Origin of the sequence: Caulobacter sp. SSI4214 (assembly GCF_012184455.1) — a bacterium.
In the GTDB taxonomy this organism is placed as follows: domain Bacteria; phylum Pseudomonadota; class Alphaproteobacteria; order Caulobacterales; family Caulobacteraceae; genus Caulobacter; species Caulobacter vibrioides_E.
Genome location: NZ_SZWJ01000001.1, coordinates 57,672 through 115,342, shown reverse-complemented (window position 1 = coordinate 115,342; position 57,671 = coordinate 57,672). Strand labels below are relative to the sequence as shown.

General features: G+C 66.9%; 47 protein-coding genes (2 of these 47 cut by a window edge). 32 read left to right on the top strand and 15 right to left on the bottom strand.

The annotated features are described in order from the left end of the window. From FCU40_RS00470 to FCU40_RS00400, 15 genes are all read left to right on the top strand, one after another. Window positions 1–604: the 3' portion of an RcpC/CpaB family pilus assembly protein gene (locus FCU40_RS00470; protein ID WP_168072153.1), read on the top strand. 308 nt of this gene lie to the left of the window's left edge; the window shows 604 of its 912 coding nt (coding positions 309–912); its start codon lies beyond the left edge, outside the window; it ends in the stop codon at window positions 602–604. Next, on the top strand, window positions 601–1,872 hold the full coding sequence (locus FCU40_RS00465) for a pilus assembly protein N-terminal domain-containing protein (protein ID WP_168072151.1): 1,272 nt from the start codon (window positions 601–603) through the stop codon (window positions 1,870–1,872). Before FCU40_RS00470 ends, FCU40_RS00465 begins: the two co-directional genes overlap by 4 nt. Further along, window positions 1,872–2,957, top strand: a complete 1,086-nt coding sequence (locus tag FCU40_RS00460) for an ATPase, T2SS/T4P/T4SS family (protein ID WP_168072149.1) — start codon at window positions 1,872–1,874, stop codon at window positions 2,955–2,957. Before FCU40_RS00465 ends, FCU40_RS00460 begins: the two co-directional genes overlap by 1 nt. After that, a complete protein-coding gene (locus FCU40_RS00455; RefSeq protein WP_004615598.1) occupies window positions 2,954–3,655 on the top strand; it encodes a type II secretion system F family protein in 702 nt (233 codons plus the stop codon). The genes FCU40_RS00460 and FCU40_RS00455 overlap by 4 nt, the downstream gene beginning before the upstream one ends. After that, a complete protein-coding gene (locus FCU40_RS00450) occupies window positions 3,652–4,125 on the top strand; it encodes a type II secretion system F family protein (protein ID WP_168072147.1) in 474 nt (157 codons plus the stop codon). Before FCU40_RS00455 ends, FCU40_RS00450 begins: the two co-directional genes overlap by 4 nt. A gap of 102 nt (window positions 4,126–4,227) precedes the next feature. Further along, complete coding sequence (locus tag FCU40_RS00445; RefSeq protein ID WP_168072145.1) at window positions 4,228–4,599, top strand: histone; 372 nt, start codon at window positions 4,228–4,230, stop codon at window positions 4,597–4,599. A 56-nt stretch (window positions 4,600–4,655) separates the two neighbouring features. Continuing rightward, window positions 4,656–4,841: a hypothetical protein gene (locus FCU40_RS00440; protein ID WP_131368800.1), complete on the top strand. Its 186-nt coding sequence runs from the start codon at window positions 4,656–4,658 to the stop codon at window positions 4,839–4,841. 19 nt (window positions 4,842–4,860) lie between these two features. Further along, entirely contained in the window at window positions 4,861–5,052 is a 192-nt protein-coding gene (locus FCU40_RS00435) for a hypothetical protein (protein WP_168072143.1), read from the top strand. A gap of 226 nt (window positions 5,053–5,278) precedes the next feature. After that, window positions 5,279–5,698, top strand: coding sequence for a hypothetical protein (locus FCU40_RS00430; protein WP_168072141.1), 420 nt, complete (start codon window positions 5,279–5,281; stop codon window positions 5,696–5,698). A 452-nt stretch (window positions 5,699–6,150) separates the two neighbouring features. Next, window positions 6,151–6,546, top strand: coding sequence for a zinc ribbon domain-containing protein (locus FCU40_RS00425; protein ID WP_081612851.1), 396 nt, complete (start codon window positions 6,151–6,153; stop codon window positions 6,544–6,546). Next, the gene (locus FCU40_RS00420; RefSeq protein WP_168072139.1) at window positions 6,543–7,703 is read left to right on the top strand and encodes a transporter; all 1,161 of its coding nucleotides are present in this window, start codon (window positions 6,543–6,545) and stop codon (window positions 7,701–7,703) included. Before FCU40_RS00425 ends, FCU40_RS00420 begins: the two co-directional genes overlap by 4 nt. Beyond that, window positions 7,703–8,941: an FAD-dependent oxidoreductase gene (locus FCU40_RS00415; protein WP_175582043.1), complete on the top strand. Its 1,239-nt coding sequence runs from the start codon at window positions 7,703–7,705 to the stop codon at window positions 8,939–8,941. The genes FCU40_RS00420 and FCU40_RS00415 overlap by 1 nt, the downstream gene beginning before the upstream one ends. A 59-nt stretch (window positions 8,942–9,000) precedes the next feature. After that, window positions 9,001–10,182: an aromatic ring-hydroxylating dioxygenase subunit alpha gene (locus tag FCU40_RS00410; protein ID WP_168072137.1), complete on the top strand. Its 1,182-nt coding sequence runs from the start codon at window positions 9,001–9,003 to the stop codon at window positions 10,180–10,182. 37 nt (window positions 10,183–10,219) lie between these two features. After that, window positions 10,220–11,719 (top strand): AMP-binding protein, encoded by a 1,500-nt coding sequence (locus tag FCU40_RS00405; protein WP_168072135.1) that lies wholly within the window; start codon window positions 10,220–10,222, stop codon window positions 11,717–11,719. 10 nt (window positions 11,720–11,729) lie between these two features. After that, a complete protein-coding gene (locus tag FCU40_RS00400; RefSeq protein ID WP_168072133.1) occupies window positions 11,730–12,947 on the top strand; it encodes a cytochrome P450 in 1,218 nt (405 codons plus the stop codon). Window positions 12,948–12,966: 19 nt separating this feature from the next. On the opposite strand, the gene FCU40_RS00395 is transcribed toward FCU40_RS00400, so the two are convergent. Further along, entirely contained in the window at window positions 12,967–13,653 is a 687-nt protein-coding gene (locus FCU40_RS00395) for a helix-turn-helix domain-containing protein (protein ID WP_054508488.1), read from the bottom strand. 220 nt (window positions 13,654–13,873) lie between these two features. Between FCU40_RS00395 and FCU40_RS00390 the strand changes: the two genes are divergently transcribed. The 4 genes from FCU40_RS00390 (at window position 13,874) to FCU40_RS00375 (ending at window position 19,334) form a co-directional block, all read left to right on the top strand. Then, window positions 13,874–16,324, top strand: a complete 2,451-nt coding sequence (locus tag FCU40_RS00390) for a TonB-dependent receptor (protein WP_168072131.1) — start codon at window positions 13,874–13,876, stop codon at window positions 16,322–16,324. A gap of 64 nt (window positions 16,325–16,388) precedes the next feature. Next, on the top strand, window positions 16,389–16,706 hold the full coding sequence (locus tag FCU40_RS00385; RefSeq protein WP_168072129.1) for a 2Fe-2S iron-sulfur cluster-binding protein: 318 nt from the start codon (window positions 16,389–16,391) through the stop codon (window positions 16,704–16,706). Window positions 16,707–16,728: 22 nt separating this feature from the next. Next, window positions 16,729–18,339, top strand: coding sequence for a GMC family oxidoreductase N-terminal domain-containing protein (locus tag FCU40_RS00380; protein ID WP_168072127.1), 1,611 nt, complete (start codon window positions 16,729–16,731; stop codon window positions 18,337–18,339). Next, complete coding sequence (locus FCU40_RS00375) at window positions 18,336–19,334, top strand: acyl-CoA dehydrogenase (protein ID WP_168072125.1); 999 nt, start codon at window positions 18,336–18,338, stop codon at window positions 19,332–19,334. Before FCU40_RS00380 ends, FCU40_RS00375 begins: the two co-directional genes overlap by 4 nt. Window positions 19,335–19,353: 19 nt before the next feature. Here the strand turns inward: FCU40_RS00375 and FCU40_RS00370 are convergent, their stop codons facing one another. Both FCU40_RS00370 and FCU40_RS00365 read right to left on the bottom strand, forming a co-directional pair. Further along, entirely contained in the window at window positions 19,354–20,562 is a 1,209-nt protein-coding gene (locus FCU40_RS00370) for an acyl-CoA dehydrogenase family protein (protein ID WP_168072123.1), read from the bottom strand. Then, a complete protein-coding gene (locus FCU40_RS00365; protein WP_168072121.1) occupies window positions 20,559–21,986 on the bottom strand; it encodes an aldehyde dehydrogenase family protein in 1,428 nt (475 codons plus the stop codon). Before FCU40_RS00365 ends, FCU40_RS00370 begins: the two co-directional genes overlap by 4 nt. Before the next feature lie 126 nt (window positions 21,987–22,112). Here FCU40_RS00365 and FCU40_RS00360 point away from each other — a divergent pair, with 126 nt between their 5' ends. Both FCU40_RS00360 and FCU40_RS00355 read left to right on the top strand, forming a co-directional pair. Beyond that, a complete protein-coding gene (locus tag FCU40_RS00360; protein ID WP_168072119.1) occupies window positions 22,113–22,535 on the top strand; it encodes a GFA family protein in 423 nt (140 codons plus the stop codon). Then, on the top strand, window positions 22,532–24,766 hold the full coding sequence (locus tag FCU40_RS00355) for a CoA transferase (RefSeq protein WP_168072117.1): 2,235 nt from the start codon (window positions 22,532–22,534) through the stop codon (window positions 24,764–24,766). The genes FCU40_RS00360 and FCU40_RS00355 overlap by 4 nt, the downstream gene beginning before the upstream one ends. A gap of 58 nt (window positions 24,767–24,824) precedes the next feature. On the opposite strand, the gene FCU40_RS00350 is transcribed toward FCU40_RS00355, so the two are convergent. The 3 genes from FCU40_RS00350 to FCU40_RS00340 are packed head-to-tail and all read right to left on the bottom strand — an operon-like array spanning window position 24,825 to window position 29,229. Continuing rightward, window positions 24,825–26,351, bottom strand: coding sequence for a PepSY-associated TM helix domain-containing protein (locus tag FCU40_RS00350; RefSeq protein ID WP_168072115.1), 1,527 nt, complete (start codon window positions 26,349–26,351; stop codon window positions 24,825–24,827). Next, on the bottom strand, window positions 26,351–26,914 hold the full coding sequence (locus tag FCU40_RS00345; protein ID WP_168072113.1) for a hypothetical protein: 564 nt from the start codon (window positions 26,912–26,914) through the stop codon (window positions 26,351–26,353). The genes FCU40_RS00350 and FCU40_RS00345 overlap by 1 nt, the downstream gene beginning before the upstream one ends. Next, window positions 26,911–29,229: a TonB-dependent receptor gene (locus tag FCU40_RS00340; RefSeq protein WP_168072111.1), complete on the bottom strand. Its 2,319-nt coding sequence runs from the start codon at window positions 29,227–29,229 to the stop codon at window positions 26,911–26,913. Before FCU40_RS00340 ends, FCU40_RS00345 begins: the two co-directional genes overlap by 4 nt. Window positions 29,230–29,504: 275 nt before the next feature. On the opposite strand from FCU40_RS00340, the gene FCU40_RS00335 reads away from it, so the two are divergent. The 5 genes from FCU40_RS00335 (at window position 29,505) to FCU40_RS00315 (ending at window position 38,916) form a co-directional block, all read left to right on the top strand. Continuing rightward, window positions 29,505–30,545 (top strand): LacI family DNA-binding transcriptional regulator, encoded by a 1,041-nt coding sequence (locus FCU40_RS00335; RefSeq protein ID WP_004615573.1) that lies wholly within the window; start codon window positions 29,505–29,507, stop codon window positions 30,543–30,545. 156 nt (window positions 30,546–30,701) lie between these two features. After that, window positions 30,702–33,557 (top strand): TonB-dependent receptor, encoded by a 2,856-nt coding sequence (locus FCU40_RS00330; protein ID WP_168072109.1) that lies wholly within the window; start codon window positions 30,702–30,704, stop codon window positions 33,555–33,557. Between the two features lie 117 nt (window positions 33,558–33,674). Continuing rightward, on the top strand, window positions 33,675–35,207 hold the full coding sequence (locus FCU40_RS00325; RefSeq protein WP_168072107.1) for a tryptophan halogenase family protein: 1,533 nt from the start codon (window positions 33,675–33,677) through the stop codon (window positions 35,205–35,207). A 20-nt stretch (window positions 35,208–35,227) separates the two neighbouring features. Further along, entirely contained in the window at window positions 35,228–37,513 is a 2,286-nt protein-coding gene (locus tag FCU40_RS00320; protein WP_168072105.1) for a glycoside hydrolase family 3 protein, read from the top strand. Beyond that, the gene (locus FCU40_RS00315) at window positions 37,513–38,916 is read left to right on the top strand and encodes a glycoside hydrolase family 30 beta sandwich domain-containing protein (RefSeq protein ID WP_168072103.1); all 1,404 of its coding nucleotides are present in this window, start codon (window positions 37,513–37,515) and stop codon (window positions 38,914–38,916) included. The genes FCU40_RS00320 and FCU40_RS00315 overlap by 1 nt, the downstream gene beginning before the upstream one ends. A 146-nt stretch (window positions 38,917–39,062) precedes the next feature. Here FCU40_RS00315 and FCU40_RS00310 read toward each other — a convergent pair whose 3' ends face one another. From FCU40_RS00310 to FCU40_RS00290, 5 genes are read right to left on the bottom strand one after another with little or no spacing between them, the layout of a single operon-like run. Further along, the gene (locus FCU40_RS00310) at window positions 39,063–40,385 is read right to left on the bottom strand and encodes an aminotransferase class III-fold pyridoxal phosphate-dependent enzyme (RefSeq protein ID WP_168072101.1); all 1,323 of its coding nucleotides are present in this window, start codon (window positions 40,383–40,385) and stop codon (window positions 39,063–39,065) included. Next, complete coding sequence (locus FCU40_RS00305) at window positions 40,382–41,416, bottom strand: asparaginase (protein WP_168072099.1); 1,035 nt, start codon at window positions 41,414–41,416, stop codon at window positions 40,382–40,384. The genes FCU40_RS00310 and FCU40_RS00305 overlap by 4 nt, the downstream gene beginning before the upstream one ends. Before the next feature lie 23 nt (window positions 41,417–41,439). Next, complete coding sequence (locus FCU40_RS00300) at window positions 41,440–42,423, bottom strand: dipeptide epimerase (RefSeq protein ID WP_168072097.1); 984 nt, start codon at window positions 42,421–42,423, stop codon at window positions 41,440–41,442. Between the two features lie 2 nt (window positions 42,424–42,425). Beyond that, window positions 42,426–43,607: an acetyl-CoA C-acyltransferase gene (locus FCU40_RS00295; RefSeq protein ID WP_168072095.1), complete on the bottom strand. Its 1,182-nt coding sequence runs from the start codon at window positions 43,605–43,607 to the stop codon at window positions 42,426–42,428. A 24-nt stretch (window positions 43,608–43,631) separates the two neighbouring features. Then, a complete protein-coding gene (locus FCU40_RS00290; protein WP_168072093.1) occupies window positions 43,632–44,453 on the bottom strand; it encodes an enoyl-CoA hydratase/isomerase family protein in 822 nt (273 codons plus the stop codon). 111 nt (window positions 44,454–44,564) lie between these two features. Between FCU40_RS00290 and FCU40_RS00285 the strand changes: the two genes are divergently transcribed. Continuing rightward, window positions 44,565–45,776 (top strand): pyridoxal phosphate-dependent aminotransferase, encoded by a 1,212-nt coding sequence (locus FCU40_RS00285; protein ID WP_168072091.1) that lies wholly within the window; start codon window positions 44,565–44,567, stop codon window positions 45,774–45,776. 23 nt (window positions 45,777–45,799) lie between these two features. Next, window positions 45,800–46,114 (top strand): DUF1330 domain-containing protein, encoded by a 315-nt coding sequence (locus FCU40_RS00280; RefSeq protein ID WP_168072090.1) that lies wholly within the window; start codon window positions 45,800–45,802, stop codon window positions 46,112–46,114. Window positions 46,115–46,121: 7 nt separating this feature from the next. Here the strand turns inward: FCU40_RS00280 and FCU40_RS00275 are convergent, their stop codons facing one another. Next, window positions 46,122–47,732 (bottom strand): AMP-binding protein, encoded by a 1,611-nt coding sequence (locus FCU40_RS00275; RefSeq protein ID WP_206677281.1) that lies wholly within the window; start codon window positions 47,730–47,732, stop codon window positions 46,122–46,124. Between the two features lie 114 nt (window positions 47,733–47,846). On the opposite strand from FCU40_RS00275, the gene FCU40_RS00270 reads away from it, so the two are divergent. From FCU40_RS00270 to FCU40_RS00260, 3 genes are read left to right on the top strand one after another with little or no spacing between them, the layout of a single operon-like run. After that, window positions 47,847–49,244: a serine hydrolase domain-containing protein gene (locus FCU40_RS00270; RefSeq protein ID WP_004615558.1), complete on the top strand. Its 1,398-nt coding sequence runs from the start codon at window positions 47,847–47,849 to the stop codon at window positions 49,242–49,244. Continuing rightward, window positions 49,241–51,829, top strand: a complete 2,589-nt coding sequence (gene pepN / locus FCU40_RS00265; protein ID WP_168072088.1) for an aminopeptidase N — start codon at window positions 49,241–49,243, stop codon at window positions 51,827–51,829. The genes FCU40_RS00270 and pepN overlap by 4 nt, the downstream gene beginning before the upstream one ends. Continuing rightward, window positions 51,822–52,946, top strand: a complete 1,125-nt coding sequence (locus tag FCU40_RS00260; protein WP_168072086.1) for a serine hydrolase domain-containing protein — start codon at window positions 51,822–51,824, stop codon at window positions 52,944–52,946. Before pepN ends, FCU40_RS00260 begins: the two co-directional genes overlap by 8 nt. Window positions 52,947–52,982: 36 nt before the next feature. Here FCU40_RS00260 and FCU40_RS00255 read toward each other — a convergent pair whose 3' ends face one another. The 3 genes from FCU40_RS00255 to FCU40_RS00245 are packed head-to-tail and all read right to left on the bottom strand — an operon-like array spanning window position 52,983 to window position 56,263. After that, entirely contained in the window at window positions 52,983–53,774 is a 792-nt protein-coding gene (locus tag FCU40_RS00255; protein ID WP_168072084.1) for an SDR family oxidoreductase, read from the bottom strand. Between the two features lie 27 nt (window positions 53,775–53,801). Then, window positions 53,802–54,932 carry a P1 family peptidase gene (locus FCU40_RS00250; RefSeq protein ID WP_004615552.1) on the bottom strand — a complete coding sequence of 377 codons (1,131 nt, stop codon included), beginning with the start codon at window positions 54,930–54,932 and terminating at the stop codon, window positions 53,802–53,804. Then, a complete protein-coding gene (locus tag FCU40_RS00245) occupies window positions 54,929–56,263 on the bottom strand; it encodes an aspartate aminotransferase family protein (protein ID WP_168072082.1) in 1,335 nt (444 codons plus the stop codon). Before FCU40_RS00245 ends, FCU40_RS00250 begins: the two co-directional genes overlap by 4 nt. A 180-nt stretch (window positions 56,264–56,443) precedes the next feature. On the opposite strand from FCU40_RS00245, the gene FCU40_RS00240 reads away from it, so the two are divergent. Continuing rightward, window positions 56,444–57,671: the 5' portion of an MFS transporter gene (locus FCU40_RS00240; RefSeq protein WP_342672519.1), read on the top strand. The gene runs 155 nt beyond the window's last position; only the first 1,228 of its 1,383 coding nucleotides appear in the window; its start codon is at window positions 56,444–56,446; its stop codon lies off the right edge, out of view.

Here is a 57,671-nt window from a genome sequence, read left to right as displayed (position 1 = left end):
CTACTGGGGTTGGCAGGCGCTCGCGCCCATCCGCGCGGGCCAGGCCGTGACCAAGGGCGCCGTCGTCGACGCGCGGGCCGATGCCGCGACGCTGTCGCCGCCGCCCGGCAAGGTCGGTTTCATTCTCGCCGGCGATGAACTGACCTCGGTCAGCCAGGTGCTGCGTCCCGGCGCGCGCGTCGATGTTATCGCGGTCGCTGGCGGAGGTCGCAACGCTAGCGCCGCGGCCGCCGTCGCCACCTTGGTGCAGGCCGCGCCGGTGCTGCATGTGCGAGGCGGACTGAAGCGCGGCGGCCGCGGGTTGGACGCTTCGGTGACCCTGGCGGTCTCGCCCGAGGAGGCCGAGGACATGGCCGCCTGGCGGCGCAACGGCAGCCTCGTCCTCACGGTCTCGGGGCCGAACAGCGCCGATCCGTCGCGACTGGGGCAATGGCGTGCGCTTTATGACGACGCCGAGGTCGACGCCAGCGACGCCGCCGCGGACCCCCGCCCCGCCGCCGAACACGCCTCAAGCGGCGCGAAAGGGTCGGTCGCGACGCCTCCGCCGTCTTCCAGCGTCGCGGTGATCACGCCCAGCGGCGCCCGTCAGCAGGCCTTGCCTTGACCCTCAAAGCCTTTTTCGTCGCGTCCGCGACAGTGTTGTGGACCGTCAACGCGGCGGGGGCCGAGCGCGAAACGCTGCGCGAGGGCTCCGTCTTGACGTTCAAGCCGGCCAGCGATGTCGCGTCGGTCGTGCTGTCGAACGAGGACGCCCTGGCGGTCGATGTGCGCGGCCCGCGTCAAGTGGTGGTGTTCGGCAAGAAGGAGGGGGTGGGCGAACTTCTGCTGCTCGACGCGCGCGGCCGCGACATCGAGCGCCACGCCTTCACTGTCGTCGGCGACCTGTCCAATCTCGAGTCGGTGCTCAACGGAGCCTTACCCGGCGCCAGGATCCACGCCGAGCGCGCGAGCGGCGTCGTCGTGCTCAGCGGCGAGGCGGCGACCAGCGCCCAGGTGGCTACCGCCGGGACCATCACCGCCGGAGCGTTTCCAGCTCTGAAGCTGGTCAATCTGGTGCGAAGCCGCGCCAGCGACCAGTTGGCGGTGTCCGTGCGGGTCATGGAGGTGCGCAAGAGCCGCCTCAAGGCCCTGGGCATTCGCTGGTCGGCGATGAACCGCTTCAACCAGGGGACAGGCGCGGTGGGCAACACCTTCGCCTCGGCCTTGGGGCAGCCGGGGTCGGCCGATCTGTTCGCCTCGGCCAAGTTCACGCTCAATCGTCTGACCCTGGACGCCTATATCAACTTCCTGCGGACGGAGGGAGCGGCCACCATGCTGGCCGAGCCGACCTTGGTGGCGACCAGCGGCCAGAAGGCGCGCTTCCTGGCCGGCGGCGAGATCCCGGTGCCCACCCCCTATATAAATGGCGCTGGGGTGAGCAATTCTCTTGGCTACACGTTCAAGCCCTACGGCGTGACTCTGGAGTTCACCCCCGAGATTCTCGACGGCGAGCGGGTCAAGCTTGAGCTCGCCCCCGAGGTCTCCGCCATCGACGATAGCCACGTGGTCGAGTTCGGCGGCGCCAAGGTCCCTGGCCTCGTCAGCCGGAAGACCGCGACCACGGTGACCTTGCGTTTCGGCGAGAGCCTCGCCATTGCTGGTTTGCGCACGCGCGACACTCAGAAGGACCGGCGTGGACTGCCGTTCAAGACCCCATTCAATCTGGGCGACGCCCTGGCCGGGGCCAATAACACGCAAGACTCCGACACCGAGCTGGTGCTGATCGTCACGCCCGAGACCGTGGCCGACGCCCAAGGTCGGATGCCGACCGCCCGGGAAGCGGACCCGCCGCCGGTGTCGAAACCGGCCAGCCACGCTCCAGGGCGGCCCTGATGACCGACGCAGAACGGTTGGTGGCCGGACTGGTCGACGCCGCCGCTCGCGCCTTTCCTGGCGATGATCATGGCGAGCTCGTCGTCGAGCGTCCGGCGCTGGAGGCCCATCTGTCCAGGATCATCGCCGGGCGTCGTGATTTAGCGGGCTCCGAGGCGGAGGCCCTGGTGGACCGGGCCTGCGACGAGATCCTCGCCTTTGGACCGATCACCGCCCTGATGACCGCGCCGGGCGTCACCGACATCCTGATCAACGGTTGGAACCGGATCGTCTATGAGCAAGATGGCCGACTCCATGATTTCGACGGGCGCTTCTTTGGCCCTGAACACCTGAATAGCTTCGTGCATCGCCACGTGGCCAGGGCCGGACGGGCGGTCAATCGCGCCAATCCGTGGGCGGACGTCGAACTGCGCGACGGCTCGCGCATGCACGTCGTCAGCGCTCCCGTCGCCCAGGGCGGCCCCTTCGTGTCGATCCGACGCTTTCCCGAACAGCCTTTCAGCCTGGAGGCTCTTGAAACGCTCGGCGCCATCGATCGGGCCCAGCGATCCTGGCTGGAAAGCGCCGTGCGCGACCGGCTGAACCTCGTCATCGCCGGCGCGCCCGGAGCGGGCAAAACCACCTTGCTCGGTGCGTTGCTGGCTAAGGCGCCGTCGCATGAGCGCATCGTGCTGATCGAGGATGTCAGCGAGCTCAAGGTCGAGCATCCTCATTGCGTTAAGCTTCAGACGCGCCGCATCGCGCATGGCGAGGGCCAGCCGGCGTCGATCCGTCAGTTGGTGCGCGAGACGCTGCGGATGCGGCCCGACAGGCTCGTCGTTGGCGAAGTCCGCGGCGAGGAAGTGTTCGACATGGTCGCGGCCATGTCGATCGGCCTGGCCGGCTCGCTGAGCACCCTGCACGCGGGTTCGGTGGATGGGGCGATGCGACGGCTGGCGTCGCTCTACGCCGCGGCGGCTCTTGGCCAGGCGGGCGTGGAGCCGCGGGCGGCCATCGCCCACGCCGTCGACGCCATCGTTTTCCTGGCGCGCGATGAAGCAGGCCGCCGCCGTGTGGTCGATATTCGCGGCCTGGTGGGCGTGTGAGCGGCTGGGCCGACCGACTGGGCGTGACGCCACGCCCGGAGGCCGCGCTGGCGGCCGCTGGGGCTGGCGTGTTCGCGGGACTATGGAGCGGGGTGGCGCCGTTAGGCTTGGCTCTGGGTTTGGGCGGCGGCCTCTTGATCGGACAGGTCCTCCACCAGCGCAGGGACGCGGGCGAGGCGCGCGATCGCGACCAGGTTCGGCGATTGATCGAGACCGCCGCGCCCCTCGCGCGGGCCGGGATGTCGCTGGACGCGGCCCTGCGGCGGGCGGCGCGGGCGGCCAGCGGCCCCGGCGCGTCCGTCCTCGCCGACGGACTATCCGCCCAGGCGGCTGGCCGCTCGGTCGATATGGAAGCCTTCCGACCCTATCCTTACACCACCCTGCTGTTCGAACTGCTGCGGTTGCATCGTGAACAGGGCGGCGATCCTCAACCCTTCCTGACCGCGTACCGAACGGCCTTGGGGATGAGCGAGGATCTGGCCAAGAAAAAGCAACTCGCCCTGACCCAGATTCGCTGGCAGGCCAATGTCATCACCGTGTTCTTTTTCCTGGTGCTCGGCTTCTCGGCCGCCCATGCGGGCGTCTTCGTCTCGGCGCTGCTGGAAAGTCCCGACGGTCGCTGGATGACCACCCTGGCCGCCACGCTGGTGATTTGGGGCCGCGTGGCGTTGAACGGTCTCGCCAGGACCATGTCATGAGCCTCGAGGAGCGCTATCAGGGAGAGATCGAGGCCGCCTGCGAATTCGTGGCCATCGCGGCGCTGGCCGCGGCCGAGGCTGGCGCTCCGCCCGCCTGGGCTCTGGGTCTTGGTCTGAAGCTGGCCGATGCGCGCGAGATGGACATGTCCGCGGCCGCCGCGCATTGGCGGCGACTGCGCGCCGCGCCCGACCCGGGTCTTCTGCCCGCCATGTCGGACGCGCCAGCCCCGGCCCGGGCCTTGCTGGCGCTGGCGATCGAGGCCGAGGAAAACGGCGATGATCTGCGCGAACGCTTGCGCATCTACCTGGCCAACAGTTTCGAACGACGTGAGTTTTCGTTGCGGCGGCGGATCGAGACCGTGCCGGTCTATATGATCATCGTGCTGGTGCTGTTCTTCATGCCCGCCATTCTGCTGATGCTGATCGGCCCCTCGTTCCTGGCCCTGTTGCGCGCCCTCTACGCGGCCTGAACATGCCGCCCAATCTGGGCAGTCGCCGCATGGAGGGCCAACTGGCCACTCCCTATAGTTTACGAGATGTCACCATAAGGGTGCGGGGGTTTAGGGGGTATCATGTTCAAGCTCTTCCGTGCGGCCGTCGTCGCCTTGGCGGCCCTCTTCGCCGTCTCCACGATCGTGCCCGACGCGACCGCGCAGGCCGCGACCACGCCTTCGGGCAAGACCCTGACGAAGGTCAAGAAGTCGCCCGTCAAGAAGAAGGCCAAGAAGGTCAAGAAGGACCCGACCAAGCGCGGCGCCAAGAAGGTCAAGAAGGACCCGACCAAGAAGGGCGCCAAGAAGGTCAAGAAGACGCCCACCAAGAAGGGCGCCAAGAAGATCAAGAAGGCCCCCTCGAAGAAGAAGAGCGTCAAGTCGACCAAGAAGCCGGTTAAGAAGGTCGTGCCGAAGCCCGGCTCGACCCCGCCCAAGACCAATACGCCCTAACCGGGGCGCTCTGGCGAACCATGTCGCGCGCTGTCTTCTGGCGGGACGAAAAAGGCGTGGCCTCAGTCGAGGCCACGATCCTTTTGGCGGTCCTTGGCATGGCGCTGCTGGCCGGCGGATATCGCCTAGGGCCGGCTATCAAGGCCTACAGCGATCGATTGTCGGCCGCCGTGCGCGAAGCGCGTTGTCTGGCGGCCGGCGATCCCAGCGCCCCGCCGCCGCCCTGTCAGGTCGGGGTCTAAGGCGGTGTTGGGGGTTCAGGTGCTCATTCTGTCGCTGGTGTTTTTCCTGATCGGAGCCGAGGCGGCCGCGCCGGGCGTGAGCCGAAGCGTAGTGGTCGCGGCCGCCGAGACGACGGTGGCGGTGCGCGATCACACCTACGGCCATCTCTGCGCCCGCTTGTCCGCGCATGGCCGGCCCTGCCCAGCTTCAGCGGCCGAATCCAAAGAATAGGCGAAGGCAATTTTGCTTCGGCGCTATAGAGTGTCCTACAGGTGTAGATTTGAATAGAAGCGCGCTTTATCTCCGAATATCGGAGCCTTTTCTCGTATTTGCCGATCGTCAACCATCAATATACTCATACTGAGTGCAACTATAACGTAAGTTTTCCATAATTCCCTGTTATTTATTTCAACCTGCAATAAAAGCCTCCTCGGGGACATGTTCGGGGGCGAGCAATATGCGGTGCGCGGCGCCGGTCAGGCAGCGTCAATCAGACGCGCCTTTGGGTTTGGACTTGGTTGGGCTGCGACTGCAGGTCGCCTCTCGGCTTTTCAACTATTTTTCGAGAGTGCGCCGCAGGCTTGGCCTCGATAGCGACAGTCAACAGATCCTGTTCTCGTTCATGCTGACAGGGCTGGCGGAGGCAAGTCGGGTGCGCGGGTCGCAAGCCACGTTCGCGCCCGAAGACTTCTGCGCCCGCCTCAACGCCTCGACCATCGCCGACATGACCGGCATCCCGCGCGAGACTGTGCGCCGCAAACTGATCAAATTGGGAGCCGAAGGCTTCTTGATCAACGAGGGGCTCGGCGTCTACGTCATGGATCGCTACTGGAGCGATCTCGACATTGTCGAAGCGTTGGCCTGGATCCTGCGCTAGGCAAGCGGAGCCTTCTCAACCGCGTCTCAAGCCTTTGCGATGCCGCGATCACCTACAATGCCCGGAAAACGACCTCCAACGAACGGGCGCTCAGTCCCGGGGAACTGACTACTTAACTGCGCGGCGCCGATCGAAGGCGTTATAGTAAGCGTCGCGCGATAATGCCCAATCGGTTTCATCTGCGCGCCACTCCGGTACGCGAGAAGGAATTGCGAGCGCCGCAGTCTTCACGCGACTCGAAGCCGCCAGGGATCGAAGCCGTTCGTCCAGGCAGCCGGCGCTTCCAAATCCACCTTCACCTGATCTTGACGCGCAGGACGATGACATGCTCGCTCGCGTGGCGCAGTGTACCCAAAAATCTAACGACATTAGGAAACCATTTGATCCCGAAACCTAACGGCTTTAAGTGATCGACTAAGAACGCCGCGAATGGCGTCGCCAGGGAGATCGCAGTGAAGGGACTGGGTCAGGACGGCCGTTACTGGGAGGCCTTGTCGCGAGGCCGGCTGGAGCTGCCGCGTTGCGCGGCCTGTGGGCGGTGGCGTTGGCCCGCGCCGTTCCGCTGCGGCGATTGCGGGAGCTGGAGTTTCGACTGGCGACCAGTCGAGATGCGCGGCGTCATCTATTCTTGGACCCGCACCTGGCACCCGTTCGAGGGGACGGAGGCCTTTGGTTCGCCGTTCGTCACCCTGTCGGTGACGCTGCCGGAGGCCGGCGACATCCGCCTGATGGGCGTTCTGGATGGCGAGGGTGAACCGATCATCGGCGCCCCGGTCGTCGGCCATGTGGCCGAGGCCGAGGTCTACGGCCGGGTGATCCCGGGCCTGCGCTGGGCGGTGACGGCATGAGCGCGTTCCCCGTCAGCACGGCCGTCGTCGGCCTGGGCGTCCATCAGTACAAGCGCGGCGGCGCGCCGCTGCCTGAGCAGGGCGTCCTGGTCGGCGCCATCGTCGACGCCTGCGCCGACGCCGGCCTCGATCCGTCCGAGATCGACGGTTTTGTCTCATACGGCGACGACAAGAACGAGCCGATCCGCATGGCCCCGGACCTGGGGATCGAGGATCTCTGCTGGTCGGCCCAAGTGTTCGGCGGCGGCGGCGGCGGGGTCGCGGCGGCCTTCGGCCTCGCGGCGGCGGCGATCATCAGCGGCCAGGCCAAGACGGTCGTGGTGTTCCGCGCCCTGGTGCAGGGCGACAGCGGCCGGCTCTCCGGAGCGGTTATGGCCCACCACCTGAACGATCACATCATGGCCGCCGGCAATGTCGCCCCGGCCATCGAGTGCGCCATGCGGGCCCAGCGGCTTCTTGAACACCACAAGGTGCCGCGCCGATGCCTGGAGGACCTCGTGCGGGCCTCCTATCACCACGGCGCGCGTAATCCGAAAGCGGTCAGCTACGGCAAGGACCTGGACCTTGATGTCTACCGGTCGTCGCGGATGATCTGCGAGCCGTTCCATCTGTTCGACTGCAGTCGCGAGAACGACGGGGCCGGAGCCCTGATTCTGACATCCGCCGAGCGGGCGCGGGATCTCAAGCAAAAACCGGTGTATCTGAAGGGTGTGGCCCAGGGCGCGGGGCGCGGCTGGGGGGATCTGCTGCAAAACGACGCCCACTATGCCTCGGCCGGGTTCGAGTCGGTGGCGCGGCGGTTGTGGACGCAGACGGGCCTGACGCCGGCCGACATCGACGTCGTGCAGCTCTACGAGAACTTCAGCGCCCAGGGCGTGGCCTCGCTGATCGACCACGGCTTCTGCACCTACGAGAGTGTCGGCGAGGTGGTGCGCTACGAGAACTTGATCGCGCCGAGCGGCAAGCTGCCGGTCAACACGGCGGGCGGCAACCTGGCCCAAGGCTTCATCCATGGGATCGGCATAGCGGTCGAGGCGGTGGAGCAGCTACGCGGAACCTCGGCCAATCCAGTCGCCGGCGCGCGGCACTGCCTGCTGGCCGGCGGCCCTGGCGCCCCGACCGTCAGTTCGGCGGTCTTCTCGACCGAGGCGCGCTGATGCGGCGATATGACGTCGTGATCGTCGGGGGCGGCCACGCGGGCGGCCAGACGGCTATCGCCCTGCGTCAGGGCGGCTACGCGGGCTCGATCGCTTTGATCTCCGCCGAGCCCGAAGCGCCTTATGAGCGGCCGCCACTGTCTAAGGGCTATCTGGCCGGCGAGAAGACCTTCGAGCGCCTGTTGCTCCGTGCGGAGAGTTTTTGGAGCGAACGCGAGATCGCTTTATGGCTGGGGCGCGTCGTCGTCGCGGTTGACCCCGAGGCGCGCGCCGTCACCCTCGCGGATGGCGAGACCTTGGGTTACGGTCGGTTGATCTGGGCGGCCGGCGGCGAGCCTCGCCGACTGACCTGTGTTGGCCACGATCTCCGAGGCGTCCACGCCGTGCGCAATCGCGCCGACGTCGACCGGATGATCGCCGAACTGCCCGCCGTGGACCAGGTTGTGGTCATCGGCGGCGGATATATCGGCTTGGAGGCCGCCGCGGTTCTAACCAAGCTCGGCAAGCGCGTCGTGCTGCTGGAGGCGCTGGATCGCGTGCTGGCGCGGGTGGCGGGCGAGGCGCTTTCGCGCTTCTACGAGGCTGAACACCGCGCGCATGGCGTCGATCTGCGGCTAGGGGCGAAGGTCGAGCGTCTGGAAGGCGCCGAGGGCGGCGTCAACGGCGTCCGGCTGGCGGACGGCGCGTGGATACCGGGACAGATGGTTGTCGTCGGCATCGGCATCGAACCCGCGGTCGGGCCGCTGCTCGCGGCGGGGGCCGAGGGCGGGAATGGCGTGGCGGTCGACGCCTGGTGCCGAACAAGTCTGCCCGGCGTCTTCGCCATCGGCGACTGCGCCCTGCACGCCAATCGTTATGCCAACGGCGCGCAGATCCGGCTGGAGTCGGTGCAGAACGCCAACGACCAGGCCGCCGTCGCGGCGACCGTCATCCGGGCCGGGGAGGGCGCGCCATATGACGCCGTCCCGTGGTTCTGGTCCGACCAGTACGACCTCAAGCTCCAGACCGTCGGCCTGTCGATCGGCCATGACCGGGCCGTGCTGCGCGGCGACCCCGCCAGCCGGTCGTTCTCGGTTATCTATCTGCGCGAGCGACGGGTCGTGGCGCTGGACTGCGTCAATGCCGTCAAGGACTACGTCCAGGGGCGCAAGCTCGTTGTCGACGGCGCCCGCATCGCGCCCGAAGATCTGGCCGACGCCGCCGTTTCACTCAAGGAGATGAGCGCCTTATCGGCCTAAAACTATTGTCATTAGATTTTTCCGTGCTACGGTTCTGGCACCGAAAGAGGGAGGCGATCATGGACGTCGTCGCGGAACGGAAACCCGAACATCGCAAGGTCACGACCCTCGCCGCGCTCAACGCCAACCAGCAGGCCGCCATCCGGAAGATCCCCGCCGAGGTCGATGCGGTGGTCGAGCCGCTGGAGGCCACGCGGCCCAACGCGATCTTCACGGGCCAGGCGCGCTTCGACGCCGAGCAGGCCCGAATCTTTCGCCGCTTCCCGGTCCCGGTGACCCTGTCGGCGCTTCTGCCAGAACCGGGCATGGTCACGGCTCATGACGGCTATGGCGTACCGCTGATGATCGCCCGCGCCAAGTCGGGCGAGGTCAAGGCCTTCGTCAACGCTTGCCAGCACAAGGGCTCTAAGCTGCTGGAGGACTGCGAGGTCCACAAGCGAGGGCGGGTGACCTGCCCGTACCATGCCTGGACCTACGGCATAGACGGCAAGCTTATCGGGGTGGCTCGCAATGAGGCCTTCCTGAACCTGGACAAGGACAAGCGCGGCCTGGTCGAGCTGCCGGCCCGCGAATGGGGCGGGGTCATCTATGTCCAGCTAGACGGAAATCCGAACCCGGACTGGTCGCAGTTGAGCGACCAGATCGCCGCCGACTTCGCCTCCCTGGGCATTCCCGACGCCCATGTCTATGGCCGCAAGACCTTCGAGCTGAAGGCCAACTGGAAGGTGATCCTGGAGCCCTTCCTGGAGGGCTATCATGTGCAGCGCCTGCATGCGGCCTCGATCGGCGACCTCTTCCAGGACGCGCCCAACATCGTCGACATGTTCGGCGTCAATATTCGCCAAGTCTCCGGGCGTATCGGCTATGTTCCGGCGATGCTGGACGAGGATCCGGCCCAGAACATCCATAAGCTCGTGACCCACGCCTATACGGCGTTCCCGAACTGCGTGGTCGTGACCAGTCAGTATTATACCAGCGTGATGATCCTGATGCCGCGCGCGGCCGGGCGCACGACGGTCGAGTACTTCATGCTCACACCCGGCGCGCCGACCACGGACAAGGCCCGCGAGGTGTTTGCGCGGTCCTACGAGCTGATCCTGAACGTCTTTGGAGGCGAGGACTTCCGCGCCGCGGAGATCAGCCAGGTTGGACTGGAGGCCGGCGTGCCGAGGGAGACCGTCTACTGCGGGCTCGAGAGCAACATCGTTCGCTACTACGAGGCGCTTGAAGCGCTGCTTTGACCGCGAGGCCGGCGAAGACCGGCCAGGGAGGAATTTCATGGCGCAGACCTTGCCGGACGCGATCGCTTGGTGGGCTCGAATGCGGCCCGACCAGCCGGCCGTCGTTCTGGATGGCGATACCCTGACCTATGCCGATTACAAGGCGTGGTCCGATCGGGTGGCGGCCATGCTGATCGCCGACGGCCTGGCGCCTGGCGACCGGGTCGCGGTCTGTTCGCTCAACAGCTTGGCCTACTGCGCGCTGATCATGGGCGTCATCAGGGCCGGTGGCGTCGTGAGCCCTGTCAACTTCCGCTACACGGCGCGCGAGATCGCCGAGCTCTGCGAGGACACCGAGCCGCGCTTCGCCTTCGCGACGCCCGAATTCGCCGAAAAGATGAACGTGACGAACGCCCGCGCGCGATCGTTCGCCGAGATCGAGGCGTTGCGCGAGGGCGAGCCGGCGGTCGTCGATCGTGACCTCGATCCCGAGGCCCGCGTGGTCATCATCGCCACCTCGGGCTCGACCGCCAAGCCCAAGGGCGTGGTGTTCACCAACCGCTCAATGACGGCCTACGCCGCCAACTGGGCGCTGGAGGAGACCTCGACGGCGGCCGGTTCGCGGATCATCAGCCTGGCCCCGCTCAACACCTCGGCCGGCTTCGTGCAGCTGATGCACTACCTCACCCAGGGCTGCACCCTGTTCATGGTCCCGCGGTTCGAGCCCGCCGAGACCCTGAAGTTGATCCAGGAAAAGAAGATCACCTGCTTCGCGGCGGTGCCGGTTTTCTTCGAGGCGATCTCGGCCTTGCCTGAGTTCGACGCGGCGGATCTGTCGTCGCTTCGACTGGCCACCGTCGGGGGCGCGCGGGTCAGTCGAGCCCTGCTGGAGCGGTACAAATCCAAGGGCGTGATCCTGCGTCAGATCTACGGCCAGACCGAGGTGGGGGGCAACGCCACCATCATGCCGGCGCACCTGGCGCTGGATGAGCCGGACAAGTGCGGTTGGGGCGGCCTCTTCATCGAGCTGCGGGTGGTGCGTCCGGATGGAAGCGACTGTGCGCCGGGCGAGACGGGCGAGATCTTGATGCGCTCGCCCGGCATGATGAAGGAATACTGGCGCAATCCCGAGGCCACGGCCCAGGCGATCCGGGACGGCTGGCTCTATTCCGGTGATATTGGGGTGTTGGACGAGCGCGGACTGCTGACCTTCGTCGATCGCCTGAAGGACCTGATCATCTCAGGCGGCCTGAACATATCGGCGGCCGAGGTGGAGCGCGTGGTCTGCGAATTCCCGGGCGTGGTCGAGGCCCTGGCCATCGCCGCTCCGGACCCCAAGTTCGGCGAGACTCCGATGGTCGTCTATCACGGCCCGGTCGAGGTGGATGTCGAGGCGCTGATCGCCCACTGCAACGACAATCTCTCCAACTACAAGGTGCCCCGGTACGTCGCCTATTCGGCCGAACCGTTGCCGCGCCTGGCCACTGGAAAGCTCTCCAAGCCCGCCGTGCGCGAAGCCTATGCCGGCGCGCATCAGACCCTTGCCCGCGTCCGCTAAGGAGGCCTTCATGAACGCGCCCGCCAACCTGACGGCCAAGTCGCCGGCCCACGTCCCCGATCATCTGGTGTTCGACTTCGACATCTATGGCGACGCTAGGATCGGCGAGGATGTCCAGGGGGACTATGCCAGGACCTTGGCCGAGGCTCCGGACATCTTCTGGACCAACCGCAACGGCGGCCATTGGATCGCGAAGGGTTTCGACGCCATCACCGCCGTCGTCACCGATCCCGAGCACTTCTCGGTGCGCGAGATGCAAATTCCGCGCGTTGAGAACCCGCCGTTCTTCATTCCACTGAGCCTGGATCCGCCGGAAAATCTGCCCTATCGGCGGGCGATGATTCCGATGTTCGGCCCGGTCGCGATCAAGACCCTCGAGCCTCGCATCCGCGAATGGGCCGCCGAGATCGTCGGCCGCGTCGTCGACAAGGGCGCCTGCGACTTTCAGGTCGAGGTCTCGAAGATCTTTCCGGTGACGGTGTTCATGGAGCTGATGGGCATGGACCTGTCGCGGCTCCAGGAGTTTCGTCATCTGGCGGAGGGCTTTTTCGAGGTCCAGAACGACGCCGCCGAACTGGGGCGTCTCAGCGCGCAGATCCTGGGAATCCTCAAGGCCCTGATCGACGAGAAACGCGCTAATCCCGACGACAAGCTGATGAGCCATTTCATCACGGTCGACATCGACGGGCGGACCATGAGCGAGGACGAGATCCTTGCCATGAGCTTCGTGCTGTTCCTGGGCGGCATGGACACCGTGACCAACGTCACTGGCTTCGCCTACCAGCAGTTGGCCCAGATGCCGGACGTACAGGCCCGTCTGGCCGCCGACCCGTCGCTGATCCCGGCCTTCGCCGACGAGGCCGTTCGACTCTACGGTGTGGTCAACACCCCGCGCTTGGTGGTCAAGGATCGTGACATCGGCGAGGCCCGCCTGCGCGAAGGAGAGATGGTCCTGAACGTCCTCTGCGTGGGCAGCCGCGACCCGCGCAAGTTCGAGGCGCCCAACGCCTTCGATCTGGATCGCAAGCGCGCGGCGCACCTGACCTTCTCTTCGGGGCCGCACCTGTGCGTCGGCCATGTGCTGGGCCGAGCCGAGCTGCGTATCCTGACCGAGGAGTGGCTGAAGCGGATTCCCGCGTTCGAGGCCACGCCGGGCCAGCGGCATGCGTTCCGAATGGGCACGGTGATGGCGCTGGAGTCGCTACCGCTGCGCTGGCCGGCCTCTTAGGTCCTAGACTTTCAGGCGTCTAGGAAGCCAGCGCCGCGTCAGGCGTCTTGGCGCGGTCCAGTTGCTGGCTGTCGCTGACCGGCTGGCCGAGCGAGCCGCGCCGATAGCGCTCGGCCACGCCGGTGAAGAAGATCCGCAGGGTTTCGACGAACAGCGCTTCCTCGTCTCGGAACGGATTGACTTCGAGAGCCTTGGCCAGGCGTGGCAGCTTTTCGGCGTCGGCCTCTGGCATCGGCGCGATGCCCCTGGCCTCGGCGGCGGCGGCGAACAGGGCGGAGCCGAACGTCAGCTTCTCGGTTCCCTCGATGACCGCCATGTGGAACTCGGGCGGGTAGGGGTCGCTGCCGGCGGCCTCGTCATAGGCGGCCAGCAACAGGTTGCGGGGAAAGAACTGCAGCATCAGAAGCGCCGCGTTCGGATGTCCGAGCAACGACCGGCGCGCCGAAACGCACAAGGTGATGATCCGCTCCTCGTAGGGCAGTTCGGTCTTCTCGAGGCCGGGCAGGTTCAGCAGCAGCAGGCGGGCGACTTCCTCGAGAAGCGCCGCCTTGTCGGCGAAATGGTGATACAGCGACGGCGCTTGCACGCCCATCTTGGCCGCGACCCGCGCCAAGCTGAAGCTGGATAGGCCCACCTCGTCGATAACGGCCAGAGCCGCCTCCGCGGCGCCGCCGCGAGAAATCAGGGGAGAGGAGGGACGAGCCAAAAAACCGTTCCAATCATTGAAGAGTCTCATTTTTGCATTCGCGTGATCCCGGCTCAAGCGGGCCGTGTGGCGAAGAGGCGCTTCCTCGGAGATAGGCGCACGCAATGATTTTAATCAATCGATGAAGTAAAAATCGCCAAATCCTGTTGACCTCTAACCTACGGCTATTAGGATTAGGTTTAGGTCCCGGTAGTGGGCCATGGGAGAGGGAGCTCCGGAAATGACGGGGAAGGGCTATCGCGCGGGCCTCATGGCCGCCTGCGCCACGATCGCATTCGGCGCCGAATGGGCGTTAGCGGCTCAGGCCATGGCCAAGGAAGGGCCCGCGCCAGACGCGGTCGCCGCGTCGCAACCGGCGCCGACCGTAACGGAGGTCGGCGAGATCATCGTCACCGCGCGCCGTCGCGACGAACGCCTGATCGACGCGCCGGTGGCCATCTCGGCCTTGGGCGGTAAGGCGTTGGCGACCTATTCGGTCACCAAGGTTTCCGACCTCGCGACCATGGTGCCCAGCTTGATCGCCGGCAAGGCGGCTTCGGGCTCGTCGGCCAGCATCTTTCTGCGTGGCGTGGGGTCGACCGCGCTGAGCGCCGGCTTCGACCAGTCGGTGTCGTTCGTGATGGACGGCCTGCCGATGAGCCGCGGTCGCGAACTGAGTCTTCCGCAGTACGACGTTCAACGCGTCGAGGTGCTGAAAGGGCCGCAGGCTCTGTTCTACGGCAAGAACACGACGGGCGGTCTGATCAGCATCGTTTCCAACGACGCGACGAAAACGCCCGAGGCGGGGATCAAGGCCGGCTACGGTTTCAAGGCCAAGGACCGCTATGTCGAAGGCTACGTCTCCGGTCCGCTCACCGACACGCTGCGCGCGCGCCTGGCCGGTCGCTATTCGAAGTCGGATGGCGCCTTCACCAACAGCGCGGCCCAGACCTATCTCGACCCGCTGGGAATGCAGCGCCACCGCAACAGCGACAAGCGCGGCGGTCAGGAAGTCTATAGCGTGCGCGGTACGGTCGACTGGGACGCGTCCGAAAACCTGACCTTCCAATTCAAGGCGGGTCTGACCAGTCTCAAGGACGGCGGGCCAACCGACACCTTGGAGCGCATCTGTGGCGGCGGTCGCACGACCCCGTTCGCGGCCAACGGCGTTCCGCCCAGCCCGAACGCCGACTGCGCCATCAACGGCGTGGCCGACAGCTCGACCCTGCCGGCCCAGGTCGCCGCCGCGAACTATCGCTACGCTCGCGACGGCAAGATGTACGCCGACTTCGCTTCCCAGTTCGCGGCGCTGACCAGCAACCTGACGCTTGGGAAGTTCGGCATCACGTCGATTACCTCCTACTATCACTTCAAGCAGACCGACCTGAACAACGTGTCGGGGGAAGCCTATCCGGCCTCGTTCTCGCAATTGGCGGACTTCGAACAGTTCGCCGAAGAGGTGCGCGTGCAGTCGAAGTTCGAGGGGCCTTTCAATGTGTTGTTCGGCGCCTTCTACGCAAAGGGCGATTTCGACTTCAACACCGACGCCTACATCTTCCCCGTGCCCTTGGATCCGAACACCGGGACATACACGACCTTCAAGCGGAACAACGGCTTCAACAGCAAGTCGTTCTCGGTCTTTGGCGAAGGCACCCTGAACCTAGCCAGCAAGATCGAGCTGTCGGCCGGCGCGCGCTGGTCGCACGAGGCGCGGGATTCCTACCAGTATTCGCTGCCCGCCAACGCCGCCTTCGCGGCCGTGTTCCCGGGTAACATCCGTCTCGCGGATAAGTTCAAGGACGACAACCTCTCGCCGCAGGTCAGCCTGCGCTACAAGCCCGAAACCGACACCACGATCTACGCGGCCTACAAGCAGGGCTTCAAGTCGGGCGGATTCAACATTTCCCAGGCCTTGACCCCCGCCGCGAGCGTCGCCGCCGGCCGCTTCGGCAGCGAGACCGCCGAGGGCGAGGAAATCGGTCTGCGGACGATCCGTTTCCATCATGACGTGCAAGTGAACATCACGGCGTTCGACTACCTCTACAAGAACCTGCAGGTGCAAACCTTCGATCCGCAGTCCGTGTCGCTGATCGCGGCCAACGCCGGCCGCCTGCGCACGCGGGGCGTCGAGGGCGATGTCAACTGGCGCGTCTCCGCGGTCCCGGGGCTGAGCCTCCGCGCGGCGGCCGCCTACGACGATGTCAAGTACGAGGACTATGTCGGTCAATGCTACAGCGGTCAGACGATCGCCCAAGGCTGTAACCAGCAGATGGTGGGCGGCGCCTATACGGCCCAGAACTATGACGGCCGCACGCCGCCCAAGGCTCCCAAGTTCGCGGGCCGCGTTGGCGGCAGCTACGAGCGGGAGCTGAACGAACGGATGACGCTGCGCCTATCCGGCGACGTCAGCCGCACCAGCCGGTACAACTTCACCGACACGCTGCGGCCCGACGGGTGGCAGTCGGCCTTCACCAAGGTCGACGCGTCCGTCAGCGTCAGCGGCCCGGACGACCGCTGGACCCTGGCCCTGATCGGCAAGAACCTGACCAACGCGCTGGTGGTGACCTCGGCCAACGACATTCCGTTCGCCGGCGGTACGGGCACCGGCACGAACACCGGCGTCTTGGCCGACATGTCCGCCTTCGTCGAGAACCCGCGCGAGATCATTCTCGAACTGTCGCTGAAGTTCTGACGATCACGAGCGGGCGTCTCCCCACGCCCGCTCGTTCCCTTCCTCCAAAGATTGAAAGTTCCTCTTGCCCAGCTTGACCGTCATCACCCGCGACTCGACCCGGCGCCAGATCGAGGCCGAGGTCGGTCTCAGCGTCATGGAAATCATCCGCCGAGCGGGAATCGACGAACTGGTGGCCCTATGCGGCGGCTGCTGCTCGTGCGCGACGTGCCACGTTTATGTTCGCGATGAGGACCTCGACCGCCTCACGCCCGTGGCCGGCGACGAGAACGATCTGCTCGACAGCTCCGAACACCGCCTCGATCGCTCGCGTCTGTCCTGCCAGCTTCGGTTCGAAGCCAGCATGGACGGCCTGGAAGTCGCGATCGCGCCGGAAGACTGACACCCCATCGGGAGATCCGGCCATGGCCGACTACGACTATGTGATCGCCGGGGCCGGGGCGGCCGGCTGCGTGCTAGCCTATCGACTGAGCCAGGACCCCTCGGTGCGCGTGGCGCTGATCGAGGCGGGACCGCGCGACAACCATCCTTTCATCACAATGCCCAAGGGTCTGGCGAAGGTCATGGCCGACCCCAAGCATCTGTGGGCCTACGCCAGCAAGCCCGAAGCCTCGACGGCGGGGCAGTCTGAAGTCTGGGTGCGCGGCCGGGTGCTAGGGGGCTCCACCTCGGTCAACGGCATGATGTATGTGCGCGGCCAGCCCGCCGACTTCGACGCGATCGCCGACGTTTCCAGCCAGGACTGGAGCTGGGAGCACATTCAGGAGGCCTACCGCGCGCTCGAGAGCCATGAGCTCGGTGGTAACGAGACGCGCGGGGCGAACGGGCCGCTGAAGGTCTCGATGCCCACGCTGAGGGATCGCCTGTCGGCGGCGCAGATCGCGGCGGGCCAGGCGCTGGGCTGGACGTTCAAGAGCGACATCAACGCTCCCGATGACGCTGTGTCGATCGGGTATGCGCCACGCACCATTCACAAGGGCAAACGTCAGAGCGCCGCGACGGCCTTCCTGCGGTCGGCCGAGAAGCGGGTCAATCTGACGATCTTCACCGAATGCACGGTCGCGCGCGTGCTGTTTGAGGACAAGCGCGCTATCGGCGTCGAGGCGTTGCGCGACGGCGCGATCCAGATCATCCGGGCTCGGCGCGAAGTGATCATCTGCGGCGGCGCCATGGCCAGCCCCGGCATCCTGGAGCGCTCCGGCGTTGGCGACGCCCAACGTCTGACCCGGCTGGGCATACCGGTCGTCCACGACAATCCCGAGGTTGGCGAGGGTCTGATCGAGCATCGCGGCGTGATCATGCAGTGGAAGCTGAGACAGCAGGTCTCGCAGAATCGCGAGTTCTCCGGTTGGCGGCTGCTGCGGGCCACGGCGCGCTACTACCTGACCGGCGATGGTCCCATGTCGTCCGCGGCCTACGAGTTGGGGGGATGGTTCAAGACGCGGCCGGGGTTGAACCGTCCCGACGCCCAAATGCTGATCGCGCCCTACAGCTTCGACTTCGCCAAGCAGCGCACGGCGCTGGAGCCGTTCCCGGGCATGAACGCGGTGGTCTATCCGCTGCGTCCGACCTCGCGCGGGAGCATTCATATCGAGACCACGGATCCGGACGCCGCCGCGCGGTTCTCGCCGAACTACCGCGCCACGGAACAGGACCGACTTGCGATGGTGGGCGCTATCCGGGTGATGCGCGACTACGCCGCCCAAGCGCCGCTGGCCGACCTGATCGCCGAGGAGACCATGCCCGGGGCGGCCTACCAGACCGACGCCGAGATCCTGGCCGCCTACGACCAGTTCGGCACTTGCGGCTATCACGCGGTGGGCAGCTGCCGAATGGGGGCGGACGAGGCGTCGGTGGTCGATCCGCGCCTGCGCGTGCGCGGGGTCGCGGGTCTGCGGGTGATGGACACCTCGATCATGCCCGCCATTCCGGCCGGCAACACCAACGGTCCGACCATGGCGATGGCCTGGCGCGCCGCCGACCTGATCCTGGCCGATGCGAAGGCGGCGGCATGAGCTTCGACCACGTTCAACTGAAGAACGCCCTGCTGGGGCGGTTGTCGAAAGCGGATCCGGCGGAAGCTTGGCGCGAATTGCTGGCGGCCGGCGTGCTTGGGCTCCGGGCGCCGGAGGCGCGGGGCGGTCTGGGCTTGGCCTTCGCCGATGCGGAGCCTGTCCTGGAGGCGTTGGGCGAGCTGTGTCTGCCGACACCATTTCTGGAGACCGCGATCATCGCCGCGGGCATCATGGCGCGGACGGCGAGGCAGGACGCCTTGCTGGCCGAGATCGCGCAACGCGGCGCGGTGGTGGCCGTCGCCGGTCTGGAGCGCGCCGATACGATATCCGCCGTTCGGAATGGCGACGTCTGGCGCTTGCGCGGCGAGGCCAAGGTCGTGGTCGACGCCCCGGCGGCGCGGACGTTGCTCGTCGCCACCGACGCGGGCGTGTTTCTCGCGGATTCGAGCGCGGCGGGTCTATCCCCGCGGCCTGTGGCGACGATCGACGGGCGCATGGCCGCCGACATCACCTTCTCCGACGTGGAGGTCTCGACGCCGATGGCCGTCGACCTCGATCTCGTCCGCGACGAGGCCGTCGCCGCTCTCTGCGTCGAGGCCGCCGGCCTGATGCGCCGGCTGGTGAGGGACACGGTCGAATACGCCAAGCAGCGTCGCCAGTTCGGTCAGGCGCTGGGCCAATTCCAGGTGGTGCAGCACCGCCTCGTCGACATGAATATCCACGCGCGCCGGGCCTCGGCCATCGCTCGCCGGGCGGTCGCCGCGATCGACGGGCATCCGTCCGCGCGCGCTCGGATGGTCAGCGCCGCCAAGGTCACGATCTGCCGCGGCGGCCGCTTCGTCGGCCAGAACGCGGTCCAACTGCATGGCGGCATGGGCATGACGGAAGAGTTGCCGATCGGCCGCTGCTTCAAGCGCCTGACGGTGATCGAGGGGCAGTTGGGCGGCGCCGATTATCACTTGCTGAGGTTCTCGGTGACTGGCGCGGCGGCCTGAGCCGCCGCGCCTCCTTTTGTCACAGACCTAGCTCCGCCTTGGCCAGGATTCCGCGCTGGATCTCGTTGGCGCCGGCGTAGATGGTGCCGGCGCGTTCGTTCAGGTAGCGTAGCGGCGCGATCGCTTGCCAGACTTCGCCGCTGGCGTGGTCATCCTGGGGCATGGGATGGCCGATCACGGGCCCGCCCGGAACGGCGACGCCAGGCTGCCAGGCGCGGGCCAGGGGGCCGGCCGCCTCCAGCGCCAGCTCGGTGACCCGCTGCTGCAGCTCGGTGCCCAGGATCTTCATCATCGAGGCGTCCGTGCCGATAGCCTTGTCCGCGGAAAGCGCCGACAGGATCTCGGCCTCCAGGGCGTCCAGCACCTCGACCTCGACCTCGGTCTCGGCCACGCGGGCGGCCAGCAGCGGATTGGCCGCCAGCACCTCGGCGGCGTCGCGGCGCAGAGCGGCCAGCTTGACCTGCAGTTCGGGGGCGTAGGCGCTGCCGCCGCGTTCGTACTCCAGGAGATATTTCGCTACCGTCCAGCCCTGGCCAAGCCCGCCGACAACGTTCTCGATGGGCACGCGGACCTCATCGAAGAACACCTGGTTCTGGACCGCCTCGCCCGAGGACATGACGATCGGGCGAACGGTGACGCCGGGGCTCGTCATGTCGATCAGCAGGAAGGTGATGCCCTGCTGCTTGCGGCCGCTGGCGTCGGTGCGCACCAGGCAGAACATCCAGTTGGCGACATTGGCGTGGGTGGTCCAGATCTTGGTTCCCGTGCACACCAGATGATCGCCGTCGCGCTCGGCCTTCATGGCCAGGGCGGCGAGGTCCGAGCCGGCCTGGGGTTCGGAATAGCCCTGGCACCACAGGTGCTCGCCGCTGAGCATCCGGGGCAGGAAGAACACCTTCTGGGCCGGATCGCCGAACGCCATGATCGCCGGGCCGACCATGTTGATGCCCAGGGGCGAGGTCGGGGCTCCGGCCAGCAGCCGCTCGCGGGCGAAGATGTAGCGTTGGACCGCCGACCAGCCGCAGCCGCCATACTCGACCGGCCACGACGGCGCGGCCCAGCCCCGCTTGTAGAGCAAGGCTTGCCACTCCAGCTGGGCCTCGTGGTCGCAATAGACGCTGGTCATCAGCGTTCCCGCGCGCCGCAGCTTGGGCGTCAGCGCTTGATCGAGGAACGCTCGAACTTCATCGCGGAAGGCGGCGTCCTCGGGAGAGAGGTCGGCGCTCATTTGCCGGCCTTGGGGATGTAGATCGCCTTCGGACGTGTGAATTCCAAGAGGCCCGGCAAGCCGTTTTCCTGGCCGAAGCCCGACTGCTTGGCCCCCGCCAGCGGCGTGAACGGCGTCGACTGGAGGTTCTGGTTGATCCAGACCGTGCCGGTGTCCAAACGATGGGCGATGGCGACAGCCTGCTCGACATCGGCCGACCACACCGCTCCAGCCAACCCGTATTCGGTGTCGTTGGCGCGGCGCACCACGTCATCGATGTCGCTGAATTTCAAAAGCGGCAGCACCGGGCCGAAAGCTTCCTCGGTGACCACGCGCGCATCGTCCGGGGGATTGTCGACCAGGGTCAGGGGCACGAAATAGCCGCGTTCGGGGACCGCGCCGCCCTCCAACAAGGTCAGGCCCTCGCGACGGGCTTCCTCGATCAGGCCCACGACCCGAAGGTATTGCGGCTCGTTCTGCACCGGACCGTAGCGCACGCCCTGCTGGGTCCCGTCACCGACCGGGAGATCCTTGGCCAGTTGGTGCAGGCGGTCGCGCAGACGGTCGTAGATGTCTTCGTGGATGAACAGTCGCTTGGTCGCCACGCAGACCTGGGCGGTGTTGTGGAAGGCGCCTTCGAACAGCTGCGCGGCCACGGCGTCGACGTCGACGTCGGGCAGCACGATCGCGGCGTCGTTGCCGCCCAGCTCAAGGGTGATGCGCTTGAGGTCGTGAGCCGCGCTTTCCATCACCCGGCGCCCCGTCGCGGTCGAACCGGTGAACGAAATCTTGGCGAAACCCTTGTGGGCGGTCATCAAGGGGCCAAGTTCGTCGCCGCCGCAGATGACATTCAGAACGCCAGGCGGAAAGACGTCGGCCAGCAGCTCGCCGATCCGCAGGGTCGTCAGGGGCGTGAACGGCGACGGCTTCACCACGATGGTGTTGCCGGCCAGCAGGGCGGGACCGATCTTCCAGATCGCCAGAAGAACGGGGAAGTTCCACGGCACGATGGCGCAGACCACGCCCAGCGGCACATGATGCACCTCGATGCGTCGCGTGGTGGTGTCCTCGGTGACCTCGACGGGGATGTCCAGCATGGTCCCGGCCTTCAGCCACATGGCCGCGCCCTTGATCTCGGCGGCGGCGCCGGGGAGGGGGCGGCCCTGCTCGCGCGTGAAGAGCGCGGCCAGCTCGTCGGCGTGGTCGTCGATGATCCGCGCGGCCTTCACAAGAAGCGCCTTGCGTTCCGCAACGGGAGTACGACTCCACTGCTCGAACGCATGGCTTGCCGCCGCGACGGCTCGATCCAGATCGCCCGCGCTGGCGGCGGGCGCCTGGGCGAACACCTCTCCGGTGGCGGGATTGCGCACGTCGATCATCGCGGCGGTCCGCACCGCCTGGCCGTCAATCGTCAGCGCGTAGGTCTGGTTGGATGGGGTCGACATGAACGTGATCTCCTCGCCGTGGTCGCCTTCGGAGTCCATCGCCCCGCGGCCGCTTGTTGGTTCAATCTAATGACGTTAGATAAGTCCGAAATCAAGATGGCCATAGAGCCTCGGGAGGAGAGAGCGATGACCGATCAGCAAATCCTGAGCGGCGGCTGCAACTGCGGCGCCGTGCGTTACGCCTTGGCTGGTGCGCCGCTGGCGGTGATCGCCTGTCATTGCACGAGCTGCCGTCGGCAGTCGGGCGCGGCCTTTTCGGTCAATCTGATCGTCCGCGCCGATGCGATGAGCGTCGAGGGCGAACTCGCCAGCTACATGGACCCCGACACCGAAAGCGGAGCGCCGATCCAGCGGCAATTCTGCGCCGCGTGCGGCTCGCCGATCCGCTCCGTCCCGACCGCCGCGCCGAAGATGATCGCGCTCAAGGCTGGCTCGTTGGACGCGCCCGAGGCTTTCGCCCCGGCGATGCACATCTGGACCCGTTCGGCCTTGCCCTGGGTGACTATTCCGGACGGCTTGCCACGTTTCGAAAAGGGGCCGGCGGCGTGAGCGGCGTCGATCGTCCGCTCTCGGGAATCCAGATCGTCGATCTGGTGCGCGGCCCCCTCGCGGCGACCACCCGTTATCTGGCCGAGCTGGGCGCGAGCGTGACGCGGCTCGACGATGGCGAAACGGAGCCGTCCCTGGACGATCTGATAGCCAATATCGGCAAAGCGCGCGCGGCGAGCTTGACGGACGGCTTGCTGGAAAGCGCCGACGCCATTGTCTTTGACGCCGCCGGGGCGGTGGACGTGGAGGCCCTGCGCCGTCGCCGTCCGGCGCTGGTGACCATGGCGGTCAGCGACTTTGGGACCGATACGCGCTTTTCGAGCTGGAAGGGCAGCGACCTCGTTCTGCACGCGCTGAGCGCCGAGTTGTCGCGCTCGGGGATCGCCGGTCGTCCGCCGCTGCCGCCGCCGGGCCAGCTGGCCTATCAGTGCGCCGCCTCGCAGGCGGCCTACGCCCTGACCGTGTCGCTCTACCACGCGCTGCGGACCGGGAAGGGCGACCACCTGGACTTCTCGGCCCTGGACGGCGCGGTGCAGGCGCTGGATCCAGGCTACGGCATTAACGGCAGCGCCACCTTGGGCAAGCCGGCCCACCTTTTGCCGCGCGACCGTCCGCCGAAAGGCTTCCAGTATCCGATCCTGCCGTGCGCCGACGGCCACGTGCGCATCTGCCTGCTGGCCAAGCGCCAGTGGCAGGGCATGTTCCGCTGGATGGGCTCGCCGGCCGCCTTCGCCTCGCCGGAGTTCGAAAAGGTCGGCGTCCGCTACAAGTCGCCAGACCTGATCCCGGCCATCGCCGCCTTCTTCGCTGATCGCGGTCGCGCCGACCTGGAGCGCGAGGGGCAGGCGCACGGCGTGCCGATCTCGGCCGTCCTGACCCTGCCGGAGTTCATGGCTTCGGACCATGTCGCCGCGCGCGAGGCTCTGATCGAGATCGACGGGGCCAAGCTGCCAAACGGTGTCGTGACCATTGACGGCGCAAGGATGGGGCCAAGCCTCGTCGCGCCGCGCGCTCAGGCTTGGCCGGCCCCCGTCGCAGCGGGGCGGCGGGCGTTCGAGGGGCTTAAGGTCCTGGATCTGGGCGTCATCGTCGTTGGCGCCGAGCAGGGACGTCTGCTGGCCGACCAGGGCGCCGAGGTGGTCAAGGTCGAGAGCCGCGCCTTTCCGGACGGCAGCCGCCAGTCCTATCTGTCCTACGGCCTCTCGGTCAGCTTCGCCGCCGGACATCGCAACAAGCGCGGCCTGGGCCTGAACCTGCGCGATCCCCGGGGACGGGCGCTATTTCTGGAGATGGCGGCCAAGGCCGACGTCATCCTTTCGAACTTCAAACCGGGGGTGATGGAAAGCCTGGGGATCGACCATGCGACGATCTCGAAGATCAATCCGCGCATTATCATGTCCGACAGTTCGGCCTTCGGGGCCACCGGGCCTTGGGCCGAACGTATGGGTTACGGCCCGCTCGTTCGCGCCGCCACTGGCCTAACGACCGCCTGGCGCTATGACGACGATCCGGAAAGCTTCAGCGACTCCATCACGATCTATCCCGACCACGTGGCGGGCCGGATCGGGGCCATGGCGGTGACGGCCCTGCTGATCCGGCGACTGCGCACGGGACGGGGGGGCAGCGCCAGCGTCGCTCAGTCGGAGGTCATGCTGAACCACTTCGCCGTCGATGTGGCGCGAGCCTCCCTGGGGCGGACGGAGGCGGCTGCCGGGTGGCGAGACGCGGTCTTTCCGGCCGCCGGCGACGATGAGTGGTGTGTCGTGAGCGCGCCGAGCGAGCCTGCCCGCCGCGCCCTGCGCGCGGTGGTCGGCGGAGACGATCAGGCGTCGGTCGGCGCCTGGATCGCGGCGCGGACGGCGGATGAGGCCATGCATGAGTTGCAGGCCGCGGGCGTCGCGGCCGCGCGAATGCTGCGCGTGTCCGAACTTCCAGACTTCGCCTATTTTCGAGAGCGTGGCTTCTACCGCGTCGAGCGGCATCCCTATCTCGCGGAGCCCGTCGTCGCGGAGCGCAACCACGCTCGCGGAGCGGCCTTGGATGACGCCCTATCGGCTCCCGCGCCGCTGGCTGGCGAGCACACCAAGGCGTTGGTCGCCGAGTGGCTGGGTTTGTCGGAGGTCGAGGTCGAAGCGCTCGTCGACGCGGGTGTCCTGGAGCCGCTGGAGCCGGAAATCCTGGCCTCGGCGACGGCCGCTATCCAGGGCGAGGGCGATCCGAAGGTGGCTTAATGCACGCCCCTTGCTCCATGGCCTTCATGCAAACGCGAACAAGAGATGGCGCTTCGCCTCAGTCGAACTTCCGCGCGCGGAAGACCTTCGGCGTCTGGACCATCGTTGTCGCCCCGAGCCCGAGCGCCGTCGCCAGCAGCGCCGCATCGACGATCCAGCCCACCGGGTCGGCCATCTGGCGCGCGTGGAGCGAGACGTGCGTGACAGCGACCATGGCGATCAGGGCGGCGCTGATCCGGCGAAGCGCGATGGAGAGCGCGGCCGGAGCGGCGGCGACGGCCAAGGCGCAGGCCGCCAAGGTTGCCAGGCCCCAGGCCGCCACGGGTTTCGGCGTGGGCGAGCACAGGCTCACCAGGGCGGAGAAGGCGTAGGCCACGGGCTGGCTCCAGACCAAGGCGATCCAGACGCGCTCCCAGCGTGGAGCCGGGCGGCCCTTGTCGCGGCGTCGGGCCAGCCAGATGGCGACGCCGCTGGAGGTCACCGTCGTTAGGCCCAGCCCCAGCAGCAGATAGGCGACCTTCACCGGCCAGCCGCCGAACCAGCCGAAATGCAGCGGGGTCATGGCCGAGAGCAGGCGCATTCCGACCGAACCGCTCTCGTAACCGACCTCGCCGAGGATCTTGCCATCGGCGTCGAGGACCACGGTCTCGCCGCGCGACAGGCGACCCTCGCGGACGATGTTGCCGCTGGCGTGCTGCCCAACCTCGCCGGGGTGTTCGACGACCAGATAGGTCGCGCGTCCGTCCGGATAGACGACCCTTAGACGGGTCAGGATGGCGGCGACGTCGATGACCTTTTGAGCCGGTCGCGGATCGTCCTGGACCGTCGGGCCTCGGAACAGGGCATAGGCCTTGCTGGTGTCGCCTCTAAAGGTGGCCAGGGCCAGCACCCCGACGATGATCACCGTCAGGCCCAGAAAGGCGCCGGTCAGCGACACGACGAGATGGAATGGCAGGCCCCAGACGGAAATCCGGTTATGCAGGTCGGCTTCCTGCAGGCGCTTGGACCCGCCCCATCGCAAGGCGAAGGCGTCCTTGAACACCCGTGGGTGCGAGAGCACACCCGAGACCAGCGAGGACAGCAGCGCCACGCCCGTCAGGCCGACGATGAAGCCGCCCCAGGCGCGAGGCAGGTGCAGAGCGGTGTGAAGCTCGGCCTGGAAGGTGCTCCAGGGCGTATTCTGCTCGGCGACGATCTTGCCCGAGGCGTCGGCGATCCAGGTGCGCTCGTGACCCTTAGTGTCCTCGGCCCGCACGCTGAGGCGCGGAGCGGCGGGTTCTGGCAGGCGCAAGAACAGTTCATGGGCGCCGGGGGTCTTGGCCAGCGCCTCGCGGAAGGCGGCGTCGGCGGCCCGCGGCGAGACCTCGCGCAGGACCGGACCCGCTGGCTGTTCCCAGCGCTGGTACTCATAGGTGAAGACCGCGATCGAGCCGGAGAAGCACACCAGACAGATCAGGGCCGCGAAAGCCAGCCCCAGGGCCGAATGGCCGGCGAGCATCGCGCGGACGAACGCGGCTGGGATCTTGGGCCAGATCGGCTTGGCGGCCTTGCCCTTTGTCCGAGCGGCGGCGCTCGAGCCGTCCATTAGAGCGCTCCCTTGAGGAAGGCCGCGCCCAAGGTCACGGTCGCGACGCCAGTCAGAACGGCGCAGGCTCGCAGGATCTTGTCGTCCGAGAGCGTCCACGCCATGCCGCCAGCCCACAGGAACGGGATCATGAAGCCGCCGACCACCATACGGCTCTGAATCTGGCCTGGCGCGCAGATGGCGACGGCCAGCCCGCAGCCCAGGGCCGCGACGCCCGCCAGCGGGCCCGCCAGGAAACCTCGCAACCAGCCCCGCCAGACGATACGCTTGCGATCGGAAGGCTCGGGCGCGAGTTCGCGGACGACTTTTTTCCTGGCGTCGCGACGCTCGACCCCGGCGGCGACCAGGGCCAGGGCGGCGACTGAACCCAACGTCAGCACGGAGAAGGGGCCGCGCGCCCCGCCGAGCAGCGGAACCGAAGCGGCGATCGCCAAGCTCATCACGCTCCAGCCCGCTAGTATGAACCACGCACGGTTCTGATCGGGTGTGGCCCAGGCGCGTTTCAGCAGATAAGTCCCCGCCAGCGGCAGGGGCGCCAGCGCAAGACTCCAGAGAGCGTTCACCAGCGGGTCTCCAGCGTAAGGCCGATGATCCGGGGTTCGCTCAGTAGGGCGACCGGAATGTCCGTGCGCGTATATTGGCTGTACGTCGCGTTCAGCAGATTGCGGCCGTACACATAGGCGCCCCAGCGGGCGCGCTCGTAGCCGAAGCGGCCGTTGAACACGAGGTGCTTCTTGATCAGCGCGGTCCGGGCCTGGTTGATGTCGGCTTCAGAAAACGCGTTGCTTCGGTAGTTGCCGTCCAGATGGGCGATCAGGCCGTTGTCCCAGCGATGGTCGACGCCGGCCGCCGCCGTCCAGTGCGGGGCGTAGGGGAATTCCGAGCCCGATAGATCGCTGACGAGCGCGCCCGCGGTGACCTTGAAGTCGTCGAACTTGGTTCGGGTGTGACCCAGAGAGACGTACCAGGACAGTCGCGGCGTCAGTCTTTGGGCGACCTCCAGTTCGAAGCCGTAAAGGTGCGACTTGCCAGCGTTCCGGACCTCGGAGTCATAGGCGTTCAGGCCGAGGTTCACGACGACCTGCTGTTGCGTCCAATCGGTGTAGAAGGCGTTGGCGTTGAGGGTCAGCGATCCGTCCAGCCAGGCCGTTCGCAACGCCGCCTCGTAGTTCCAGGTGTATTCCGGATCATACGCGGCGACGCTGGAGCGGGCCTGGTTCACGGTCGAGCCGCCCGACCGATAGCCGCGCTGGACCGTCAGGCTGGCGCCGATATCCGGGGTCCACTGATATTTGACCCCAAACTTCGGCAGGAACGCGTTGAATTCTCGGGTCCCTTCCGGCGCGGAGGCGTTGGCCTGGGCGATCATGCCGGCGACGAAGGCGTTCACCTGGGCCACGTAGGAGGCGGAGGGTCCGAAGGACGCCGGGGTCGGATAGGTCCCGGCGAAACTGGCCGTCTGCGCGCTGCGGCCGGTGTTCTCCTCGTGGTCGTAGCGGAAGCCGCCGAGCAGCGAGAGCTTGTCGGTCAGGGCGAAGGTGGCGTCGGCGAAGACGGCGCTGGTCTTTATCGTCGAGGGCTGGCTGCCGCTGTAATTTACCGGAATGACCGGCAGGCTGGCGACATAGAGATTGGCGAAGGCGCTGGCCTGCGCCGCAGCGGCGGCCTGCTGCGCCGGCGTCGGATTGCCGACACCCGACAGCAGGGACGGGGTCAGCACGCTCACCAGGGTGGCGCGCGGGAAGGGCACGTTGGTCAGGCTGCTCGACAGGTCCCGGGCGTCGCGCGTGGCGTGATAGGCGCCCAACAGGCCCTTTAGCCGCTGGCCGTCGTAGTTCAGGCGCAGCTCCTGGGAGGCGGTCTTGGTGGTCTGGGCGCGCGTGCCATACGAACTGTGGGCGGGGGTCATGTCGAAGTCGATGGTGGCGTCGGTATTGACCGCGTTGAACGAAGCGATGGCGTTCAGCGTCAGCTTGTCGCTCAGCTTGTAGGCTATGTCCGCCGTCAGGATATCGGTCTTGGTCTTGGTGCGGCTGGGATCGCCCGAGAGGTCGATACGATGATCGTAGTAATCGGGCCGATCGGTGCGCGAATAGGTGAATTCGTAGCCGCTGTCCCGGTCGTTGTGGGCGTAGGTGAGCAATGCCCGCAGGCCAGGTAGGGCGCTCGGCGTGAGCAACAGCTTGCCGCGGACGTACAGATTGTCGACCGCGTCCATGTCCCGCTTGAGGTTCGGATTGTAGATGAAGCCGTCGCCGTCCTTCTTTTCGACGGCGATGCGGAAGGCCATCTGGTCGGCGACGATCGGACCGCTCGCGGCGATGGCGTAGACACGCTCGTCGCCGCTGGCGAGGTTCGCGCGAGCGCGGAACTGCGGGGTGTAGGTCGGGTTGGCCGAGGTTATGATCACGGCGCCGGCCAAGGAGTTGCGGCCCTGCAGGGTGGACTGGGGACCACGCAGGATCTCGACTTGGCCGATGTCCCACATCTCCAGCGGGCCACCGTAGACGGCTTCCTGCGGCAGGGCCGCGCCGTCGACATAGACCGTGGCCAGCCCGCCCGTACCGCCGCCCGAGACGTTGCTATTGCTGACGCCCCGGATCGTGAAACCGGTCTTACCGTAGGTCTCGCTCATGTTCGCGGTGCGGGCGACGACGTCGTAGAAGTCCTGGATATTCTCGCGTTCAATGCGGGCGGCGGTGGTCACCGCCACGCTGGAAACGGTTTGCTGAAGCCCGCGGGCGGTCTTTTCGCCGGTGACGACCACGGCCTCGACAGCATTAGCGGGATCATCGGCGGCTGCGATCTCGGCCGCCTGGACGCCTTGCGCCATCGCCAGCACGCCGAGCGCGCTCGCCGCCAACCCTATCCGCTTCATGCCCGGAACCCCGCTTGAAAGAACGGCTAGGCGCTTACTTTGTGTTGAGTATGCGAGTCAATATCATTTGCATCTAGGTTGATCGCATCCGTCAAATGGAGTTGAAGCGGGTTCGCCCGCTCAATCGCGGCCGCCAAATGTCCAGTTCCGCGTCGTCTCTAGCACTGGCCTGCGAGCCCACGAGGCAGGCGTTGCCTTGGGCCGGCATCGGGCCAAGCTGGCTTGTGCCGCGGAAAATTCCTGACCATCTTCCCGGCCTTTCGAGGGAGTTGCGTTTGACCACCAGGAGACCGACCATCGACGATGTGGCCCGTCTGTCGGGCGTCGCGCGCGTGACCGTGTCCCGGGTGCTGAACGGCGGCCCCAATGTTCGCGATGAGGTGCGCTCGCGCGTTATGCGGGCCGTCGAGGCGCTGGATTACAAGGTCAATCCCCAGGCTCGCGGTTTGGCGGGCGGTTCCAGTCGGCTGCTGGCTTTCGTCTTCGCCTCGGACCCCGAGAACGATCCCAACTCGTACTACGAGTCCGCGCTCGAACTGGGCGCTCTGCGCGGGTGCCTGGCCTTGGGTTATCAGGTGCTGGTTCAGAACGTCCCAAACCAGACGCCGGACTGCCATAAGCGCGTCCTTGAGTTGATCACCACCCAGCGCTGCGACGGCCTGATCCTATCTCCGCCCTATAGCGACGATGTAGCCCTGATCGAGGCCGTTCTGGCCCAGGGCTGCAAGGTCGTGACGGTGTCGCCGGGCGGTCCGGCCAAAAACCGGTTCGACGGGGTCGGCGTCGATGACGAGGCGGGCGGCTATGATCTGGCTCGCGAACTCCTGCGTCTGGGTCATCGCCGATTTGGTTTCATCGCCGGCCTGGAGGGGCACCTATCGGCCGATCTGCGCCTGAAGGGGTTCCAGCGCGCCCTGGCCGAGCAGGGGCTGGGGGAGGGCGATTACGCGATGGTGCGCGGTGACTTCACCTTCCGCTCGGGGACCCATCTTGCCCCCGGACTTTTGGATCATCCCCTGGGACCAACCGCCCTGGTCTGCGCCAATGACGACATGGCTGCCGGCGCCTTGTCGGCGGCGCACGCGCGGGGACTGAGCATTCCTAAGGACCTGTCGATCACCGGCTTCGATGACGCGCCCGTGGCGGCCATTGTTTGGCCGCCATTGACCACGGTGCACCAACCCGTGAAGGTTCTGGGCCAGCGCGCCGTCGAGCTTCTGGTCGCCCGCTTGACGGGTGTCGACATCGCTCCCGAGCCCGTGTTCCACCAACTGGAGCACGCCGTGGTGTCCCGGCAAACGACCGCCGCGACCTAGTTTTCCCCTGCCGCCGATTTTGTTTCAGCCTTGACAACGTTGTCGCGTCACTGCCAATTGGAAGCGCTTCCATGGAAGCGCTTCCACGGCCATGCTCGGCCGCGAGACAAGAACGAGAGAATCGCCCGCGCGGGGCGAGTTCAGAGGGGAGAGCTTATGCGAAACCGCATGACGCGCGGCGCGCCAGCGTCCATCCGCACACTTTACGCAACCGCCTCGGCGGCCGCCATCACCCTGGTGATCGCGGGGCCGGTCTCGGCGCAAACGACCGCCCCGGCGCCGAAAGCCGACGATGACACGGTCGAGGCCGTGGTCGTGACCGGCATCCGGGCCAGCATCCAGAACTCGATCAACATCAAGAAGAACGAGACCTCGATCGTCGAGGCCGTCTCGGCCGAGGACATCGGCAAGCTGCCCGACGTCTCGATCGCCGAGTCGATCGCGCGTCTTCCCGGCTTGGCCGCCCAGCGGGTCAACGGCCGCGCCCAGGTCATCTCGATCCGGGGCCTGGCGCCGGACTTCACGACCACGCTTCTGAACGGTCGCCAACAGGCCAGCTCCGGCGACAACCGCGCCGTCGAGTTCGACCAGTATCCGTCGGAACTGCTGTCCAGCGTCGTGATCTACAAGACGCCCGACGCCCAGGTCTCGGGCATGGGCCTGTCGGGCACCGCCGACCTGCGCACCGTGCGTCCGCTGGAATACGGCAAGCGCGCCCTCGCCGTGAATCTGCGGGGTGAAAAGACTTCGGGCAAGAAGCTGAACGAAGACTCCCGCAACACCGGCGGCCGTTTCAGCGTCAGCTACATCAACCAGTTCGCCGACGATACGATCGGCGTCGCGCTGGGTTACGCGCACCTGGATTCGCCCTCGCAGGTGAAACACTACAAGGCCTATGGCTACGAGGCGTTCCCGCCCGAGTCCACTTCGCCCGACAGCGCCGACGGCGCCCTGATGCTGAACGGCCAGGAGATCTTCGCCACCTCGCGCAACAACAAGCGCGACGCGGTGATCGGCATCTTCGAATACAAGCCGAACGACCGGATCCACTCCACGCTCGACATGTACTACTCGACCTTCAAACAGAAGGAGACGACGCGCGGGGCTCAGTGGTTCTCGAATCCCTACGCCGACAACGCCACCTTCTCGGGCGTGACCACGGATACAATTGGCGGCTCGAAGTTCGCTTCGGGCGGGACGCTCAACAACGGTGTCCTGCAACTGCGCAATGACTACAACACTCGCCAAGACCAGTTGTTCTCGGCCGGCCTGAACAACGAGTTCCAGATCACCGAAAGGACGCGTCTGGTCGCCGATCTATCCTATTCGTCAAACAAGCGAAAAGAACAGATCATGGAGACCTACGCCGGCTACGGTCGCGGCGTGGGTGGAGTCACCGGTGGCACGCCGGACGTCGGTCGCACCTATGACACCATCGGCTTCAAGGTCGCCGACGACGGCTTCTCGCAATATCACGAGGGCCTGAACTATGCCGACGCGAGCAAGGTCACGTTGGGCGACCGCGCCCCGTGGGGCGGCTGGGGCCACGACGGCGCGATCCGCTTTCCGCACGTCAAGGAAGACGTCACCGCCGTCGACGTTCGGCTCGAACACGATCTCGACGGCTTCATCACCCAAGTGTCGGGTGGCGTGAACTACACCAAGCGCGACAAGGGAAAGACCGTCTCGGACAACGACCTGTTCCTGAAGAACGGCCGCCAGCAGGTCTATGTCGACGCGGCCGACCTGACCTCTCCGACCAATCTGGGCTTCGCGGGTTTTGGCAACGTCCTTTCGGTCAAGATCGGCGACGTCTGGAAGAAGTATTACAACGCTTCGCCCATTCTCGACGCCAACTACTACGACAAGAACTGGGACATCACCGAAGAGGTGACCACCTTCTTCGGCAAGGCCAATTTCCAGACCGGCGCCCTGCGCGGCAATGTCGGCGTGCAGGTGGTCAAGCAGAAGCAGCAGTCCAGCGGGGTTGTGATCAACGGTCTGGCCCCGGGGCAGCCGATCGTCCCGACCAAGATCAACGCCAAGGAGGACTATACCGATGTCCTGCCTAGCATGAACCTGATCTACGACCTGGGCGGCGGCCATCGCATCCGCTTCGCCCTGTCCAAGACCATGGCGCGTCCGCGCATGGACGACATGCGCGCCAACGTGACGCCAGGCTTCAACAGCCTGGTGTGTTCCAGCCAGCCCTGCGGCCCCGGCACGACGGTCAATCCGTGGTCGGCCTCGGGCGGCAACCCGCACCTGAAGCCGTGGATGGCCAAGGCCGCCGACCTTGCCTACGAGTGGTACGTGAGCCCGGCGACCTACTTGTCGGTGGCTGGCTTCTACAAGAAGCTCGACACCTACATCTATCAGCAGTCGGGCACGTTCGACTTCACCGGCATTCCGCTGCCGCCCGGCGCGAACATCCCGGCTGGCACGACGATCAACAACATCGGCCAGATCACCCTGCCGGCCAACGGCAACGGCGGCGTGGTCAAGGGCCTGGAGTTCAGCGGCGCCCTCGACTTCGGCCAGTTCGCCGACGTGGTGAAGGGCTTTGGCGTCCAGGGCAGCCTCTCGCTGACCAAGTCGAACCTGAACCCGACGACCAGCACCGATCCCAAGCAGAAAGTCCGCATCCCCGGCCTGTCGGGCACGGTCTACAACCTCACCGGCTACTACGAGCGCGGCGGCTTCCAGGCCCGGATCAGCCAACGCTACCGCTCGGCCTTCAAGGGCGAGGTGGTGCAACTGTTCGCGACGCGCGGCTTCACCGAGATCCTGGCCGACAAACAGGTCGACGCCCAGATCGGCTACACCTTCCAGGACGGGCCGCTGGAGAACCTCGGCCTTCTGCTGCAGGTCAACAACCTGACGGACTCGCCGTACCGCACTCGCCTGGGTCTCGACGATGGCGGGACCAAGACCAGCAACGGCGGCTCGCTGCCGGAGACCTACGAGAAGTACGGCCGCCAGATCCTGTTCGGCGTGAACTATCGGTTCTAGGCGTTAGGTCGAGCGCTCGTCGTCCCCCCCTTGGCGCCGTGCTCGACAGCGAGAACCATCGGAGGCGGGGCCGCGCTTATCAGCGGCCCCGACCTTTGACCAAGACGGGAGGCGGGCGTGCAGCCGCTCAAGACAATATTGATCGCCGGCGGCGGGTCGGCTGGCTGGATGACCGCGGCGCTGTGCTCGCGTCTTTTCCAGGGCCTCTACGACATCGTCCTCGTCGAGTCCGACCAGATCGGCACGATCGGGGTCGGCGAAGCGACCATTCCCGCCATCAAGAAGTTCAACGAGCTGCTCGGGCTCGAGGAGGACGATTTCCTGCGCAAGACGCAGGGGTCCTTCAAGTTGGGCATCCAGTTCCGCGACTGGTGGCGCAAGGGCGAGAGCTACCTGCACGGCTTTGGCGTGATCGGCCAGGACTTGGGTTGGCTGCGCGCCCACCAGTACTGGCTCCGGATGCGGGAGCTGGGCCGCGCGCCGCCCTTCGATAACCTGGCGATCAACAACGCCATGGCGCTGAGCGACAAGTTCATGCGCGCGAGGGCCGACATGAGCGAGTCGCCGATCGGCCATATCGCCCACGCCTTCCATTTCGACGCCGGCCTCTACGCCAAGCACCTGTCGACCTACGCCCAGGCGCGCGGGGTCAAGCGGCGCGAGGGCAAGATCGTCGAGGTGACGCTACGTCCCGCCGACGGCTTCGTCCAGTCGGTCAGGCTGGACGACGGCGAGACGATCGTCGCCGACCTCTTCATCGACTGCTCCGGGTTCCGGGGCCTGATCATCGAACAGGCGCTCAAGACCGGTTACGAGGACTGGACGCACTGGCTCCCCTGCGATCGGGCCATCGCCGTGCCGTCCGAGCGCTCGGAGCACTTCACGCCCTATACCCGCTCGACCGCGCACGACGCCGGCTGGCAATGGCGCATCCCGCTGCAGCACCGCACCGGCAACGGTCATGTCTATTGCAGCCGTTTCATCGATGACGACGAGGCCGAGCGCGTCCTGCTGTCGAACCTGGACGGCGCCCAGCGGGCCGATCCGCTGCGGATCCGCTTCACGACCGGCAAGCGCAAGAAGATCTGGAACAAGAACTGCGTGGCCGTCGGTTTGGCCGCCGGCTTCATGGAGCCTCTGGAGTCGACCAGCCTGCACCTGATCCAGTCGTCGGTGATCCGCCTGGTCCGTCTGTTGCCGGATGCGGGCTTCGACCAGGCGACGATCGATGAGTTCAATCGCCAGACCGACTTCGAATACGAGCGCGTCCGCGACTTCATCATCCTGCATTATAAGGCCACCGAGCGCGACGACACGGCCTTCTGGCGCCACTGCCGCGACATGGAGATCCCCGCGACGCTGCAGCGGAAGATGGACCTCTTCCGCGCAAATGGCCGAGTTTTCCGCGAGGACGACGAGCTCTTCACCGAGGAGAGCTGGATCCAGGTGTTCCTGGGGCAGGGCGTGATCCCGCGCGGTTACGATCCGCTGGTCCGAGTCCATTCGGACGAAGAGATCGCCCGCCACCTTGGCAACATCGAGACGGTCATCGGCCGGTGTCTCGCCGTCATGCCCAGCCACGCCGAGTTCGTGTCCCGCGCTTGCGCGGCGCCGGCCCCGGTCGCCTCGACCTTAGTTCCCACACCCTGACGATGGCACGGAGTACCGCCATGACGAACGCCCAGCCTTCATCCGCCCTGCGGATCCTGTGCCGGACCACCGCCGCCGTGGCGTTGCTTTCCCTCGCGCCGGTCGCGGGCGCGCTCGCCGAGGTCATGCCGACCAAGGAAAGCGCTCCGCTGGCGCCGCGCGCCAACGACCCGGCGTGGGCTCGCGCCGATGCGCTGGTCAAGCAGATGACGATGGATGAGAAGATCCAGTATCTGCACGGCCTCTTTCCGCCCAACACCAAGCCCGCGCCCGCCGACATGATCCCCTCGGCCGGCTATGTCCCCGGCGTCCCGCGCCTGAAGATCCCGACCCTGCGCGAAAGCGACGCCAGCCTCGGCGTCGCCAATCAGGTCGAGCAGCGCAAGGGCGACGTGGCCACCGCCCTGCCTTCGGGCCTGGCGCTGGCTTCGACCTTCGAGCCGAAACTGGCCTATGCGGGTGGAGCGATGATCGGCGCCGAGGCGCGCGCCAAGACCTTCAACGTCCTGCTGGCCGGCGGTGTCAACCTGACCCGCGACCCGTGGGCCGGTCGCAACTTCGAGTATCTTGGCGAGGACCCGCTTCTGGCCGGCGAGATGGCGGGCGAACAGATCAAGGGCGTGCAATCCAACCACATCGTTTCGACGATCAAGCACTTCGCCTTGAACGCACAGGAGACCGGCCGGCACGTGATGGATGCCCAGATCGGTGAGGCCGACCTGCGGGAGAGCGATCTGCTCGCCTTCCAGATCGCCATCGAGAAGAGCAACCCCGCCTCGGTCATGTGCGCCTACAACAAGGTCAATGGCGACTGGGCCTGCCAGAACGACGTCCTGCTGAACAAGGTGCTCAAGCGCGACTGGAACTATCCGGGCTTCGTGATGTCCGACTGGGGCGCGGTGCACAGCACCGTCAAGGCCGCGCTGGCGGGCCTCGACCAGCAGTCGGGGCAGGAGCTCGACACCCAGATCTTCTTCGGCGACGACCTGAAGGCCGCCGTCGCCAAGGGCGAGGTCAGCCAGGCCCGCGTCGACGACATGGTGCGGCGCATTTTGCACGGCGTCATCACGTCCGGCTTGATGGACCATCCGACGCCGACCACCGCCCAGCCGATCGATTATGACGCCCACGCCAAGGTCGCGCAAAGCGTGGCCGAGCGCGGCGCGGTGCTGCTGAAGAACGACCGCAACCTGCTGCCTCTGGCCAAGACGGCCAGGAAGATCGTGCTGATCGGCGCCCATGCCGATGTTGGCGTGCTGTCGGGTGGCGGTTCGTCCCAGGTCCGCTCGGTCGGCGGCGCGCCGGTCGAGATCCCGCTGAACGGCGGCGAGGCCGCCTCCTTCGTCCGCGTCACCTGGCACGCTTCCTCGCCCTTGGAAGCGATCAAGGCCGCCGCGCCGGGCGCGCAGGTCGTGTATGTCGACGGCAAGGATCCTGCGGCCGCCGCCGCGGCGGCCAGGGACGCCGATGTCGCCATCGTCTTCGCTTGGCACTGGCAGACCGAAGCTCAGGACGCGCCCTCGATCGCGCTGCCGGACAATCAAGACGCTCTGATCGACGCGGTCGCCGCCGCCAACAAGAACGCCGTCGTGGTGCTGGAGACCGGCGGCCCGGTGCTGATGCCGTGGCTCGATCGCGTCGGCGCGGTGCTGCAGGCCTGGTATCCCGGTCAGCGCGGCGGTCAGGCCATCGCCCGCCTGCTGTTCGGCGAGGTCAATCCGTCGGGCCGCCTAGCCATGACCTTCCCGAAGACCGCCGACCAAGCGCCCCGCGCCAGCGCTCCGGGCTTCGCCGAACAGGCCGCTATCGACGACGCCCGCCGCGCCGGCCAGACCGTTCCAGGCATCAAGGGCTTCCCGGTTAAGTACGTGGAAGGCGCCGCCGTCGGCTACCGCTGGTACGCCCAGCAGAAGCTCAAGCCGCTCTATCCGTTCGGCTATGGCCTTTCTTATACGTCCTTCGCCTACAAGAACCTCAAGGTCGAGGACGCGGCCGGCCTCAAGGTCAGCTTCGACGTCACCAACACCGGCAAGATCGCCGGCGCCGACACGCCCCAGCTCTATGTCACCGCCGGCAAGCGCAAGCCGATGGTCCGCCTGGCGGGCTTCCAGAAGGTCGACCTCGCTCCGGGCCAGACGCAGCGCGTCACGCTGACGGTCGAGCCTCGAATCCTGGCCGACTACGATGTCGCCAAACCCGGCTGGTCGATCGCGGCCGGGAGCTATCCGCTCTATGTCGGCCGAAATGCCGGCGAGCCCGTCCTGACGGGCAAGGCCAACCTGAAGGCCTGGTCGAGGAAGCCCTGATGCGCAAGCTTTGCACCGCCGTCGCCGCTCTGACGATCGCCTTTCCAGCGGCGGCCGCGCCCAAGCTGCGCGCCTGGGTGACGACCGGCGACAAGAGCCAGTTGATGGCCGCGCAAGCGCCGTCTGGTCCAGCCTCGGCGAAGGCCGTCGAAGGTCTGCCGCTGATCGCGGTCGACCCCAACGAGCGCCATCAGACGATCGTCGGCTTCGGCGCGGCGATCACCGACGCCTCGGCCTGGCTGATCCAGAACCGGATGAGCCCCGCGCAGCGCGACGCCCTGCTGCGCGAGCTGTTCGGGCGCGCCAACGGCGGCCTCGGCTTCAGCTTCACCCGCGTCACGATCGGCGCCTCGGACTTCTCGCTGGACCATTACAGCCTCGACGAAACGCCAAACGGCGCGCCCGATCCGAAGCTGGAGCATTTTTCGCTAGCGCGACCGGAGCAGTTCGTCTTCCCGACCGTCCGCGCGGCGCTGAAGATCAATCCGGATCTCAAGGTGATGCACTCGCCCTGGAGCGCCCCGGCCTGGATGAAAACGACCGGATCGCTGGTGAAAGGCGAACTGAAGCCGGAAGCCTATCCGGTCTATGCCGACTTCTTCGGCCGCTACATTAAGGGCGCGGCCAAGGTCGGCGTGCCGGTCGATTATCTCAGCATCCAGAACGAGCCGGACTTCGAGCCCGACAACTATCCTGGAATGCGCTGGAAGCCCGAGGGCCGCGCGCGCTTCTTCGGCGAGAACCTGGCGCCGGTGTTCCAGCGCGAGGGCATCGCGACCAAGGTCCTCGACTGGGACCATAATTGGGACAAGCCCGAGCAGCCCATGACCGTTCTGGCCGATCCCAAGGCCAACGCCTTCCTCGCCGGCGTGGCCTGGCACTGCTATAAGGGGGACGTCTCGGCTCAGGAGCCGGTGCGGGCCGCTCATCCGGAAAAGGAGGTCTTCCTGACGGAATGCTCCGGCGGCGAGTTCGCGCCGAAGTTCGACGACAGCTTTTCGTGGATGATGGAGAACCTGATCATCGGCTCGACGCGCGGCGGCTCTCGGGGCGTCCTGATGTGGAACCTGGCCCTTGATGAAAGGTTCGGACCGCACAACGGGGGCTGCGGCGACTGCCGGCCCGTCGTGACGATCAACAGCCAGACCGGCGCCGTGACCCGGACGCAGGAATACTACGCCTTTGGCCACGCCAGCCGGTTCGTGAAGCCGGGCGCGACGCGGATCGGCTCGCCGGCCAAGGTCGGTGAGCTGCGCACGGTGGCCTTCGAGAACCGCGATGGCGGGCGGGTATTGCTGGTGCTGAACACCGGCAAGGCGCCTGCCAGCTTCGCGATCTCGGATGGCGCTCGCCGTTTTAAGGCGATACTGCCCGCCCGATCGGCCGGCACCTTTACCTGGTGAGATTCCGCGCCTTTAGGGCCTTTTGACGCCTGAAATCGGAATCGATTTCAGGCGTCAAAAGACCTCTAAATCAGATGTTTAGAGCGTGAGATAAGCTGAAACCGGTTCCCACTTTCAGCCTCACGCTCTAGCCGCTCGCGCGCCCGCTATCCGAGCCGGGCGAAAGCGCGTCCCAGCCTCGCGAAGATGTCCTCGAGGTCCTCGGGGCGGCTGGTCAGGATGGGCGCGATGGCGATGGTGTCGCCGTTGGCGCGGATGGAGAGGCCTTCCTCGTAGGCCGCGAGGAAAAGCGCTTGTCCGCGTCGACCCGGGCCTTCCGGATCGGGCGCCAGGGTCAGGCCGCCGGCGAGACCGAGATTTCGGATGTCGACGACATGAGGCTTGTCGCGGAGGCCGTGCATCAGGTCCTCGAACAGGGGCGCGAGCGCGGCAGCCCGCGCGTAGACGCCTTCTTCCCGCAGCACGGCCTGCGTCGCCAGGCCCGCCGCCACGGCGAGCGGGTGCGCCGAATAGGTGTAGCCGTGGAAGAACTCGATCCCGAAGGCGGTCGCTTCCATCATCGTGTCGTGGATTTGGCTTGACGCGATGACCGCCCCCATCGGCGCGGCGGCGTTGTTGACGCCCTTGGCCATGGTGCAGAGGTCGGGCTCCACGCCGAAGAAGGTCGCGCCATTGGGCGAGCCCAGTCGGCCAAAGCCGGTGATCACTTCGTCGAAGATCAGCAGCACGCCATGCTTTGCGGTGATCTCCCGCAGGCGCGCGAGATAGCCCGCCGGCGGAATGAAGACGCCCGCCGAGCCGATCATCGGCTCGACGATGACCGCGGCGATCGTCGAGGCGTCGTGCAGGGTGATCAGCGCTTCCAGTTCGGCCAGATAGGCCATGGGGTCGCGATCGGGCTGCCCCCGGGTGAAGCCCGAGACCTTGGCGTCATAGGGGAAGGGCAGGTGGTCGACGCCGGGCAGCAGCGGGCCGAAGGCCTTGCGATTGTTGGGCATGCCGCCGACCGAGACGCCGCCGAAGCCGACGCCGTGATAGCCGTTGATCCGGCCGATCAGGCGGGTCCGCGAGCCCTCGCCCCGCGCGCGGTGATAGGCCAGAGCCATCTTCAGCGCCGTGTCGACCGCCTCCGAGCCCGAATTGGTGAAGAAGACGTGGTTCAGCGCGCCAGGGAACTGGTCGGCGATCTCCGTGGCGAGGCGGAAGGCGTCGGGCGTGGCGAAGTTGAAGGCCGGCGAGTAGTCGAGCCGTTGCGCCTGCGCGGCGATGGCCTCGGCGATGCGCGGGTGGCAGTGGCCGAGACCCGAGCACCACAGTCCCGAAAAGCCGTCCCGGACCTTGCGGCCATCGGCGGTGAAATAGAACTGCCCCTCGGCCGCGACGAACAGTCTGGGGGCCGCCTTGAACGCCTTGTTGGGCGTGAAGGGCATCCAGTAGGCGGAGAGATCGTTGGCGGGGGCTTGGGTCATGACGATGCGGTCTCCGGCGGAGAGTAAGGGGCGTTGGGTAAGGTGTCGTCGCGGACCGCGACGGCGAGTTGGACGAAACGACGAGCGACATCGCCTCGGCCGTCTCTCAGCAGGGCCAGAAGCGCCACGCGCGCCTTGGCGGGGCTTAGCGATCCGCCGGACAGCAGGCCGCGCGACAGCAGGTCGATCTCGGCGCCCGCATAGCCATAGGTGCGTTCGCATAGAATTCCGCCCGTCCGACTGCACAGCACGACGGGAGCCCTGCTGGCGAGGCGGCCCAGCACGGGGGCGAGCTTTTCCGGGACGTGGCCGGCGCCCAGCGCGGCGATGACCCAGCCGTCTATGCCCGCGTCCTCGCCCAGCGTGAACAGCGTCTCGTCCATGTCCAGGCCGATCGTCGCGATCCAGACGCGCGGCGAAGCTCGCCCGCGCGCGGGGGCGACGCTGGGCAGGGGCGGGAAGGCGGGGCGAAGGGCGATAAATCGGCCTTCATGCAGTCGGCCGCGCGGGGCGTGGTCTCGGCTCGAAAAGGCCTCGAGCGCGGTGGTGTCGGTTTTCTGGACGTGTCGCGCGGCGTGAACCTGGCTATTCATGACCACGACGACCTCGGCCCCGGCGCTCGGAGACGTCAAGAAGGTCAGGGCGTCGGCGAGATTGGCCGGACCGTCGGGGCTGTCGGCCGAGGCGCCGCGCATCGCGCCGGTGAAAGCCACCGGCAGGGAAGGCGTCCCCAGGAGCTCGGTCAGGAACGCGGTCTCTTCCAGCGTATCGGTGCCCTGGGTGACGATGACTCCGTGGCCGCCCTCGGCGGCGAATTCGGCGATGAGGCCCGCCAGGCGCTCGACCAGGGGGAAGTCCAGGTTGGCGCTGGCGGCGCGGCCGAGGTCCTGGCGGATCAGCTGCGCCCGCGGCGTCCGACGCGCCAGATCGGCCGTCAGCGCTTCGGCGCCCAAGGCCGGGTTGAGCCCCGCGCCGTCGGAACGCATCGAGATGGTGCCGCCCAGCGAGATGATCTTGATCTTCGGCCGCATGGTCGTTTCGTCGAGATCCGACGTCAGCCCCAGAGATCAGAACCGAAGCGGAGCAGCCGGCCCTGCTCGTAGCGCATCGCCGCGGCGCGATCGTCGAGAAGCAGCGCCGGACCGTCCAGATCGACGAAATCGCAGCGGGTCCCCAGCACATAGGCGGGCGCGGCGCCCAACGAGGTCGGGCCGCTGCAACCCAGCATGACCTTGAGTCCAAGGGCGTGCGCGGCGCGGTTGAGCGAGAGGCCGGGGGTCAGACCGCCGACCTTGTCGAGCTTGATGTTGATGGCCTGATAGAGCTTAGAAAGGCGGGGCAGGTCGTCCTCGCCCGAACAGCTCTCATCGGCGCAAAGCGGAATGGCGCCGCGATAGTCGACCAGAGCCTCGTCTCGTTTGTGATGCAGGGGTTGCTCGATCAGCTCGACCCCGAGGCGCGCCAATTCGGGCGACAGGCTATTCAGCGTCTCGATCGTCCAGGCCTCGTTGGCGTCGACGATGAAGCGAACGCCTGGACAGGCCGCCGCGATGGCCTCCACGCGCTCCAGAACGTCCTCGCTGTTGGCCTTGATCTTGATGATGCGATAGCCGCGTTTAACGGCGGAGACCGCGTCGGCCCGCATCTTGGCGGTTGGATTGATGCCGATGGTCAGGTCGACCTCGATGGAGTCGGCTCTTTCGACGCCGGTCAGGGTCCAAATATCCTTGCCCGAGGTCTTGCATTCGAGATCCCAGAGCGCGCAGTCGAGCGCATTCCTGGCCGAGGTATTGGCGACCCGGCGGGCGACCGCCTCGCGCGTCGCGCCCTCATGGAACCACTCTCGCGCCGCCTCCAGCGCGTCGGCCACGTCCTGCGCCGTCTGGCCATACTGGGGCAGGGGCGCGCATTCGCCTCTGCCGACGTGACCGCCCGCCCGCACCCAGACGGTCAACAGCTCGGAGTTGGTCTTGGCGCTGCGCGAGATGCGGAACGTTTCGGCGTAGGGCCACTCCTGATAAGCGAACAGAAGCTCCATGATCAGGCGACCTCGAACAGGCCGGCGGCGCCCTGGCCGCCGCCGACGCACATGGTGACGATGGCGTATTTCTCACCGCGACGACGGGCCTCGCGCAGGGCGTGGCCGACCATGCGCGCGCCGCTCATGCCATAGGGGTGGCCGATCGAGATGGCGCCGCCATTGATGTTCAGCCGTTCGTCCGGAATGCCCAGACGGTCGCGGCAATAGAGCACTTGGCACGCGAAGGCTTCGTTCAGCTCCCACACCCCGATATCGTCCATCGTCAGGCCATGACGGGCGAGCAGCTTCGGAATGACGAATACCGGGCCGATGCCCATCTCGTCCGGTTCGCAGCCCGCGACCGCGACGCCAAGACACCAGCCGAGCGGCGCGAGGCCGCGCTTTTCGGCCATCTCGGCCTCCATCACCACCACCGCCGCCGAGCCGTCGGACAGCTGGCTGGCGTTGCCCGCCGTGATCCTGCCGCCGTCTCGCACCGGGGCCAGAGCGGACAGGCCCGCCAGCGTCGTGTCGGCCCGCGCGCCCTCGTCCTTGGTCACCGTGATGGCGCGCTTGGCGGTCTCGCCGGTCGCCTTGTCCGTCACGACCATTTCGCAAGTAACGGGGATGATTTCGTCGTCGAAGACGCCCGCCGCCATGGCCGCCGCCGTCCGCTGCTGGCTCGAGAGCGCGTAGAGGTCCTGGGCCTCGCGCGAAACGCCATAGCGCGCCGCGACGATTTCCGCCGTGTCCAGCATGGGCATGTGAATGGCCGGCGCCAGACGGATCAGGCGCGGATCGGGGACGCGGGAGATGTTCATCGCCTTGGTCTGGGCCAGGCTGATCGACTCGACGCCGCCGGCCACGACGCAGCTCATGCCGTCGATCGCGACCTGCTTGCAGGCCGTGGCGATCGCCATCAGGCCGGAGGAGCACTGGCGATCGATGCTCATGCCCGCCACGGAGACCGGCAGGCCGGCCGCCAGCGCGCCGAGCCGACCAATGTTGAAGGTTTGGGTGCCTTGCTGGATGCTGCAGCCCAGCAGGCAGTCCTCGATCTCGGCGCCCTCAAGCCCGGCGCGCTCGACGGCGGCGGAGATCGCGTGCCCGGCCAGCGTCGGGGCCTCAAGGTCGTTGAAGGCGCCGCGATAGGCCTTGCCGATGGGGGTTCGAGCCGTCGAGACGATGGCGGCGCGCTTCATGAGCTTCTTCCTTGTCGCGTGGGTTCAGTCGCCGGTGAATTTCGGCGGGCGTTTCTCGAAAAAGGCGGCGACGCCTTCGCTCAAATCCTTCGAGCGGGCGGCGAGCAGATACTGGTCTCGGTCCATGACGCTGACCGCTTGGGCGTTGGCCAGGGCGGCGGCGTTGACCGCTTCCTTGGTCATCCGGACGGGGAGCGGCGGCAGCGCGGCCAGGCGCGCCGCCCAGCGGCGGGCCGCTTCCAGCGCGCCGCCGCTGGGCGCGGCCTCGTCGCAAAGCCCCCAGGCCAGGCAGGTCTCGGTGTCCAGCTTGTCGCCGAACAGGGCCATCCGCTTGGCGCGGGACGGACCGACGAGGGCGGCCAGTCGGGGCAGGGTCTGCCAGCTCATGTTCATGCCGAGCGGGATTTCGGGCAGTCTCATGTGGGCGCCGTGCCCCATGATCCGGAAATCGCAGGCCACGGCGAGCGCCGCGGCGCCGCCGATGCAGAAGCCTTCGATGGCGACCACGGTGGGGGCCTCGATCTCCTCCCAGGCGCGGCAAAGGTCCGGTCCGGCGGCGACCTGGCAGCGGAGGTCGAGCAGGGTGCTGGCAGAGCCGTTGCGGCCGCGCGCGGCGCCCAGATCGACCCCGGCCGAGAAGAAGGTCGCCTCGCCGCGCAGGATCACCGCGCGCGAGGCTGGATGGCGACGGAGCCGACGCGCCAGCTCGGTCAGCTCCACCATCATGGTGGGATCGAGGGCGTTGCGCGCCTCGGGTCTCGCCAGGGCGACCTCAACCACGCCGTCCGAGGCCGAAACCTGGAGTCGGGCCCAGTTGTCGGTGATGTCCGCTCCTATAGAGACCATGGCAAGCACCTGAAAATACGCCGAAAATTCCTTTTCTTTGGAATTTTCTTGCGCCCTGAATATAGACAGTGATTACATGTGGCTCGCGAGATTGCAAGAGAGGCCGGCGAAATGAATCCCCATGGTTCCACGCTCCTGGAAGGCGCGCCGGCCAGGCTGGAAGCGCGCCCGGCCGTCCGTGCGCTACCGACGTCGAAGATCCGGGAAATCGCCAACGCCGGCTTTGGAAAGACCGATCTGGTCAAGTTCTGGTTCGGTGAAAGCGATGCGCCGACGCCGGACTTCATCAAGGCCGCCGCGATCGAGGCGTTGAACGCCGACGCGGTCTTCTACAGCCACAACAATGGCGTCGCGCCGCTGCGCGAGGCCCTCGCCGACTATCTGGGCGGCCTTCATGGGAAGGGCTTTTCGCCCGCCCAGATATCCGTGACGAGCTCGGGCGTCTCGGCCCTGATGATCGCCACGCAGGCGCTTGTTTCCCCCGGGGACGAGGTGGTGGTCATAACGCCCGTCTGGCCGAACGTGACCCAGATCCCGGCCATATTGAACGCCCGCGTCACGCGCTTCGCGCTCAGCCCCTCGGCGGAAGGCTGGAAGCTCGACCTGGACCGCCTGCTCGCCAGCGTCACGTCCAAGACCCGCCTGCTTGTTCTCAATTCGCCGGGCAACCCCACGGGCTGGACCATCGAGGCCGATGACCAGAAGGCCATCCTGGAGCACTGCCGGAAGCTGGGCGTTTGGATCCTGTGCGACGATGTCTATGAGCGCCTGACCTATCGCCCGGGGCCGTCGACCGCGCCCTCCTTCCTCCGGATCGCCGAGCGGGAGGACCGGGTGATCAGCGCCAACAGCTTTTCCAAGGCCTGGCTGATGACCGGCTGGCGGCTGGGCTGGCTGGTCGCGCCGCCCGAGCTGGAAGAGGACCTGGGCAAGCTGATCGAATTCAACACCTCGTGCTCGCCGGTCTTCGTCCAGGCCGCCGGCATCGTCGCCCTGCGCGACGGGGAGTCCTTTGTCGCCGGGCTGCGGGACGGGCTGCGGGCCAAGCGAGACTTTCTGACCGGACGGCTGGGCGCGCTGAAGGGCGTCGTCGCGCCGCCCCCCGAAGGCGGCATGTACGCCTTCTTCCGCATCGAGGGCGAGGACGACTCGGTCTCCCTGGCGCGGCGGCTGATGGAAGAGGCGCGCATCGGCCTTGCGCCTGGAGCGGCCTTCGGTCCCGAGGGCGAGGGCTGGTTGCGCTGGTGTTTCGCCGTCAGCGACGCCCGGCTCCAGGAAGGGGTTCGCGGTCTGGAGGCCTGGCTCTCGGCCAGGGCGGGCTAAGGGGCGATCGAGGAGGAGGCGTCATGTCGAACAATTCCAAGGGCCCCAAGGGCTATGTCATCGCGCGGGTCACCGTCACCGATCCGGAGGCCTACCAGCGTTACGCCGACGGGGCGCGAGAGGCGATGCGAGAGCACGGCGCGAAAATCCTGGCGCGCGGCGGGCGCTTCGACGCGATGGAGGGCGAGGCCCGTCCTCGCAATGTCATTCTCGAATTCGACAGCTTCGAAGCGGCCCGGAACTACTGGCGTTCGGAGACCTATCAGGCCGCGCGAGCCCACCGACTGGGCGCGGCGGAGATCGAGCTCTGCATCGTCGAGGGGGTAGAGGAGCGCTGAGCGGGGCTCAGCGCTCGGCCGCCTTTTCGGACCGCTCTTCGCGCGCGAGCTCGGCCGCTCTCTGGCGCAGAATCTTCTTGTCGATCTTGCCCAGGGTGACGCGAGGCAGATCCTCGACCAGCACGATTGTCTCGGGTCGCTTGAAGCTGGCCAGCTTGTCGGCGCAAGCCGCGAACAGGGCCGGGCGAGGATCGGCCGAGCCCGGCGCGGCGATGACGAAGGCCATCGGGGTCTCGTCCAGCATGGGGTGCGGCTTGCCGACCACGGCGACCTCGGCGACCAGTCCGGTGGCCAGGAGCACGCGCTCGATCTCCGACTCGGCGACGTTCTCGGCTCCAACCCGCAGCATGTCGCGGTCGCGCCCCTCGAAGGTCACGCCCGTGCGGTGCAGGCTGACCCGATCTCCGGTCTTGAACCAGCCGCGTTCGTCGAAGGCGGCGGCGGTGGCCGTCGGATCGTTCAGATATTCCTGGAACAGGGAAAGGCCGCGCACGCCGCGTATCCAGAGATGGCCGGTTTCGCCGAAGCCGACCGGCGCGCCGGCCTCGTCGCGAACCTCGATCTCGTAGCCCGGCGTCGGGGTTCCCATCGATCCGATCCGGCTTTCGAGATTGGTCGTCGAGACCAGCGGCAGGGAGACAGTCTCGGTCATGCCGAACCAGCCGAGGCACGGGATGCCGAAATGGGCGAGCACGGTCGGCGGATCGACCCCGCCCAGGCCCCAAAGCCGGAAGCTGTTCGCCGGAACCGGCTTCGCCATCAGGGCCTTCAGCGTGAACGGGATCTGGATGCCCCAGGTGCATCCGTGCTGGGTGACGCAATCCCAGAACCGGCTCGCCGAAAAGCGGCGCTGGAAGACGAGCGTAGCGCCCGCCCACAGCGTGCTGAGGTGCGAATAGGACAGCGCGTTCGTGTGATAGAGCGGCAGGCAGGCGTGGCCGATATCCTCCGGTCCGACCTGACAGGCGAAGGCGCCCATCCGTCCGCCCCACAGCGCGTTGGCGTGGGTCCAGACGACGCCCTTGGGTCGTGAGGTCGATCCCGACGTGTACTGGACGCTGTTGAAGGCGAAGGGTTCGGGGGCGCGCAGCGGCGCCAGGGCGGGATCGCCGGCCGCGAGGTCCTCAAAGGGCGTCAATCCCGCGGGGCGAGGCGTGTCGGGCGTCTCGCCGCCGTCGGTGGCGGTGCAGGCGACCTCCGCGAGGTCCGGTCCAGCCTTGATGACGTTCGCGGCGTGGCAGGGTTCGGTCAGGGCGATGCGCGCGCCCGAATGGCTGATGAAATAGGCCAGTTCGTCCACCGAGGACCGGGTGTTGGTCGTGACCGCCACGGCGCCGAGGCGCGAGCAGGCGTGCCAGGCCATCAGGAACTCGATGCAGTTGTCCATGTGGATGAGCACGGGCTGGCTGAGGCCGACGCCCCGAGCAGCCAGTCCCCCGGCGAGTCGCGTCACGGCCTCATGAAAGGCCGCGTAGGACCAGGTTTGCGGATCGCCCGCGAAGGGATGGTAGATCAGAAAGGGGTGATCGCCCCGCCTCGCGGCCTGGTTTTCCAGCAGATGCGGAAGGTCCTGCCCCATGAAGGGGTGCAAGGCGGACGGTTCCAGGCCAACGGTCACGACGTCTCTCCCTTTTTATATGAGCGGTGATTACATTGACAGGGTCGCGAAAGCAAGGCTTGATATGATCACTGTTAATATGTTCGGGCTCGCGATATGCCGCTTAGCGATAGAATGCGCCGCTTCTCCGAGGCGCTCTTGCCGGTCAATCCCGTCGCTGGCGTCGACGAGACCTGGTCCGCGGCCGAGCGGTTGGCTCACTACAACTGTCCGGGCTTTTCGGTCTGTGTCATCGAGGACGGCGAGGTCGCCGACGCGGCGGGCTTCGGCGTCAAGACGCCAGGCGGAGAGGCGGTCGAGGCCGACACCGTTTTCGCGGGGGCTTCGATCAGCAAGCCTCTGGCGGCCGTGCTGGCCCTTCAGCTCGTCGACCAAGGCGAGGTGTCGCTGGACGCGCCGATCAACACCTATCTGAAGTCCTGGCGTCTGCCGGAAAACGACCTGACCCGTCAGGTTCCCGTGACGCTGCGGCACCTGCTCAGCCATCGGGCCGGCACGACCGTTCACGGCTTTGGCGCCTATCCGCATGAAAAGCCCGCGCCGAGCCTGCTCGACGTTCTGAATGGAACGCCGCCTTCGCCAACCCCCGCGGTGGTGGTCGACAAGCTGCCAGGGATCTCCGTGCGCTATTCGGGAGGCGGAACATCCATCGTCCAGCTGCTCCTCGAGGACCTGACCGGCAAGCCCTTCGCGGCGCTGGCGCAAGAGCGTCTGTTCTCGCCGCTGGGCATGACGCGCACCACCTTTGAACAGCCGCTGCCGGAGCGGCTTCGGCCCTTCGCCGCCGTCGGCCATCATCCGGACGGCTCACCGGTCGCCGGGCGCTACACGTTCACGCCGCAGCTGGCGGCGGGCGGGGTCTACACCACGGCGCCCGACTACGCGCGCTTCATGATCGCGTGCCGCAAGGCCTGGCTCGGAGAGCCCAACCCGCTTCTCTCGCGCTCCATCGCGCGAGAAATGATGACGCGCCAGGGCGGCGGCCAGTTCGGCCTCGGTTGGGAGGTGTTCGGCGAGGGCGCGTCAGCGCGCTTCGGGCATGGCGGTTCGAACGAGGGCTATCAGTGCAACACCGTCTGCGGCTTGGAAAAAGGCTGGGGCGGCGTGGTCCTGACCAATAGCCTGAGCGGCCTGATCCTCTATTACGAGGCGCTGAACGGCCTGGCGCGAGCCTTCGATTGGGACGGTTATCTGCGGCCGCCCCGCGAAATCCGGACGCTGAGCGCCGAGGAGCAGGCGCGCTATGTCGGCCGCTTCCGCATCACGGCGGGCATCGACGCGCCCCATATCGACATTTGGAGCGAGAATGGCCAGCTGCACAGCCATATCGTCGGCCTGATCCTGCCGCCTCGCCCGATCTATATGGACGAGAACGGCCGCTTCTTCTCGCAGCAGACGCCGGGTGAAAGCCGCATCGAATATGGCCCCGATGGGCGGGCCCAGCGCCTGATCGCCTATGCCGAGGGCGAGACGGAACTGCTTCGGGCCGAGCGCGTGGAGGAGGCCGCGTGAACGCTTCCGCCGTCGTCCGCCTCGCCGACTACCATCCCTATCCGTTCCATGTTCCCGACCTGACGCTGGACATCGCGCTCGATCCGAAAGAGACCCGGGTGCGTTCGGTCCTTCGGATAGAGCGGCGCGAGGCCGGGGGCGGCAAGCCCCTGACGCTCGACGGTCAGGACCTGGAATTCGTCTCGGCGTGGCTGGACGGCGTTCCGCTGGATCCTTCCCGCTTCGAGGCGACGCCGGACCGTTTCGTTCTGCACGCCGCGCCCGACGCCTTCACCCTGGAGCTGGAGGTGCTGATCCGTCCCGACCAGAACCCGGGCAAGAAGGGCCTTTTCTGGCACGCCGGCGTCCTGGCCACCCAATGCGAGGCCGAGGGCTTCCGCCAGATCACCTATTTCCCGGACCGCCCGGACGTGATGACCCGCTATCAGGTCAGGCTGGAGGCGGACGCGGAGCGCTTCCCCGTCCTTCTGTCGAACGGCGATCTCGTGGAGGAGGGCGTCAAGGGCGGACGCGCCTTCGCCGTTTGGAAAGACCCCTATCCCAAGCCGAGCTATATCTTCGCCGTGATGGCGGGCGAGTTCGGGATCGCCCGGGATAGCTGGAAGACGCCCTCTGGCCGCGAGATCAAGATCGCCATCCACGCCCGTCCGGGAGAGGAGGGGCGTTGCCGCTTCGCGCTGGAGGCGCTGAAGTCCGCTCTGGCCTGGGAGGAGCGAACCTTCGGTCTCGAATACGATCTGGATCTCTACAATATCGTCGCGCTCGACGACTATTCGGGGGCGCAGGAGAACAAGGGTCTGAACCTCTTCGGCGCCGAGGGCGTCATCGCCGACCCCGCCATCACCACGGACGAAGAGTTCTCGCTGATCCAGCGGATCATCGGGCACGAATATTTCCACAACTGGACGGGCAACCGCGTCACCTGCCGCGATTGGTTCCAGCTCAGCCTCAAGGAGGGGCTGACGCGCTTGCGCGACCAGCTTTTCATGGAGGAGGTGCTGGAGCCGGGCGCCTTCCGGATCGAGCAGGTCAAGGCGCTGCGGCGCAACCAGTTTCCCGAGGACGACGGCCCGGCAGCTCATCCGGTGCAGCCGGACAGCTTTTCGGAGATCGAGAACTTCTACACCAACACCATCTACGAAAAAGGCGCCGAGGTCCTGCGCATGTTGCGCAGTCTGGTCGGACCCGAAGCCTTCGCCGCGACGATCCGCGAGTATCTGGCGACCTTCGACGGCCAGGCCGTGACCATGGAGGACCTGTTCGACCTGTTCGCGCGGCGCAACGGGCTGGACCTTGGCCTTTTCCGCAAGTGGCTGAAGCAGGCGGGTCGGCCGACGCTCACGGCCCGGGGCACCTATGACGCCGCGGCCCGGCGTTACACGCTCACCCTTTCCCAGACGGCGCCCGACAAGCCGGGGCCGGGCGGCCCCCTGCACATCCCGGTGAAGGCGGCGCTATTCGCGCGCGACGGCAAAAGGCTTTGCGAGCCGCGTCTTCTCGAGCTGAAGGCCGAGGCCCGGAGCTTTGTTTTCGAGGACGTCGCGGAGGCGCCGATCCCCTCGATCCTGCGCGAGTTCACCGCGCCGGTCAGCCTGGATCTCGATCTCGCCGACGCCGACCTCGCGGTATTAGCCCTCCGCGACGACGATCCGTTCGTGGCCTGGAACAGCGTCCAGGACCTTATGATCCGCGCCATCCGAGCCATGAGCCGCGAGGAGCTGGCGGGGCGATCGGGCGAGCCCCCCGAGGCCGTTCTCGACCTCGTGGCGCGCCTGCTGGAGCAGGCGGAGAGCGCGCCCATGCTCACGGCGCTGAAGCTCGCCCTTCCCGACGAGCCGGTCCTGAGCGAGGGGCTGGAAGAGATCTCACTTGATGGCCATATGCGCGCCCGAGCGCGGCTCCGCCAACGGCTCGCCGAGCGGTGCGGCGCGCGACTGTTCGCCTTGCACGAGGCGCTGGGCGGTCTCGACCCTCAGGACCGTTCGGCTCAGGCCATTGGCCGCAGGAGCCTGAGATGCGCCTGCCTCGACCTCATGCTTGGCGCAGGCGGCGACGCGGCGGTGCGGGCGGCGCTGGACCAGATCGAACACGGGCCGTCGATGACCGAGCGGTTCGAGGCGCTGAGCCTTATCGCCCATGTCGACTCTCCGGCGAGGCGCGTGGCGTTCGAAAGCTTCTACCAGCGCTACAAGGATCAGCCCCTGGTCATCGACAAGTGGTTCAAGGCCTACGCGCTTTCTCGCGCGCCGGACGCGATCGACGAGATCATGGCGCTGGAAGCCCATCCCGCCTTCGACATCCGCAACACCGCTCGCGTCGTCGCCTTCTATGGCAGCCTGTTCCGGCAGAACCGCGTGACCTTCCACGACCCCTCGGGCAAGGGCTACCGCTTCCTCGGCGACCGGCTGCTGATGATGGATCAGATGGGGGGAGGGCGGCCCAGCTATTTCACGCCCCAACTCGACCAGTGGCGGCGCCATCTTGAGCCCCGGCGGGGCCTGATGAAGGCGGAACTCGAACGTCTGGCCGCGACGCCTGGGATTACCGCGCGTCTGCGCGAAGTGGTGGAGCGCGCCCTTGTCTGATCTCGTGTCCGCCTTTCTGCCGACCGCCGAGGATTTGGTCCTCCAGGGCATGGAGAGGCAAAAGGTCCCGGGGTGCGCCCTCGCCCTGATCGAGGGCGGCGAGACGGTCGCTGTCCGCGTCTTCGGTCTCGCGGACGCCGAGAAGAACGAGCTGGTGACCGAGGAGACGCGGTTTAGCCTGCAGTCGATCTCCAAGTCCTATGCCGCGCTCGCGGTCATGGTTCTGGTCGAGGAGGGTCGTCTCGACCTGGACCAGCCGATCAATCGCTATCTCAAGCGGTTCCGCGTGACCGCCGCCGGAGGGGCGTTCGACTTGGATCTCGTCACGCCGCGTCGGCTGCTGTCTCACCATGCGGGCGTCACCGAGGCGGGGTTTCGCGGCGTCGGGCTCGACCAGCCGGGCTTCACCCTGATCGACGCCATGCAGGGCCGCCTTCCGCCGCCCACCGAGGCGCAAGAGCGTCACTATGCCTATTGGGGGCTGCGGCGGGACGATGATCTCGTCGCCGTCACGCATCCGCCGGGCGAGGGCTGGCGCTACTCGAACGCCGGCTTTGGCCTGCTGGAGCTGGCCATCGAGGACATTACGGGCCTGTCCTACGCCGCCTTCGTCGAAGAGCGGCTCCTGCGGCCACTCGGCTTGTCCCGCACCGGCTTCGAACGGATCGAGGGCCTACCCTTCGCCTCGCCGCACGACCGGGAGGGAAGGGTGACCGCCGACTATCGCTGGCTTTGCCGCGCCGCCGGCGGGGCCTACGCCACCGTCGGAGATCTGGCGGCCTTCGCGGGCGCGGAGATGGCCGGAGGCGAGGGGACGCCGCCGGGGCGCGGAGTCGTCAGTCCCGCCTCGCTCGCGATCCTGCACACGCCTCACGGCGACGCCGATTCCTTGCCCGATCTGCCGATGAAGGCCGGGTTGGGTCACATCTTGGTCGATGCTGGCGGGGTGCTGAACGTCCACCACTCCGGCGGATCGATTGGCTGGCGTAGCATCTATTCGATCTTCCCGACGCTGGGCTCGGGCATCTGCATGGTGATGAACGGCGAGGCCGCCAACGAGCTTTGGCAGCCGGTCGTTCGGGCCTGGACCGAAGCGGTTCTCAAGCGCCGGGCTTGAGGTCCGCGCCTGTCCCAGGCCCGAACGACGCCGGGCTTAGCCGACGACGCCTTGCGGATTTCCGGCCAGCTGACCGCCGTCACAGGTCAGGATGGCGCCGGTGACATAGGTCGCGGCCTCGGAGCAGAGGAAGGCCGCCATATCGGCCACTTCGCGCTTTTCCCCATAGCGTTGCAGGGGGATGGAGCGCGTGATCCGTTCGGCCATTTCCGGCGTGCTCGACAGTCGCCTCATGCCTTCGGTCTCGGCGATCGGCCCGGGCAGGATCGCATTGACGCGCACGCCCATCGGCCCCCACTCGACCGCCAGGGCGCGGGTCAGCATGTCTATCCCCGCCTTGGCGGAGCACACGTGCGCCTGGAAGGGCATGGCCTGCTGCGATTGCACGGCCGAGATGTTGATCAGCGACGCCCCCGGACGCCGCAGGTGCTCGAAGGCCGCGCGCAGCACGTTGTAGGTCCCGTTCAGGTCGATATCGACGACGGTCCGGAAGGCGTTGGCGCTCATGCCGGCGGCGGGCGCGACGAAGTTGCCGGCTGCGCCCGAAATGACGAAATCGATGCCGCCGCCCTTGGCCGCGAAAGCCGATACGGCCTCCGCCACCTGGTCATACTGGCGCACGTCCCCCGTATAGCCGCTGGCGTCGATACCGTCGGCGCGAAGGCTCTGGACGGCGGCGTCGATCTTGTCCTGGGAGCGGCTGAACACCGCCACCTCCGCGCCGAGGGAGCCCAGCCTGCGCGCGATTTCCAGGTTGATGCCCGAAGAGCCGCCGGAAACGAAGGCGCGCTTGTTTTCGAACAGGCCCGGGGAAAAGACGTCGCGCATGAAAGCTCCTCTCTACGGGGCGAGGCGTCAGTCCGTCTCGACCAGGCGGTTGTAGCGACGCAGGATATCACGAACGGTCTCGACGGGCAGGGCGCGGACGGTGAAGTCGTTGATCCCGCTCATGGTCTCGTTGGCGAACATGCTGTTGAGGATGGCCTCCTCGACGGCCTGGATGGTGGCCTCGTAGAAGCGGCTCATCGCCGCCTCGCCGACGAAGCTGGCGCTCACCAGACCCTCGTGTTGGCTCACGGCTTCGGCGTTCGCGGTCGAGAAGGCGAGGAACAGGTCCCCGGACTCGTTCGAGGCGATGCCGCCTGTCGCCGAGATGCCGTAGGCGGCGCGGCGGGCGATCCGGCGCAGGTGGTGCGGGGCCATGGGCGCGTCGGTCGCCACGACGCCGATGATCGATCCGAATTCGGGCGGGGAGAAGTCGACGATCGGCAGTTCGAGGCCCACCGGAACCCCGGCGATCCGGAGCAGATGGCGCTTGCCGAAATTGGACTGGACGAAGGCGCCGACCGTGTAGGTTTCGCCGGCGAACTCGACCTGGCGCGAAGCCGTGCCCGAGCCGCCCTTGAACTCGAAGCAGCGCATCCCGGTGCCGCCGCCGACGCTGCCTTCCTCGATCCAGCCGCCCCGCGCGTCCTCGAAGGCGTCGATGACGTCCTGTTCCTTGACGTGGTGGCCGTTGATGTCGTTGAGCGAGCCGTCATGCGTCTCGGCCGCGACGGGCAGATAGAAGGGCTGGTCGGTCTTCTCTCCAGGCTGGTGCTGGCTGTACAGCCACTTCGCCGTGACATCCCGCGTCAGGCCGCAGGAGTGGGTGTTGGTAATGGTGATCGGACCGTCGAAGCGCCCACGCTCCTCGACGAAGGCCGCGCCGCTCATCTCGCCGTTGCCACTCATGTTGAAATAGCCCGCCCAGACGGCGCCTTCAGGCTTTTGCCGGCCGCGCGGGAAGATGGCGGTGACGCCGGTGCGGACGGGACCCTGGCCCACGACCAGCGGACCCGAGCCCTCGATCAGGGTCTTGTAGCCGACCTCGACGCCCGCGACGTCGGTGATGGCGTTGGCGGGGCCGGGTTGGCCCACGAAAGGGACCCCCGCGCCGCGCGCCCGGATCTTGCCGGCCGGCGTGGTGCGATATTCCTGCCTCATGCGGCGGCCTTCCTCAGGGTCGAAAAGGCGACGTGAGCCTCGTTGATGACGTGGTCGATATCCGCCTCGGTCAGGACGGTCGACAGGACGAAGAAGCCCGGCGCGCCCATCAGCACGCCATTGTCGAGCATATGGCGGAAGAAGTGCTCGGCCTTGCGGCCCGCCTCCGGATTCTCCATCCGCGCCTTGGCCATGTCGCGGAAGGTTTCGCCTGAGCCCGACATGTGGAAGAGGCCGACGATCGACGCCGCGCCCGTGACCCTGGCGGTCGCGCCGGCGGCCGAAGCGGCTTCGGCAAGGCCTTTCCGGAGGCGGTCGCCAAGCCCAGACAGCCTGTCGAACGCGGCGCGATCGAACAGGCGCATCGAGACGGCGCCCGCCGCCATGGTCAGCGGGTTGGCGTTATAGGTCCCGCCGTGGGAGACCTTGGCCTTGCCGCCGCGCGGGTCGAACACGGCCGTCATGATCTCGGCCGAACCGCCCACCGCGCCGACCGGAAGGCCGCCGCCGATGATCTTGCCCAGCGCCGTCAGGTCCGCCCGGACGCCCAGGACCTCTTGAGCGCCGCCATAGCCGAGACGCAGGCTATAGACCTCGTCGAAGATCAGGAGGGCGCCGGCCGCGCGGGTCTCTTCCCGCAGCATCTCCAGGAAGGCGGGGGAGGCGGGCCGATAGCCCAGATTCTTGACGAGGGGATCGACCAGAACGGCGGCGAGTTCGGCGCCGTGGCGCCGTATCAGGCGTCGACCGCCCTCGACGTCGTTCATCTGCAAGATGATCACGTCCGCCGCCGCGCCGGGGCCCGAGCCCGGTTCGGAAATCCCTCGGCCCTCGTCGGGATCGCTCCATTTCGACGGATGCGGATAGGTGCTGACGGCGGCGGTGTCGTCGCTGCCGTGATAGGCGCCCTCGACCTTGGCGATGAGGCGGCGACCGGTGAACCCGCGCGCGGCCTTGATCGCCATCATCACGCCCTCGGTGCCCGAATTGGCGAAGCGAATTTGCTCGACCGAAGGCAGGCGCGCGCAGAGAATCTCGGCCAGTTCGATCTCTGCCTCGGTCGGCAGGGAGACGGCCTGCAAGGTCGCCGCCTGGCGCGTGATCGCCGCGGTCACTTCCGGATGGCAGTGGCCATGAATCAGCGAGGAATAGTTGTTGATGAAGTCCAACCGCGAGATGCCGTCGACATCGGTCACCCGCGCGCCTTCGCCCTTGGCCGCATAGACGGGATAGGGCGGAAAATAGACCGTGTGGCGCGAGTTTCCGCCGGGCATCACCTTGAGCGCTCGCTCGAACAGCGCCCTCGATCCGGGGTGGTCGTCAGGGAACATCCGTCTCCTCCTGTCGTCGGCGCTGCCGCGCTCCGGGCGTGTTAATGTGAGCAATGTATATATTCTGATCAACCGGCGTCAATCGCGCGACTGAAAATTCGCGCCCCGCTTATCCCTTCTGGACAATGGCTTTTTAGTGTGCCGATGTAAGCGGCGATAATTTTTCGACGGGGAGGTCGAATGTTTCGTTCCAGACTTGGCTCGGGTCAATCCCTCTCCGCCTTGCAGCGTGTGGTCTATGGAATGCCCTCCATGCCCCACGCCTTTATCGCCCTGCCGCTCTACATGCTGCTGCCGGCCTACTACGCGGGCCACACCCATATCACCCTGGCGCAGATCGGCGCCGTCGCCGCGCTGGGGCGGGTGTTCGACGCGGTTTCCGATCCGATCATCGGTTTCCTCTCCGACCGCACCCGCGCGGTGTTCGGTACGCGCAAGCCATGGGCCGTCGGGTCGATGATCTTTTGCGCCCTGTCGGCGACGCGCCTGTTCCAGCCCCCGGCGAACGCCGATGTCGGCTATTTCGCGCTATGGTCGGCGCTTCTCTATGTCGGCTTCACCATGTTCGAGGTGCCGAATTCCGCCTGGGGCGCGGAGCTGAGCCGTGACTATGTCGAGCGTTCGCGCATCGGCGCGGCGAAGGCCATCTTCAACATCGCCGGCAGTCTGGCGTCCTATCTTTTGCCCATCGGCCTCTATTTCTACACCAAGAGCACGGCGATCAGCGGAACCTCGTTCGCGGTTCTCTCCATCGCCTATGTGATCGCGTTTCCGCTCTTCATGCTTCTGTCCTTGATCATCGTCCCGAACGGTCCGGTGGTGGAGAACAGGCGGGTCGCGCTGGGGGCGGTTCTGTCGAGCCTGCGGCGCTCGGCCGTGCTGCAACGCTTCTACGGAATAACCGCGCTCTGGGGCCTGGGCGAGGGCTTCTTCATGTCGACCACCTTCATCTTCATGACCGACTTCATGGGGCTGAAGGAGCAGTTCCCCTTCATCATGGTGGCGCTGTTCGTCGCCGAGATGGTGTTCCTGCAGGTCTGGACGCCGATCCTCAAGAAGATCGACCGGCACAGGGCGTGGGCCTTCTGCGTCGCGGCGATCGTCTGCCTCTCGCCGATCGTTCTACTGCTGCCCAAGGGGGCGGCGGGTTTTCCCTTCTTCATCGGGCTCGTGTGCGTGCGGTCGTTCTTCGGCGCCCCGACCAACTTCCTGCCGGGCGCGGTGCTGGGTGACGTCATCGACCACGACGCCCTGAGGACCGGCTCGTCCAAGGCGGGGAACTTCTTCGCCATTCAGATGCTGGTCATCAAGGTGATGATGGCGCTGGGCGGCGCCTGCGCCTTCCTCATTATGGACAAGGCCGGCTACAAGGTCGGCCATCCGAACGGCGAGGTCGCTAATCTTGGCC

What these genes read in the sequence shown, in the direction of transcription:
- FCU40_RS00330 (WP_168072109.1), top strand. Translation starts at nt 30,702, where the DNA reads ATGCGAAACCGCATGACGCGCGGCGCGCCAGCGTCCATCCGCACACTT.
- FCU40_RS00365 (WP_168072121.1), bottom strand. Translation starts at nt 21,986, where the DNA reads ATGTCGACCCCATCCAACCAGACCTACGCGCTGACGATTGACGGCCAG.
- FCU40_RS00305 (WP_168072099.1), bottom strand. Translation starts at nt 41,416, where the DNA reads ATGCGGCCGAAGATCAAGATCATCTCGCTGGGCGGCACCATCTCGATG.
- FCU40_RS00280 (WP_168072090.1), top strand. Translation starts at nt 45,800, where the DNA reads ATGTCGAACAATTCCAAGGGCCCCAAGGGCTATGTCATCGCGCGGGTC.
- FCU40_RS00255 (WP_168072084.1), bottom strand. Translation starts at nt 53,774, where the DNA reads ATGCGCGACGTCTTTTCCCCGGGCCTGTTCGAAAACAAGCGCGCCTTC.
- FCU40_RS00380 (WP_168072127.1), top strand. Translation starts at nt 16,729, where the DNA reads ATGGCCGACTACGACTATGTGATCGCCGGGGCCGGGGCGGCCGGCTGC.
- FCU40_RS00290 (WP_168072093.1), bottom strand. Translation starts at nt 44,453, where the DNA reads ATGGTCTCTATAGGAGCGGACATCACCGACAACTGGGCCCGACTCCAG.
- FCU40_RS00415 (WP_175582043.1), top strand. Translation starts at nt 7,703, where the DNA reads ATGCGGCGATATGACGTCGTGATCGTCGGGGGCGGCCACGCGGGCGGC.
- FCU40_RS00315 (WP_168072103.1), top strand. Translation starts at nt 37,513, where the DNA reads ATGCGCAAGCTTTGCACCGCCGTCGCCGCTCTGACGATCGCCTTTCCA.
- FCU40_RS00245 (WP_168072082.1), bottom strand. Translation starts at nt 56,263, where the DNA reads ATGTTCCCTGACGACCACCCCGGATCGAGGGCGCTGTTCGAGCGAGCG.
- FCU40_RS00310 (WP_168072101.1), bottom strand. Translation starts at nt 40,385, where the DNA reads ATGACCCAAGCCCCCGCCAACGATCTCTCCGCCTACTGGATGCCCTTC.
- FCU40_RS00375 (WP_168072125.1), top strand. Translation starts at nt 18,336, where the DNA reads ATGAGCTTCGACCACGTTCAACTGAAGAACGCCCTGCTGGGGCGGTTG.
- FCU40_RS00450 (WP_168072147.1), top strand. Translation starts at nt 3,652, where the DNA reads ATGAGCCTCGAGGAGCGCTATCAGGGAGAGATCGAGGCCGCCTGCGAA.
- FCU40_RS00350 (WP_168072115.1), bottom strand. Translation starts at nt 26,351, where the DNA reads ATGGACGGCTCGAGCGCCGCCGCTCGGACAAAGGGCAAGGCCGCCAAG.
- FCU40_RS00300 (WP_168072097.1), bottom strand. Translation starts at nt 42,423, where the DNA reads ATGGAGCTTCTGTTCGCTTATCAGGAGTGGCCCTACGCCGAAACGTTC.
- FCU40_RS00400 (WP_168072133.1), top strand. Translation starts at nt 11,730, where the DNA reads ATGAACGCGCCCGCCAACCTGACGGCCAAGTCGCCGGCCCACGTCCCC.
- FCU40_RS00295 (WP_168072095.1), bottom strand. Translation starts at nt 43,607, where the DNA reads ATGAAGCGCGCCGCCATCGTCTCGACGGCTCGAACCCCCATCGGCAAG.
- FCU40_RS00250 (WP_004615552.1), bottom strand. Translation starts at nt 54,932, where the DNA reads ATGAGGCAGGAATATCGCACCACGCCGGCCGGCAAGATCCGGGCGCGC.
- FCU40_RS00460 (WP_168072149.1), top strand. Translation starts at nt 1,872, where the DNA reads ATGACCGACGCAGAACGGTTGGTGGCCGGACTGGTCGACGCCGCCGCT.
- FCU40_RS00370 (WP_168072123.1), bottom strand. Translation starts at nt 20,562, where the DNA reads ATGAGCGCCGACCTCTCTCCCGAGGACGCCGCCTTCCGCGATGAAGTT.
- FCU40_RS00270 (WP_004615558.1), top strand. Translation starts at nt 47,847, where the DNA reads ATGCGCCGCTTCTCCGAGGCGCTCTTGCCGGTCAATCCCGTCGCTGGC.
- FCU40_RS00320 (WP_168072105.1), top strand. Translation starts at nt 35,228, where the DNA reads ATGACGAACGCCCAGCCTTCATCCGCCCTGCGGATCCTGTGCCGGACC.
- FCU40_RS00390 (WP_168072131.1), top strand. Translation starts at nt 13,874, where the DNA reads ATGACGGGGAAGGGCTATCGCGCGGGCCTCATGGCCGCCTGCGCCACG.
- FCU40_RS00420 (WP_168072139.1), top strand. Translation starts at nt 6,543, where the DNA reads ATGAGCGCGTTCCCCGTCAGCACGGCCGTCGTCGGCCTGGGCGTCCAT.
- FCU40_RS00430 (WP_168072141.1), top strand. Translation starts at nt 5,279, where the DNA reads ATGCGGTGCGCGGCGCCGGTCAGGCAGCGTCAATCAGACGCGCCTTTG.
- FCU40_RS00405 (WP_168072135.1), top strand. Translation starts at nt 10,220, where the DNA reads ATGGCGCAGACCTTGCCGGACGCGATCGCTTGGTGGGCTCGAATGCGG.
- FCU40_RS00360 (WP_168072119.1), top strand. Translation starts at nt 22,113, where the DNA reads ATGACCGATCAGCAAATCCTGAGCGGCGGCTGCAACTGCGGCGCCGTG.
- FCU40_RS00445 (WP_168072145.1), top strand. Translation starts at nt 4,228, where the DNA reads ATGTTCAAGCTCTTCCGTGCGGCCGTCGTCGCCTTGGCGGCCCTCTTC.
- FCU40_RS00285 (WP_168072091.1), top strand. Translation starts at nt 44,565, where the DNA reads ATGAATCCCCATGGTTCCACGCTCCTGGAAGGCGCGCCGGCCAGGCTG.
- FCU40_RS00340 (WP_168072111.1), bottom strand. Translation starts at nt 29,229, where the DNA reads ATGAAGCGGATAGGGTTGGCGGCGAGCGCGCTCGGCGTGCTGGCGATG.
- FCU40_RS00410 (WP_168072137.1), top strand. Translation starts at nt 9,001, where the DNA reads ATGGACGTCGTCGCGGAACGGAAACCCGAACATCGCAAGGTCACGACC.